This is a genomic window from Fibrobacter succinogenes (assembly GCF_902779965.1).
GTDB classification, from domain to species: domain Bacteria; phylum Fibrobacterota; class Fibrobacteria; order Fibrobacterales; family Fibrobacteraceae; genus Fibrobacter; species Fibrobacter succinogenes_F.
Map to the genome: position 1 here is coordinate 1 of NZ_CACZDK010000021.1, position 51648 is coordinate 51648.

Annotated in this window: 81 protein-coding genes, 1 tRNA gene and 2 pseudogenes (2 of these 84 cut by a window edge); 37 read left to right on the forward strand and 47 right to left on the reverse strand. The window is 49.4% G+C overall.

Annotation, left to right across the window (positions count from 1 at the left end):
• Nucleotides 1-96: 96 nt before the first annotated feature.
• From HUF13_RS10370 to HUF13_RS10395, 6 genes are read right to left on the reverse strand one after another with little or no spacing between them, the layout of a single operon-like run.
• Nucleotides 97-240, reverse strand: a complete 144-nt coding sequence (locus HUF13_RS10370; protein ID WP_173475062.1) for a hypothetical protein — start codon at nt 238-240, stop codon at nt 97-99.
• Nucleotides 237-410 carry a hypothetical protein gene (locus HUF13_RS10375; protein WP_173475063.1) on the reverse strand — a complete coding sequence of 58 codons (174 nt, stop codon included), beginning with the start codon at nt 408-410 and terminating at the stop codon, nt 237-239. Before HUF13_RS10375 ends, HUF13_RS10370 begins: the two co-directional genes overlap by 4 nt.
• 3 nt (nt 411-413) lie before the next feature.
• Complete coding sequence (locus HUF13_RS10380; RefSeq protein WP_173475064.1) at nt 414-563, reverse strand: hypothetical protein; 150 nt, start codon at nt 561-563, stop codon at nt 414-416.
• Nucleotides 560-733 carry a hypothetical protein gene (locus HUF13_RS10385; protein WP_173475065.1) on the reverse strand — a complete coding sequence of 58 codons (174 nt, stop codon included), beginning with the start codon at nt 731-733 and terminating at the stop codon, nt 560-562. Before HUF13_RS10385 ends, HUF13_RS10380 begins: the two co-directional genes overlap by 4 nt.
• A complete protein-coding gene (locus HUF13_RS10390; RefSeq protein WP_173475066.1) occupies nt 726-866 on the reverse strand; it encodes a hypothetical protein in 141 nt (46 codons plus the stop codon). The genes HUF13_RS10385 and HUF13_RS10390 overlap by 8 nt, the downstream gene beginning before the upstream one ends.
• A 60-nt stretch (nt 867-926) precedes the next feature.
• A complete protein-coding gene (locus HUF13_RS10395; protein WP_173475067.1) occupies nt 927-1514 on the reverse strand; it encodes a hypothetical protein in 588 nt (195 codons plus the stop codon).
• A 554-nt stretch (nt 1515-2068) separates the two neighbouring features.
• Between HUF13_RS10395 and HUF13_RS17590 the strand changes: the two are divergent.
• A pseudogene (locus HUF13_RS17590) lies at nt 2069-2116 on the forward strand (hypothetical protein); the annotation flags it as partial.
• A 3-nt stretch (nt 2117-2119) separates the two neighbouring features.
• Here HUF13_RS17590 and HUF13_RS17360 read toward each other — a convergent pair.
• The 35 genes and pseudogenes from HUF13_RS17360 to HUF13_RS10575 form a co-directional block, all read right to left on the reverse strand.
• Nucleotides 2120-2557: pseudogene (locus HUF13_RS17360) on the reverse strand (hypothetical protein); the annotation flags it as partial.
• Between the two features lie 10 nt (nt 2558-2567).
• Nucleotides 2568-2750 (reverse strand): hypothetical protein, encoded by a 183-nt coding sequence (locus HUF13_RS10410; RefSeq protein WP_173475070.1) that lies wholly within the window; start codon nt 2748-2750, stop codon nt 2568-2570.
• A gap of 9 nt (nt 2751-2759) precedes the next feature.
• The gene (locus tag HUF13_RS10415; RefSeq protein WP_173475071.1) at nt 2760-3239 is read right to left on the reverse strand and encodes a hypothetical protein; all 480 of its coding nucleotides are present in this window, start codon (nt 3237-3239) and stop codon (nt 2760-2762) included.
• A gap of 154 nt (nt 3240-3393) precedes the next feature.
• On the reverse strand, nt 3394-3690 hold the full coding sequence (locus HUF13_RS10420) for a hypothetical protein (protein WP_173475072.1): 297 nt from the start codon (nt 3688-3690) through the stop codon (nt 3394-3396).
• The gene (locus HUF13_RS10425; RefSeq protein WP_173475073.1) at nt 3687-4058 is read right to left on the reverse strand and encodes a hypothetical protein; all 372 of its coding nucleotides are present in this window, start codon (nt 4056-4058) and stop codon (nt 3687-3689) included. Before HUF13_RS10425 ends, HUF13_RS10420 begins: the two co-directional genes overlap by 4 nt.
• The gene (locus HUF13_RS10430) at nt 4058-4270 is read right to left on the reverse strand and encodes a hypothetical protein (protein ID WP_173475074.1); all 213 of its coding nucleotides are present in this window, start codon (nt 4268-4270) and stop codon (nt 4058-4060) included. Before HUF13_RS10430 ends, HUF13_RS10425 begins: the two co-directional genes overlap by 1 nt.
• Nucleotides 4271-4395: 125 nt before the next feature.
• Nucleotides 4396-4782: a hypothetical protein gene (locus HUF13_RS10435; RefSeq protein WP_173475075.1), complete on the reverse strand. Its 387-nt coding sequence runs from the start codon at nt 4780-4782 to the stop codon at nt 4396-4398.
• Between the two features lie 145 nt (nt 4783-4927).
• Nucleotides 4928-5275, reverse strand: coding sequence for a hypothetical protein (locus HUF13_RS10440; protein ID WP_173475076.1), 348 nt, complete (start codon nt 5273-5275; stop codon nt 4928-4930).
• Nucleotides 5272-5757: a hypothetical protein gene (locus HUF13_RS10445; protein ID WP_173475077.1), complete on the reverse strand. Its 486-nt coding sequence runs from the start codon at nt 5755-5757 to the stop codon at nt 5272-5274. Before HUF13_RS10445 ends, HUF13_RS10440 begins: the two co-directional genes overlap by 4 nt.
• Nucleotides 5758-5968: 211 nt before the next feature.
• Nucleotides 5969-6349, reverse strand: a complete 381-nt coding sequence (locus HUF13_RS10450; protein ID WP_173475078.1) for a hypothetical protein — start codon at nt 6347-6349, stop codon at nt 5969-5971.
• A 275-nt stretch (nt 6350-6624) separates the two neighbouring features.
• Nucleotides 6625-6694: transfer RNA gene (locus tag HUF13_RS10455), tRNA-Ile, on the reverse strand.
• Nucleotides 6695-6918: 224 nt separating this feature from the next.
• Complete coding sequence (locus HUF13_RS17365; RefSeq protein ID WP_304039085.1) at nt 6919-7497, reverse strand: DUF2829 domain-containing protein; 579 nt, start codon at nt 7495-7497, stop codon at nt 6919-6921.
• 24 nt (nt 7498-7521) lie between these two features.
• On the reverse strand, nt 7522-7974 hold the full coding sequence (locus HUF13_RS10470) for a single-stranded DNA-binding protein (RefSeq protein WP_173475079.1): 453 nt from the start codon (nt 7972-7974) through the stop codon (nt 7522-7524).
• Nucleotides 7975-7995: 21 nt separating this feature from the next.
• Entirely contained in the window at nt 7996-8694 is a 699-nt protein-coding gene (locus HUF13_RS10475) for an HNH endonuclease (protein ID WP_173475080.1), read from the reverse strand.
• 28 nt (nt 8695-8722) lie between these two features.
• On the reverse strand, nt 8723-8914 hold the full coding sequence (locus tag HUF13_RS10480) for a hypothetical protein (protein WP_173475081.1): 192 nt from the start codon (nt 8912-8914) through the stop codon (nt 8723-8725).
• A gap of 7 nt (nt 8915-8921) precedes the next feature.
• A complete protein-coding gene (locus HUF13_RS10485) occupies nt 8922-9980 on the reverse strand; it encodes a hypothetical protein (RefSeq protein ID WP_173475082.1) in 1059 nt (352 codons plus the stop codon).
• Between the two features lie 109 nt (nt 9981-10089).
• The gene (gene bet / locus HUF13_RS10490; RefSeq protein ID WP_173475083.1) at nt 10090-11007 is read right to left on the reverse strand and encodes a phage recombination protein Bet; all 918 of its coding nucleotides are present in this window, start codon (nt 11005-11007) and stop codon (nt 10090-10092) included.
• Between the two features lie 23 nt (nt 11008-11030).
• Nucleotides 11031-11153: a hypothetical protein gene (locus HUF13_RS17370; RefSeq protein WP_304039087.1), complete on the reverse strand. Its 123-nt coding sequence runs from the start codon at nt 11151-11153 to the stop codon at nt 11031-11033.
• A gap of 9 nt (nt 11154-11162) precedes the next feature.
• The gene (locus HUF13_RS10495; RefSeq protein ID WP_173475084.1) at nt 11163-11369 is read right to left on the reverse strand and encodes a hypothetical protein; all 207 of its coding nucleotides are present in this window, start codon (nt 11367-11369) and stop codon (nt 11163-11165) included.
• A 1-nt stretch (nt 11370) separates the two neighbouring features.
• Nucleotides 11371-11637: a hypothetical protein gene (locus HUF13_RS10500; RefSeq protein ID WP_173475085.1), complete on the reverse strand. Its 267-nt coding sequence runs from the start codon at nt 11635-11637 to the stop codon at nt 11371-11373.
• A 19-nt stretch (nt 11638-11656) separates the two neighbouring features.
• Nucleotides 11657-11899: a hypothetical protein gene (locus tag HUF13_RS10505; RefSeq protein WP_173475086.1), complete on the reverse strand. Its 243-nt coding sequence runs from the start codon at nt 11897-11899 to the stop codon at nt 11657-11659.
• A 158-nt stretch (nt 11900-12057) separates the two neighbouring features.
• Entirely contained in the window at nt 12058-12450 is a 393-nt protein-coding gene (locus HUF13_RS10510) for a hypothetical protein (protein WP_173475087.1), read from the reverse strand.
• Nucleotides 12451-12732 (reverse strand): hypothetical protein, encoded by a 282-nt coding sequence (locus tag HUF13_RS10515; protein ID WP_173475088.1) that lies wholly within the window; start codon nt 12730-12732, stop codon nt 12451-12453.
• On the reverse strand, nt 12732-13016 hold the full coding sequence (locus HUF13_RS10520) for a hypothetical protein (RefSeq protein WP_173475089.1): 285 nt from the start codon (nt 13014-13016) through the stop codon (nt 12732-12734). The genes HUF13_RS10515 and HUF13_RS10520 overlap by 1 nt, the downstream gene beginning before the upstream one ends.
• Nucleotides 13013-13840, reverse strand: coding sequence for a site-specific DNA-methyltransferase (locus tag HUF13_RS10525; protein WP_173475090.1), 828 nt, complete (start codon nt 13838-13840; stop codon nt 13013-13015). The genes HUF13_RS10520 and HUF13_RS10525 overlap by 4 nt, the downstream gene beginning before the upstream one ends.
• A 127-nt stretch (nt 13841-13967) precedes the next feature.
• Nucleotides 13968-14432 carry a hypothetical protein gene (locus HUF13_RS10530; protein ID WP_173475091.1) on the reverse strand — a complete coding sequence of 155 codons (465 nt, stop codon included), beginning with the start codon at nt 14430-14432 and terminating at the stop codon, nt 13968-13970.
• Between the two features lie 42 nt (nt 14433-14474).
• Complete coding sequence (locus HUF13_RS10535; RefSeq protein ID WP_173475092.1) at nt 14475-14672, reverse strand: hypothetical protein; 198 nt, start codon at nt 14670-14672, stop codon at nt 14475-14477.
• Nucleotides 14673-14839: 167 nt separating this feature from the next.
• Entirely contained in the window at nt 14840-15043 is a 204-nt protein-coding gene (locus HUF13_RS10540) for a hypothetical protein (protein ID WP_173475093.1), read from the reverse strand.
• The gene (locus HUF13_RS10545; RefSeq protein ID WP_173475094.1) at nt 15040-15657 is read right to left on the reverse strand and encodes a hypothetical protein; all 618 of its coding nucleotides are present in this window, start codon (nt 15655-15657) and stop codon (nt 15040-15042) included. Before HUF13_RS10545 ends, HUF13_RS10540 begins: the two co-directional genes overlap by 4 nt.
• Nucleotides 15635-16489 (reverse strand): hypothetical protein, encoded by an 855-nt coding sequence (locus HUF13_RS10550; protein ID WP_173475095.1) that lies wholly within the window; start codon nt 16487-16489, stop codon nt 15635-15637. The genes HUF13_RS10545 and HUF13_RS10550 overlap by 23 nt, the downstream gene beginning before the upstream one ends.
• Before the next feature lie 10 nt (nt 16490-16499).
• The gene (locus HUF13_RS10555) at nt 16500-16655 is read right to left on the reverse strand and encodes a hypothetical protein (protein ID WP_173475096.1); all 156 of its coding nucleotides are present in this window, start codon (nt 16653-16655) and stop codon (nt 16500-16502) included.
• A 61-nt stretch (nt 16656-16716) separates the two neighbouring features.
• Nucleotides 16717-16878: a hypothetical protein gene (locus tag HUF13_RS10560; RefSeq protein WP_173475097.1), complete on the reverse strand. Its 162-nt coding sequence runs from the start codon at nt 16876-16878 to the stop codon at nt 16717-16719.
• 719 nt (nt 16879-17597) lie between these two features.
• Nucleotides 17598-17897 (reverse strand): SpoVG family protein, encoded by a 300-nt coding sequence (locus tag HUF13_RS10565; protein WP_173475098.1) that lies wholly within the window; start codon nt 17895-17897, stop codon nt 17598-17600.
• Between the two features lie 65 nt (nt 17898-17962).
• Nucleotides 17963-18331 (reverse strand): hypothetical protein, encoded by a 369-nt coding sequence (locus tag HUF13_RS10570; RefSeq protein ID WP_173475099.1) that lies wholly within the window; start codon nt 18329-18331, stop codon nt 17963-17965.
• A 137-nt stretch (nt 18332-18468) separates the two neighbouring features.
• Entirely contained in the window at nt 18469-19290 is an 822-nt protein-coding gene (locus HUF13_RS10575; RefSeq protein WP_173475100.1) for a hypothetical protein, read from the reverse strand.
• Between the two features lie 198 nt (nt 19291-19488).
• Between HUF13_RS10575 and HUF13_RS10580 the strand changes: the two genes are divergently transcribed.
• Genes HUF13_RS10580 through HUF13_RS10590 form a run of 3 tightly spaced genes read left to right on the forward strand, consistent with a single transcriptional unit; the run spans nt 19489 to nt 20986 of the window.
• Entirely contained in the window at nt 19489-19644 is a 156-nt protein-coding gene (locus tag HUF13_RS10580; RefSeq protein ID WP_173475101.1) for a hypothetical protein, read from the forward strand.
• 6 nt (nt 19645-19650) lie between these two features.
• A complete protein-coding gene (locus HUF13_RS10585; protein ID WP_304039089.1) occupies nt 19651-20319 on the forward strand; it encodes a phosphoadenosine phosphosulfate reductase family protein in 669 nt (222 codons plus the stop codon).
• Entirely contained in the window at nt 20261-20986 is a 726-nt protein-coding gene (locus HUF13_RS10590) for a ParB N-terminal domain-containing protein (RefSeq protein ID WP_173475103.1), read from the forward strand. The genes HUF13_RS10585 and HUF13_RS10590 overlap by 59 nt, the downstream gene beginning before the upstream one ends.
• A gap of 1 nt (nt 20987) precedes the next feature.
• Here HUF13_RS10590 and HUF13_RS10595 read toward each other — a convergent pair whose 3' ends face one another.
• On the reverse strand, nt 20988-21308 hold the full coding sequence (locus tag HUF13_RS10595) for a hypothetical protein (RefSeq protein ID WP_173475104.1): 321 nt from the start codon (nt 21306-21308) through the stop codon (nt 20988-20990).
• Between the two features lie 229 nt (nt 21309-21537).
• On the opposite strand from HUF13_RS10595, the gene HUF13_RS10600 reads away from it, so the two are divergent.
• The 33 genes from HUF13_RS10600 to HUF13_RS10760 all read left to right on the forward strand — a co-directional run bounded on the left by HUF13_RS10600 (nt 21538) and on the right by HUF13_RS10760 (nt 50210).
• The gene (locus HUF13_RS10600) at nt 21538-22089 is read left to right on the forward strand and encodes a hypothetical protein (protein WP_173475105.1); all 552 of its coding nucleotides are present in this window, start codon (nt 21538-21540) and stop codon (nt 22087-22089) included.
• 3 nt (nt 22090-22092) lie between these two features.
• The gene (locus HUF13_RS10605; protein WP_173475106.1) at nt 22093-23415 is read left to right on the forward strand and encodes a hypothetical protein; all 1323 of its coding nucleotides are present in this window, start codon (nt 22093-22095) and stop codon (nt 23413-23415) included.
• A 33-nt stretch (nt 23416-23448) separates the two neighbouring features.
• Entirely contained in the window at nt 23449-24771 is a 1323-nt protein-coding gene (locus HUF13_RS10610; RefSeq protein WP_173475107.1) for a DUF1073 domain-containing protein, read from the forward strand.
• 51 nt (nt 24772-24822) lie between these two features.
• Entirely contained in the window at nt 24823-26685 is a 1863-nt protein-coding gene (locus tag HUF13_RS10615) for a phage minor head protein (RefSeq protein WP_173475108.1), read from the forward strand.
• Nucleotides 26685-26927 carry a hypothetical protein gene (locus HUF13_RS10620; protein ID WP_173475109.1) on the forward strand — a complete coding sequence of 81 codons (243 nt, stop codon included), beginning with the start codon at nt 26685-26687 and terminating at the stop codon, nt 26925-26927. Before HUF13_RS10615 ends, HUF13_RS10620 begins: the two co-directional genes overlap by 1 nt.
• 115 nt (nt 26928-27042) lie before the next feature.
• Entirely contained in the window at nt 27043-28251 is a 1209-nt protein-coding gene (locus tag HUF13_RS10625; RefSeq protein ID WP_173475110.1) for a DUF2213 domain-containing protein, read from the forward strand.
• A 2-nt stretch (nt 28252-28253) separates the two neighbouring features.
• The gene (locus HUF13_RS10630) at nt 28254-28988 is read left to right on the forward strand and encodes a hypothetical protein (protein ID WP_173475111.1); all 735 of its coding nucleotides are present in this window, start codon (nt 28254-28256) and stop codon (nt 28986-28988) included.
• Between the two features lie 18 nt (nt 28989-29006).
• A complete protein-coding gene (locus HUF13_RS10635) occupies nt 29007-29933 on the forward strand; it encodes a DUF2184 domain-containing protein (RefSeq protein ID WP_173475112.1) in 927 nt (308 codons plus the stop codon).
• A 161-nt stretch (nt 29934-30094) separates the two neighbouring features.
• Nucleotides 30095-30481, forward strand: coding sequence for a hypothetical protein (locus tag HUF13_RS10640; protein WP_173475113.1), 387 nt, complete (start codon nt 30095-30097; stop codon nt 30479-30481).
• Between the two features lie 18 nt (nt 30482-30499).
• Nucleotides 30500-30916 (forward strand): DUF4054 domain-containing protein, encoded by a 417-nt coding sequence (locus tag HUF13_RS10645; RefSeq protein ID WP_173475114.1) that lies wholly within the window; start codon nt 30500-30502, stop codon nt 30914-30916.
• Entirely contained in the window at nt 30916-31383 is a 468-nt protein-coding gene (locus HUF13_RS10650) for a hypothetical protein (RefSeq protein ID WP_173475115.1), read from the forward strand. Before HUF13_RS10645 ends, HUF13_RS10650 begins: the two co-directional genes overlap by 1 nt.
• On the forward strand, nt 31380-31724 hold the full coding sequence (locus tag HUF13_RS10655; protein ID WP_173475116.1) for a hypothetical protein: 345 nt from the start codon (nt 31380-31382) through the stop codon (nt 31722-31724). Before HUF13_RS10650 ends, HUF13_RS10655 begins: the two co-directional genes overlap by 4 nt.
• Nucleotides 31721-32254, forward strand: a complete 534-nt coding sequence (locus tag HUF13_RS10660) for a hypothetical protein (RefSeq protein WP_173475117.1) — start codon at nt 31721-31723, stop codon at nt 32252-32254. The genes HUF13_RS10655 and HUF13_RS10660 overlap by 4 nt, the downstream gene beginning before the upstream one ends.
• 52 nt (nt 32255-32306) lie before the next feature.
• The gene (locus HUF13_RS10665) at nt 32307-33356 is read left to right on the forward strand and encodes a DUF3383 family protein (protein WP_173475118.1); all 1050 of its coding nucleotides are present in this window, start codon (nt 32307-32309) and stop codon (nt 33354-33356) included.
• A 17-nt stretch (nt 33357-33373) separates the two neighbouring features.
• A complete protein-coding gene (locus tag HUF13_RS10670) occupies nt 33374-33805 on the forward strand; it encodes a phage protein (protein WP_173475119.1) in 432 nt (143 codons plus the stop codon).
• Between the two features lie 2 nt (nt 33806-33807).
• Nucleotides 33808-34311 (forward strand): phage tail assembly chaperone, encoded by a 504-nt coding sequence (locus tag HUF13_RS10675; protein ID WP_173475120.1) that lies wholly within the window; start codon nt 33808-33810, stop codon nt 34309-34311.
• Nucleotides 34312-34510: 199 nt separating this feature from the next.
• Nucleotides 34511-36118 (forward strand): tape measure protein, encoded by a 1608-nt coding sequence (locus HUF13_RS10680; RefSeq protein ID WP_173475121.1) that lies wholly within the window; start codon nt 34511-34513, stop codon nt 36116-36118.
• Between the two features lie 9 nt (nt 36119-36127).
• Complete coding sequence (locus tag HUF13_RS10685; protein ID WP_173475122.1) at nt 36128-36805, forward strand: phage baseplate protein; 678 nt, start codon at nt 36128-36130, stop codon at nt 36803-36805.
• 10 nt (nt 36806-36815) lie between these two features.
• Entirely contained in the window at nt 36816-37172 is a 357-nt protein-coding gene (locus tag HUF13_RS10690) for a hypothetical protein (protein WP_173475123.1), read from the forward strand.
• The gene (locus HUF13_RS10695; RefSeq protein ID WP_173475124.1) at nt 37159-38130 is read left to right on the forward strand and encodes a hypothetical protein; all 972 of its coding nucleotides are present in this window, start codon (nt 37159-37161) and stop codon (nt 38128-38130) included. The genes HUF13_RS10690 and HUF13_RS10695 overlap by 14 nt, the downstream gene beginning before the upstream one ends.
• A 2-nt stretch (nt 38131-38132) precedes the next feature.
• Nucleotides 38133-38738 (forward strand): Gp138 family membrane-puncturing spike protein, encoded by a 606-nt coding sequence (locus HUF13_RS10700; RefSeq protein WP_173475125.1) that lies wholly within the window; start codon nt 38133-38135, stop codon nt 38736-38738.
• A 3-nt stretch (nt 38739-38741) separates the two neighbouring features.
• Complete coding sequence (locus tag HUF13_RS10705) at nt 38742-39008, forward strand: hypothetical protein (RefSeq protein WP_173475126.1); 267 nt, start codon at nt 38742-38744, stop codon at nt 39006-39008.
• A gap of 129 nt (nt 39009-39137) precedes the next feature.
• Nucleotides 39138-39500, forward strand: coding sequence for a hypothetical protein (locus tag HUF13_RS10710; protein WP_173475127.1), 363 nt, complete (start codon nt 39138-39140; stop codon nt 39498-39500).
• A 3-nt stretch (nt 39501-39503) separates the two neighbouring features.
• The gene (locus HUF13_RS10715; protein WP_173475128.1) at nt 39504-40931 is read left to right on the forward strand and encodes a baseplate J/gp47 family protein; all 1428 of its coding nucleotides are present in this window, start codon (nt 39504-39506) and stop codon (nt 40929-40931) included.
• Between the two features lie 34 nt (nt 40932-40965).
• Entirely contained in the window at nt 40966-43950 is a 2985-nt protein-coding gene (locus HUF13_RS10720) for a BspA family leucine-rich repeat surface protein (protein ID WP_173475129.1), read from the forward strand.
• A 34-nt stretch (nt 43951-43984) separates the two neighbouring features.
• Nucleotides 43985-45073 (forward strand): hypothetical protein, encoded by a 1089-nt coding sequence (locus HUF13_RS10725; protein ID WP_173475130.1) that lies wholly within the window; start codon nt 43985-43987, stop codon nt 45071-45073.
• Nucleotides 45074-45085: 12 nt separating this feature from the next.
• Nucleotides 45086-45517: a hypothetical protein gene (locus tag HUF13_RS10730; RefSeq protein ID WP_173475131.1), complete on the forward strand. Its 432-nt coding sequence runs from the start codon at nt 45086-45088 to the stop codon at nt 45515-45517.
• Nucleotides 45510-46994, forward strand: a complete 1485-nt coding sequence (locus tag HUF13_RS10735) for a hypothetical protein (RefSeq protein WP_173475132.1) — start codon at nt 45510-45512, stop codon at nt 46992-46994. The genes HUF13_RS10730 and HUF13_RS10735 overlap by 8 nt, the downstream gene beginning before the upstream one ends.
• An 18-nt stretch (nt 46995-47012) precedes the next feature.
• Nucleotides 47013-48488 carry an SGNH/GDSL hydrolase family protein gene (locus HUF13_RS10740; protein ID WP_173475133.1) on the forward strand — a complete coding sequence of 492 codons (1476 nt, stop codon included), beginning with the start codon at nt 47013-47015 and terminating at the stop codon, nt 48486-48488.
• Nucleotides 48489-48512: 24 nt separating this feature from the next.
• Nucleotides 48513-48797 carry a hypothetical protein gene (locus HUF13_RS10745; RefSeq protein ID WP_173475134.1) on the forward strand — a complete coding sequence of 95 codons (285 nt, stop codon included), beginning with the start codon at nt 48513-48515 and terminating at the stop codon, nt 48795-48797.
• 128 nt (nt 48798-48925) lie between these two features.
• A complete protein-coding gene (locus tag HUF13_RS10750; protein WP_173475135.1) occupies nt 48926-49441 on the forward strand; it encodes a DUF1353 domain-containing protein in 516 nt (171 codons plus the stop codon).
• Nucleotides 49429-49830, forward strand: coding sequence for a DUF5675 family protein (locus HUF13_RS10755; RefSeq protein WP_173475136.1), 402 nt, complete (start codon nt 49429-49431; stop codon nt 49828-49830). Before HUF13_RS10750 ends, HUF13_RS10755 begins: the two co-directional genes overlap by 13 nt.
• The gene (locus tag HUF13_RS10760; protein ID WP_173475137.1) at nt 49827-50210 is read left to right on the forward strand and encodes a RusA family crossover junction endodeoxyribonuclease; all 384 of its coding nucleotides are present in this window, start codon (nt 49827-49829) and stop codon (nt 50208-50210) included. Before HUF13_RS10755 ends, HUF13_RS10760 begins: the two co-directional genes overlap by 4 nt.
• Nucleotides 50211-50444: 234 nt before the next feature.
• On the opposite strand, the gene HUF13_RS10765 is transcribed toward HUF13_RS10760, so the two are convergent.
• Complete coding sequence (locus tag HUF13_RS10765; protein WP_173475138.1) at nt 50445-50831, reverse strand: hypothetical protein; 387 nt, start codon at nt 50829-50831, stop codon at nt 50445-50447.
• A gap of 13 nt (nt 50832-50844) precedes the next feature.
• The gene (locus tag HUF13_RS10770) at nt 50845-51207 is read right to left on the reverse strand and encodes a hypothetical protein (RefSeq protein WP_173475139.1); all 363 of its coding nucleotides are present in this window, start codon (nt 51205-51207) and stop codon (nt 50845-50847) included.
• Nucleotides 51204-51422 carry a hypothetical protein gene (locus HUF13_RS10775; protein ID WP_173475140.1) on the reverse strand — a complete coding sequence of 73 codons (219 nt, stop codon included), beginning with the start codon at nt 51420-51422 and terminating at the stop codon, nt 51204-51206. The genes HUF13_RS10770 and HUF13_RS10775 overlap by 4 nt, the downstream gene beginning before the upstream one ends.
• 3 nt (nt 51423-51425) lie before the next feature.
• A protein-coding gene (locus HUF13_RS10780) for a hypothetical protein (RefSeq protein WP_173475141.1) crosses the window boundary here: on the reverse strand, nt 51426-51648 show its 3' portion. It continues 5 nt past the right edge of the window; 223 of the gene's 228 nt are visible here — the last part of the coding sequence; its start codon lies beyond the right edge, outside the window; its stop codon occupies nt 51426-51428.
• A protein-coding gene (locus HUF13_RS10785; RefSeq protein WP_173475142.1) for a hypothetical protein crosses the window boundary here: on the reverse strand, nt 51641-51648 show its 3' portion. 133 nt of this gene lie beyond the right edge of the window; only the last 8 of its 141 coding nucleotides appear in the window; its start codon lies off the right edge, out of view; it ends in the stop codon at nt 51641-51643. Before HUF13_RS10785 ends, HUF13_RS10780 begins: the two co-directional genes overlap by 13 nt.

Consider the following 51648-nt stretch of genomic DNA (forward strand, 5'->3'; position numbering starts at 1 on the left):
TATGCGACCGCCTGGAGGTAGCTTCTTAACGATGTCCTCCGCTATCGCGGCCTTAGATCCCTTGTATGGTAAACCTAGAGTTATCTTCGCCATAAGTCACCACGTAACGGTTAAAGTCAAGACTCCAGCAGCCACCCAGTACACGGCATGGCGAACATCCCCTTGCACGGCGTAAGGGATGGCGGCGATAAAGTCGAGAAGCATCAAAATCGTAGGAAAAACGCGCGGGTCTAGGTTCATACGAACCTCCCCTTGCTGTATTTGTATTCGCTTATCTTCGTGTCTCGCCTGTATGGACTCAAGCCCTTGTTCACGCGTTCGCGCTGCTCCGGCGTCAAGTCGTCGGAATCGTCGAAGCCGTGCTTGTACAGGCTGTTTGCTGCCCTCGGCATGTCGTTCGTAGATGCCATCGTTTATCCCTCCCTGTTCAAGATGTCCTCTAGTGTCTCGCACTTTTCCGGGCTGTCGCCATTACGGTTCCTTGCGCCGAATACCTTGCCGAAGAAGAAGCCGATAAGGTAGCACACAACGCCCATGCACACGATGAAGATGTCGCCCGTCATTCTGCGCTCCTCAAGAACTCGCTTACAAGATGGCGTATAAGTGCGCTGGAATTTCCGGCTATATCCGGGTCGATACCCTTCTTTATTGCGGCAACCTTTGCCGACTTGACATCTTCCATGTCGATGTATAAGCATACTTTAATGAGATTTTCTCTTTTTTTTCTAGCCATTTAGGCCTCCTTTTTTTTTGAATTTTTCTACACGTGCCTTGCAGTCGATTCGTCCAAATTCATCTCTCCAATTTGTACCGCAAAGATGATGAACTGGGCATTCGCTGCATACGGGATGCTTCTTTTCTTTCATAGATAAACTCTTTAGAAATTTAAAGGTCTGCCGGGGAACGCCCCCGGTGTTCGGTGTAGTCTAGTAGTTGCGAGTGAGCTCCGTCTTTTCGATTTTGGCGATAGCAGCATCGTAACGGAGTGTATCGCTATTGACTTCAACTCCAGTATAATCTTCTTCAATGGTCATGTAATCTGCTGCTTCCTTGAGGATTTCTTCGGCTTCTGCTTCGCCGAAATTCGGCGTGAGGATAATGTCGCCCGTAAGGTCACGATTCTGTTCTTCCTTTAGTTCGTAGCCGAGGCTGGAAGCCTTGTAAGATATGGCATTGAAAATTCGAGAAACCGAGTTTATTGCGTAATTGGGCGCTGGTGCACCTACGTGTATGTAGGTGAGTTCACGCGCGGGCTGTACAAGGATTACAAGGACGCGGTCACCGTCCTCATGTACATCGTCGAACGAAACGCTGGAATTAACAGTGATATTCGAATCGTAATCATCCTTATCCATAATCTCATAATCAACGGCTTCGTCAGAAAGACTGTATTCATCATCGGGGAGTTCTTGAATATGGTCGGTGTGATAAGAGACTTTCCCGTCCTTGAGTTCGTAAACTTCCATAACGGTGAAGTCGCCTTTGCAATTCTGCATGATTTCGTTGATAGTCATTTTGTTACCTCTTGTTTATTGTTTACGTCTATAATTTATATAATTTTCGAACTAAAAACAAGGGGTGAAGCCAACATTTTTGCTTATTTTTTACTTACATTCAAGAAAGACAAAAAAAGCCCGAAAAAAGGGCTTTTTTGCAAAAAATTTTCAAAAAACGGCCTAAAATAGCGATATTTGCCCGTTTTCGTCGCATTTTAGCGCGTTTTCAGGCGTTATTTTGGCGATTCGTGGCGCTTCTGTAGGCGCAACGGCAGGCGCCTCTTTAGGCTCGGTTCCGGGCAATCCTGGATCCTTCTGAACAGTGGCACTATGTGGATATTTGCCTTGTCCTATGCGCCTCTTGAAGTGGGGCCATGCAATCAGGTAGGCTGGCGTGAACCACGCCTCGCGATACTCCATCGCTAGAGCGTCGCCGAGCCTGACTACAGCAGGAACGCCGAGAAGCGATAGCGTGAGGTAGGTCATGTGTACGCATCTCGGGTCTATGTCGCCGCAGTCCACAAAGACGTTCCACGCGTAATTAACGCCGTACCCGTTGAGCACGTCGATGCTTGCGAGATAAGGCCGCCTGCACCGCATGTAGGCTCGTAAAGCGAAAGAACGTGGTCCGGGTCGTTCTCGAAGCGCCCAAGAACTTCGTCCTTGTCTAGCGTGCATTCGCTCATTAGATGGCTTACGTGGTAAGGCGTAAAGAACTGCCCGGCCTTGCCGTTGCTTGTGCCGGAGTCCATGTAGATTTCTCCGGCAAAGTCGCGGAACTCGCCGGAGCCGTTCTTTGCCGCCTCAATCTCGCCCATGAACAGGCCGAGACATGACGCGAACGTTTCGAGCTGGTCCCTGGAGTATTGCTTCGCAACGTTCATGTACCGCTTTTCGAACTCATCGCGATTCGTGAAGTCGAACGTGTTGCGTACAGAAATGGCTGAAAGCTCGAAGAAGTCGCGGACAACGGAATAGTAGTCGCGGTCACGTATCGTCTGCAACATGCGCGGAATTTCTCGCCGTGCCTCCGTAACGGATGGCAATCGTTTGTTTGCCATGCCTACACCCTCACCATTTTGCAGCGTCCCATTCGTGTCGTTCCCTGTACCACCCTTCCGGGAGTGTAGGCAGTATGCGCTTCGCCAGCTCGTAATCTTCATTTGTGAGCGTCCGGCGGTCGTTTTTCGCCATGTAGTAGTAGTCTAGTCCGAGATGCACGGCCTCGCAAATTTTGAACGTGCGTTTATCCATATTAGCTCCTTATAGTTTGTGTAAATCGGAGAATGACTTCCAGCCTCTCTCGGTGAATTGCGTGCTGTACACTTCACCGCGCGGCATTATAGGCTTCCACGCCTCGTCGCAGAAAAGGCGGTAGTGGTACACGCCAATCCTTTTACCGTGCTCGGAGTACGGCGGTTCGCACCACATCAGCTTTCGGTTAGAACCGAAAAGGGCGTTCAGTAGCCATTCGGTTTTCTTGAGGTTCATTCCTCCCGGATAGTCGATGGACAAGTGGTAGCAGCGTTCGTAATCGGGGTTTTTCCACCATCCGCTTGTGTGGTAGCCCACGTCGCGTGTCATCACTACTTGAGCGTCGATACGCTCGATGTACCATCTGCACGATTCAAGGTAAGGCGTGATGTACTTGCCTTCGAAAAAGCCCTTGTTGGCGGCGTTGAAAAGACGCGAGACGATGCCTTCGGTGGGTTCGTTGCGTCCGATAATGCGGATGTTCATCATTTGTCTTCTACCTTATCGTTCCATGGGTTCTTGACTTCGATCGGCATCATGCAGGTGTCGCAGATGCGGTGGATGTCCTCTACGCTGTGCGGCACGTCGCTGTCTCCAACTCCGTAAACAGTCCCGCAATTCGGACAGGCCACATCGCGGTAATTCATTTCTTTTCCTCCTGCATTTTTCCCCAATGGCCCTCGTTGACGAACTTACCTTCGGCAACGAGCTTACCTAGCGTTTGCCGTCCGTATTCTTTTATGAGGTCGCTCGCAAAATGGTATTTGCCTGTCGCAACCTCGACGTAGAACGTGTCGGCCCATCTTACGGGATTTTCCTTGCCGCACACCCTTTCTCCGTCAGCGACCGATTCCGTTTCACGTCGGACAAGGTAAATGAGCATCGTGGCAGAGAAAATACCGATAACCCATCCGACAAAAAATCCAATGTAAAACATCATTCCTCCCAGCTAATCACAAAGTACATCTTTCCCGGCTCGGCTCCCCATTCGGTCTTGCCCATGCCGATGCGAATGCGTGGATTCTTGAATGTAAGCCACTTGTCTTTTTCCGCTCTGCTCGGGTATGCTAGAGAAAATTCAAGCACGTCATACTTTAGATTTAAAAGCTCGCTTTCCATGCCGTTAATTTCGCCTTCATCAAAATCTATATGAAAGTTATAGTCTCTAATCAAATCGTTTTTTAGAGTCTCAAACTTGATAAATTGACGGATGTAGTGAGGCTTGATTTCCCTATACTCCTCCTTCTTGACTCCATCTTTTATCATGTCGAACCACTGCTTCTTCAGCGACAAAGTGAGCGTCTTCATTATCTCTCCTTAACTTTGTATTGCATGACGTCGATGATTTTGTCTTTTTCTTCCATTGTCAATCCACCGAGAGTGACGGTTATAGCGTTATCGATGTAGAAGGTGGCTTCAAAGGTTTTTCCGGTTTCTTTAAACGAAACCAAGGCGATTCGTTCTACAGGTACAATATTTTTAGTACCGTTACCATTAAGAATTAAGCATCTTTCTATCATTTTCCCTCCTTCGGAGCCGACGGCAGCGGCATCCAATAAGTCGCATTATGCGTTACCCATTCTTCACCACCATCTTCATACTTATGAATATTTATTACCTTTTCGCTCATTTATTATCCTTTGCCCTATTGGGCGGTTGAGTTTGTTTTGAATTTCTCGGCAATGGCGATCCAACGCTGGCGCCACTTCCACATCCTATTTGAAGCGTTGCGGTCATGTACCTCAACGTAATACCAAGCCTTATTCAGACAACCCTCGGCATTACGCAAGCACCGCTTTTTCTTCTGATGACGGATTTCTTTTTCTTCACTATCAAATGCACGATTAAAATTGTTTTCTTTGTCACGAATTAGACAAAGTAACTCTTTAACCTCGTTCTTTTGCTTTTCTTTCAACTCCGCAATTACCTTGTCGGCTTCGGACTTGATGTAAACTTGGGCTGCATCATCGTCGCCCGTCTTGATGTACTCTTCGTACACGTCAAAAGCGTGTACCGCTTTCATTTCGCTCATTTGCGCCCCTCCAATTCTTGTTTAATCGTTCCGCATTGAGTGCACTCCCAGCAGATTCCGAAAAGACCTCCCCAAATTGGCAGCATCTTATATGCGGAATGGCTACAGGTAGCTTGTTTAAATCGTTTCTCGATATGTTCAATCGTCATTTCGTTAATTTGTACTCCTTCGCCTTCTTGATGCACTTACTTTCCATCTTACGCCACCTTTCCGCCACGCTGTTGTCGTAACCGATTCCTTCGGTCTTCTCAAACGCCACAACATCGGCCCAATTAGCGCACGCCTTATAAAGAGCACGTTTAGTCCTGACGTTTTCGGCTCTCGCTTCCATGCACTGTTCAAACCACCTCTTTCCCACACCCTCTTTGCGAGTGATTTCAGCCTTGAGTTCCGCGATGGCTGCGTCCGCTTCGTCAGCATCGTAGAATCGTCCTCCGCTTTGGAATGGGAAATCGGGGTCGTAATCGTAATCTTTCAGTTCATCGCACTTCATATTATCTCCTTTGCGATTCTGTCGCATGCCCTCTTGCAGAGCTTCAAAAGTTCCTTCGTTTCCTTCGGGTAGTTCGTCAAGTTCCCGTCATACGGTACGACCGAGTTCTTGAACGTGTCGAAAACCATCTCCGCGAGAAATGCCGCGGAATTGTTGCGGTGGCATTCGTGGCACGGTCTGCACAGCGGGTGTCCGCATCCGTATGTGCCTGTGGAGTAATCGAACTCGAAAAGAACGAAGTCGCCTTCAGCGACAATTTTCACCTCGACATTCACGCCCGATAGCTTGCCTTCGCGGAATCGGAAAACGTTCTCGACATACACGCCGCAATCGTTCTGTATTCCGAGCTTTCCGTTAAGCAGCCACGTCGGGTGCTCCGCATCGTCAAGCATCGGGAGTAGTGAGAGCTGGTCGGTCATGATTTCTCCGTTGTTCAAACTTTGTCCGTCTTTATCGCTGGAACGGACAAACCAGTTTTGCACGGCTTGTGTGTAATACCCTCTTGGAGAATCATCTAACGCGGGAATTGAATTCGTTAGATAATCGTTCCGTGCAAACTTTTCCCTCCGGCGGCGTTTAGAAGGGATAAATGAAATGTGATTTTGTGTCGTGCCGCCATCGGGATTAAAGGGTGATTGACGGGGTCGGATGAATTCACTTTCGTGGCGCTTTCCTGTCCGTCAATCGTTTTTTTTATTTAAAATCTGCGTGTGGGTGGTTCCTTCGAAAAAGATTAAACCATTTTATACCAGCCTTTGTCACATGGTACACCGTTTCGCATACACTCCATTTCCCGGCGGGTTCCGATGTCATCATCCCTTTATTCACTAGGGATTCGCATGCGGCATTATCTCTTTCGTTTACTGTGGTCCCAAAGAAGTTTCGGTAGCCTCCATTTTTTCCCCATCCTCCAAATACGGGGCTGGTGTCGTAGCCAAGGGAGTGTGCAATAATCTTGATTTCTCTTACTGTGCACGTAATTCCGTTAAATGAAAGTCGTAATCCTTTTGGCATTTTTCCCTCAACAAGGTGTGCATCCTTGACGCCGTATTCCGAAGACGCCTTCTTTTCCAACAGCGTCAAGGATGCTAGATATTGGCCACTATCGTTAGCCTCCAACTATTTCTCGGTAGTTAAGTCCCGTCAGGTATATCGGACCCTGCGTCGCCACTCTTTGCCTGGCGTGGAATCTTTCCCGTCTTGTTCACCGCGCTTCGCCTCGGAGTCCAACCCTTGCGGGTATATGCCCCACTGGTACATTACTGAAACAAGCAACTACTTATAGCGGTCGGTTGATGTCTCTTTGAAAGGAGTGAAGTCAACCGAAAAACAAAGCTCTCCTCTTTTTAAGCTGCCGTATGGACTCGAACCACATCTCCGGCTTATTACGTCGGTGCTCTACCATTGAGCTATGACAGCGTTGTCCACGCACGGGTTCAGCAAATTACGGGAATTATTGAAATTCACATTTTTCCCCGTGCGTGGGGTGCTTCGGGCGTGGCATCAATAATGGAGAGCTTCCTACGTCGCAGGAGCAACGATCATCCGTGTTATTGGTTGATATTGTCCTTTGATTTGGTTACTCGTCACGCCTTCGGCTTCTCCGTGGGCTAAAGTTGGGCTCGCACGGAGAAAACTTTTGTTTATTCGGCAATCTGCCAGTCATCAGCCAGCATGTCGGTTTGGCTTGCAAGCCACCCGACAACATAGGTGTCGTCCGCTGCCTTCATGTCAATGTGAGGGGCAATGTTGCACTTTTTGCCAGTGTAAAATTCCTTTGCCGGAGCGTTACGCATAAGTTCGCCATCAACGGTAGAACCTTGCTGAAGCGTAATGAACATACCCTTGCCGTTCCAGCCCTTGCGCTGAACCTTGCGTCCTGCCTTGATCTGTTGAATCGCCCAATCAAAGCCGTGCGTGGTTTCGGGTGCTTCCATGACGGAATCTGTTTTTTCGTCAATGTCGTAGGTTTTTTCAAAGATGTCCGGCTTGCACGGATAAAGTTCGCCGTTCACGCCACGGATGATGTAATCGCCTACGCTCGCGTGGTGGTCGCCTTCCAGCGTCTTGATGTACATCTCGCCTTGGTCTTTGAATAAGATAGTGCCATCTTCGTAGGCTTTCGCAGCCCAGTCGGGAACGTAGTATTCGCCATTGCTGTTCATGAGGTCGCCATCGTACTTGAAGCATTCGATGGTAACAGGTTTCTTTGTTGCTTTCATTTTGTATTCCTTTTATTAGTTTGTCTAAAATGGTAAATCCACGTCCTCGTCACCGTAACCTTGCGCCTCTTGCTGCTGGTACGCTTGGCGCTGCTGGCCTTGTCCTTGTGCGCCGTATCCACTTCCGTTCTGCGTTCCGCGCGGAGTGAGAAGCTGGAAGGTATCCATGTTGATTTCTGTGACATATCGCTTTTGACCGCTAGTCTGGTCTGTCCAGCTACGGTTGGTGAGGCGTCCTTCCACGTAGAGGCTCATGCCCTTGTGGATGCCGAGCTGTTCAACGACTTCCGCAACCTTGCCCCAGCCTACGATGTTGTGCCATTGGGTGTCTTCCTTCTGTTCGCCGTTGTTGTCGCGATAGCGGCGCGAGGTGGCGAGGGAGAAGGACACTACCTTGCGTTCTGTTTGCTGGTTGACTCGGATTTCCGGGTCCTTGCCGAGATTGCCGATCAATTGAACTTTGTTCAAATAAGCCATGTTGTTTTATTCCTTTTTTCGTTAAAAATTCATTCCCATTTTTGCGCGTACCGCTGCCTTTTCCGCTTCGCGCTTGCGCTGTAGCCTTACTGCCTTCGTGATTCCCTTGTGTGCGGCGCTAAGGCGTTCGATTTGCTCCGGTGTGTAGAAGAATCCGCGTTCTTCCGCATTCCTTCGCCTTGTCTGTGCACCATTCATTGCGCTGATGTTGTCCGGGTCGTTGATCCTCCTTGTTCTCCACGTCCTCTGTCCTCTGCGCTTTGCAAGCCACGGTTTCTGCTTTTCCATCGCTATGTTCTTGTTCCGTCCGTCCTCTAATATCTTGCGGTTCATTGCGAGTATTGCCGGGTCCGAGTTTCTGCGCTTCATGAATTCTGACACGGTGACGTATTCGAGGTTGTCGAGGTTGTAGTTTTCGCGGTCGCCGTCAATGAACCAGATATTCAGCCCGTGCGGTTTTGACTGACCGAACTTTAGACGGTAGCAGTATTCTGACAGCATCAGACGCTCGTTTCCAACGTTGCCCCTGTAGTAGCCTTTCTTGCACCAGTAGAACACGTAGCCGTTGACTATCTTGTGCTTTTTCGCCTTGCATCGTTCGTGCGGTCCTGCGATGTGGAATCCACGCTCGTGGCAATGGTCTATTACTGCCTGGTACGAACAGCCGAACTCTTTCGCGGCGCGTCTGTAGCTTCCGTACTTCTTCGCGAGAAACACCATCTCGTCGATGTCCGCGTCTGTAAAGTATCTAGTCGCCATAGAAAGCCATGCTCACCTGTTGCAGCTTGTCCTTTTTCGTCCTGCGCTGTATTGGGGCGTACCCGTCGTATCCGTGGGATACGGCCCACTTCTCAAGCGCGTAGATGCGCTTCGCTATCTTGCTTCCTGCACCTAGCTTCTCGCGCACCATCGCGGTTGACGGGTACTTGAGTTTCTTCATTCGTCCTCTAGTACATCATGACGATGTGGCGTACCTTGCCCTTGACGATGGCCGTAATGATTGCCTTCGCCTTTTCCTCGTCGATTCCGCAAGCCTTGAGGTCCTCCAGCGCTTCGCGGTTGCAAGTGCGCTTGTAGGTCTGTTGGTCTTCCGGGAAAAGCATCTCGGACTTTGTCTTTTCCGCGTCCTTGATAGCCTTCTGTGCGTCACCCTGCACGGTGACGGTGGCGTTTGCCCTTGCGGCTTCTGCCTGCTTCTTTGCTCGTTCGGCATCGGCCTTGGCTCTCGCTTCCGCTTCGGCTGCCGCCCTTGCGTCGGCTTCGGCCTTTGCCTTCGCGCGTTCGGCTTCCTCGGCCTTGCGCTTGGCTTCTTCGGCTTCAGCCTTCGCCTTGGCCGCTTCTTCCGCAAGTTGGCGGTTGCGTTTTTCCTCCTCGGCTTTCAGGCGCTCGTATTCGCGCTGCTGTTCTTCCTGCTTGAGCTGTGTTTCGAGCATGGCGTTGAGCTGGCGGCGCGACTCGTTTAGGGCTGCGACCGCTTCGGCGTAGCTTTCCTTCCAGTACGCCTCGTCGTGCGCGTGTCCTTCTAGCACGTTGATGACATCCTGGACTCCGTAGCTGTCGCAACCGATGGCGCTTGCCGGAAGGTTCGAGATTTCGATGATTTCGTTCTTGCGGTCCTCGATTTCCTTCACGGGCTTCATCACTTCATCCTGCAACATTTCGAGCGTGTCGCGCACCTCCTTGCGTGTGGCGTCGATGAGTTTCGGCTTCGCCTTGAGTGCAGCAGCAACCTTCTTGCCTTCGTCTTCGATGGCGGTCTTGAGGCTGCCAATCTTGCGGCTCAATGCCTTGCGCTGCTTTGCGCCTTCATCGGTCGTGGGGTCTGCTACAAGCCCGCGTGCAATCTTCTTGACCTGCTGAAGCATCGGGACAAAGTTTTGCTTGTCTAGGAAAATTGCTTCAAGGTTATTTTGTTCCGGTTTCTTTACGATTTCGAAGGATTTGCCCGTATCCTTGATTTCGATTGCGTTCGTGTTGATAACTTCCGCTTCTGTGGTTTGTGCCATTTTTCGTTTCTCCGTTATGTTGTAAAAAAATTTGAGGGTTCTATCCTAATCTTTGGAGCTTGCCAAGTCACCCACAACCACGTTCTACCTTCTGTCGATTTAGGTCCTTTTAGAATAGGCTGTTGTCCACTACGCCGTTGTCCTGCTGTTCCATCGCGGTAGGGGCGCTCTGGTGCTGCTGCGCCTTCGAGATGTTCGCCACGATCGTGTTAAACACCTCTCCGCGGCGTTCCGGCGGTACGTTGTTCGCGGACTTGAAGCCTAATTCCTTCATTGTGTTTTGGTAGATTTCGGGCGACTGAGTCCAGAGACCTTTCATCCCTTCCATGAACTTCTTCGTTTCTTCGTCGATTTCCTTCTTTGCGTCCTTCGGCTTTGCTGGCGCTTGCGGCTGCGCATCCTGCGGAACTTCGGTGAGGCCTTGCTGTTCGAGCTTGTCGGCTCCGGTCATGTGGTCCGGGAGTTCGTCGTTAGTGTACGGCATGCCGCCGAAGTCAAACGGGAAAGCCTTGCGGAACGCGCTCACGATAGCCACCTTCTTGAGCATCGTGCGCGGCTTGCTCTGCCACATGGAATTTCCTTGGTCGTATTCGTCGAAGAAAACTTCCTCGCGGGTAGGGTGGGTGCGGTCCTTACGGTAGACGGTGCAGACGCAACTTACGGTTCCGTCAGGGACGAGCGCGTCAACCTGCCATGATCCGTTTTTCCCGGACTTCGTGACCTTTCCGCGCTTGAAATCTCCCTTAAATTCGATTTCAAATCCGTCATAGTTCGGGTTGAGCTCGGCACGCTTGATGTAAGTCTCATAACCTGTGACGATGCTCATGTCAGTGCTGCCGTCCTTATTCTTGTAGGTCACTGCGTACACTTCGCGCTTCCAGGGGTTTAGCCCGAATGTCCCGGCGACCGCGAGGAACTGCTTCGTCTGCTGTTCGTTCAAGCCCTTGTTCATGGTCTTGAGGTAATCGAGGAGCAAGTCCTGCGTCACCTTGTTTTCTTCGCTTGTAGCTACGATTTCGTTTGCCATTTTACTTTCTCCGTAATAGTTTGTTAAAGGTTGTTGTCAAGATATGCCGCAATGGACATGAGCTTGACAAAGAGGTACATGCAGCCCATTCCGACAGCTATTAGGCCGACAAATCCGGCGATATGCTTTACATCATCGTTATCCATCGTCGGCTCCTATGCGTTGATTACAAGCAGGCGGGCGAAGAATCGGAGCTCCTTGGCACCGTTGCACTTGCCGTTACTTTCGCGCTGTTCGACGGCATCCTTGACGGACTTCGGGACATTGCCTGTGCATCGGATGTGGGCGCCTTCTGCATCTTCGTCTATAACGATCTGCCAATTTCCATCCTTGGAACGTATAATGTTGTCGGAAAATGACATTTTATGCCCCTTCGATAAAGTTTTTCGCGTCGCGCAAAGTTTCGCCGATGGTGGCGGTGGAGTCCACCTTGAAGCCGAGCTCCTCGGCCTTTGCGATGGTCTGGAGGTCGCTTTCACGCGAGAAAGAGCGCACAACGGCCTCGCTGATTACGTTGGTAAGGGAAGCGGGGATTCCGCTATCCTTGCGGCGTTTCGATTCGGCGGTGGCGATTTCGTAAGCCTTCGCCGTTATCGCCACGCTCTTGAGTGTAGTAGTTTCTGTAGCCATTTTTTTCTTCCTTTTTTGATTAAACTTCGAACGGGTGCTTTGGCAAGTAAGCCCAGAATGTCGGGGTCACGCTTTTTGCGTTGAAATGGTTTGAAAGCCTATATTCGAGCGGGAGCACCTGGAAGCCGAGCTTTACATCGTAATACCCGATGCAGACATCGTAATCGACAATCATTAGAACCGTCGTGTTAGGCGTGGGGATTCTGTTAGGATCGTGCTCGTAGTCAATCCAAGTCACCATCTTTTTATGTTCTTTTGCCATTTTTTCCTCTTGTTTACATGTGTAAATATACCTTAATTTTCCCATGTTGTCAAGATATTTTTTATAAAAAACTTGATTTTTATTGTAAAATGTTTGTTAACACGAAAATAGCGCCATTGCTGACGCTATTTTGGCTTTTTTTTGAAAAATCCGATTCGCTAAAGCGCCTCCAGCAGCGATTTCACGCCGTCGGCGAAAATCTTGTAGTAGTGGTGGTTGTCCTGCTCACGCGCAGATCGTTCGGCCTTTTCTAGTCGCTGGCTCACGCCTTGCGCGAAGTTGCGTAACAGGTTTATTTCTTCGTTCATCGGCGCGATGTTGTTCAAGATAAACTGCGAGAGAATCTTTTCCCACTTCGTCTTGAAACCGTCATTGCCTGCGATGCTCTTCACGTTACCGAGGAACTCCTTCCGTTCGAGGCTGGAGAGCCGTTGGATTTTCGCCTTGCGGTTCTCCTCGTCGATTTCGGCTTGCGGACGCGTGTCCGGCTTCGGCTTTCCGTAGTTCTTCCTTGATGGATACGAGGTAGCCGTTGAGTTTTCCAGGTTCAATCATGCTTTCTCCTTTGGAGACAACGGCAGCGGCATCCATTTTGTATAAAGTTCTTGGTTCTCGACATCAAATTTGCAGGTTGTATCCCAGCGACGCAATTCAATGTATGTCCCGTATCTAGATGGATTTTCGACAAATACAAGAATCCATTGCTTTTCTTTCGGTTTTTCCTCGCTGAACTTTCTCCAGCGGAGTTCTTCTTTCAGCTCCGCGATACGTGCTTTCAGGCGCGACATCTCGTCGTCGTGGCTGGGTGGAAAATACTCGCAATCTATAGCCATTACTTTGCCTCCTCATTTTTATGCGTTTTTATCCCTTCAAGCTCGACACCACCGAAAGTTACATTCTTGATTGTAAAGCCGCCTTTTGGTTTTAGTAGTTTGTCGGCAGTCTCTACTAATTTTTTAAGTCCCGCAATCTCCATTAAGAGTTGCTCAACTTCCATCTTGTGGGACTCCTCCAAGTCAGCAATAAACTTGTCAGCTTCAGACTTGAGGTATATTAGCTCGTTGTGCCTTCCCTGCATTACAAGTTCTCTCGGTCTGTACGCTTTCAGTTCGCTCATTTGTTACCACCTTTGAACGGCGGATTCATGATTGAGTTCTCGTACTTGAGCATTTGGAACATATCGGGCTCAAAACTCGCTAGAACCTTGTCCTTTGCCGCGTTAAAAAAGTTGCGGTCAACCTCGAACCCGAACGATTTACGGCTCATTTTCTGTGCCGCAAGCAACGTGCTACCGCTTCCGCAGCAGGGGTCGATGACGGTTTCGCCTTCGTCAGTAAAGATGCTTATTAACTTCTCAAGGAGCTGGACTGGCTTTTGTGTAGGGTGGATTTTCGGCGTTTCTGTATCGCGTTTCCAGTCCATGCAGTTGAAAATCATCTTTCCGTTGTTGTTGAATTTCGGCAACTTGTCGCGGTAAAAAATAATCCCATATTCACAATTTCCGACCACCTTCATGTTCGCCTTGAGCACCTGCGCGGAAAAGTCCTTGCGGAACACAAGATTGATGTAGTTGGGGAGCCCGTATTTTTTGCCAAGTTCGATGAACTTGAATTGTTGCTCGAACTCGCAGAACAGAATCATGCAGGGAGCCTTCCCTTTTTCTTTCGGCTCCTTGACAAGCATCTTGCTGCAAAAGTGCATAAATTCTGCCGGTCTAAATTCGTTTTCGGAGTTGAAAAACTTTTTGCCAGCCTTTTCGCTTTCACCGTTCTTGTTGTCTCCATCCACGTACCATGACGGATTAGAACCGTATGCGTTCGTGCCGAGGTTGTATGGCACGTCAGCGATGATGAGCTGCGCCTTCGGTATTTGGTACACCTTGTAGTTCTGGAATGAGTCCCGATAAAGGTGCATATCGTATTTATGCCATTCGTTGTCCATTTTCATTTCTCCGTTATCATTTTGTTGATGCTAACAATATGTTTAAATTGGGTGGCCTCCGGGCGCGGTAAAAACGAGGTAAAAATGGATCATCTGTTATACGCCCATCGGCCTAAATCTTTTTTTTCTAAAGTTTAGACAGCCGCTCTACTTCGGCCATAGCCTTCCTTAGCTGTCCTTCCTTCTGCGTGCGCAGGTTGTGCTCGACGTTTTCGCGTATCTTGTCGCCGAAATGCCTGTTTATGGCGCAGTAGCAAGATACGAGACAGTTCCACATCTTGAACTTCTCGTCATTGGACTTGGCTCTTGTTCCGTCCTTCTCATTAACAGACGATTCAAGCTTATGCTTCATGCAGTTCAATTTCCTTTGCATGTTTTCGGAATAGTTGATAAACAGCTTCGCGATGCCGACAAGCTTTTTCTCGTTGTCCGTGGCGCCTTCCTGGAGCGTATCGACAAGTTTTCGCTTCATGTCAAAGAATTTAGCCTGTCCTTCTGTGAGTTCACAGCCCCCCCCCACATCACCTAATATTTTTAAGGCTTCCTCGAATGGCGGGTTGCCGATGCAATCGTCGAATACGTGTTGTTCCATTGTCGTTTCTCCTGTTTTGAGTTTATACGTTTTTTTTACTATTTATGCGGCAAGATTCCCGTCCGACATGAGCAAGTTCTTTCTGGCCTTGGCCTCGGCCCTGTACTTGCGTTGCCTTGCGGCCCTCTTCGCCTTGAAATCCGGGTCGTTCTTGTGCGCGTAATAGTAAGTCATCGCCTTCTTGCGCGAGTTCTTCACGCCCTTCTCGGTGTGCCTGTAGCGTTCTCCGCGGTCGTGCATGGACTTCTTGCCGGCCTCGCTCTGCTGCCATTTCTTGCGCGATTCCTTGCGCTTTTCGTTTTTTTTCGTAGCGTTCGGAGCCGATCTTCTTCGCCCTCTTGCTAGTGTCCTCTTCCTTCGGCATCGTGGCGCACGGGCGCATTCGTGAGGCTATGAGCGATTCCCAGCTATCCATTGCATCCGTCCTTGCACCTGTAGACATCGTTCCCGACCTCCCGCATGTTACCGATTTTGCGGACCTTGCCGCACCTGTAGCAAGTCGCCGTTTGTGGTATTTGGCGTCCTTCCGCTCTCGGATGCAGCAGGAGCCAGCTTGTGCGCTTCGTCTCATGCTCCGACATTTGTCGCAACTGGATTCCGTTGTAAGTCATACGTGCCCCGCGTTTTCGTACTCGAACATCTTGCGGAAGTCGTCAACGGTTGCCGGTATAAGTGCGAGCGATATAGGTCCGCTTGCCGGGTATCCGTTAGCTATCGGCATCTTTCGCCAGTACTTGAGATAGAGCCTGTAGATGGCCTTCTTGATGGGTAGCGTGTATGTCCTGTAGTAGCCCGGGCCGTTCGATCGTGCTGTGCAAAGGTCGAAGTACGCGTTGCCGCCGCATGCAATGGTGTAGTTCTTGACGGCCTCGTTGCAGTTGATGGCCTTCTTTACGGGTTCATGCGGTAGCCACGCGGCGCATGGGTCGTTGTACTCGATGGACTTGTTCTTGTCGTCGCTCCTGTATTTAAGCCATTCCTCGGCATAGTTGCGCATGCACTCCTTGAGCGTCTTCTGCGTCGGGATGCTCTCGATGTCCTTCGCCCTTTTGAAAATTTCGTGTACCTGCTCCGGGCTGGAAAACTGTATAGCTTCCTGTAGAGAAGCGGATATTATGACTATCGTTTCCGGTACCTTTCGCCCTATATGTTCATAGCATAGAGCAAGTTCATTCTGTATCTGGTTGATTATAGGCTGTTCGTTAGAATGTTCCGATTGTTCCATTTTTCAGTTTCTCCAGTCCGCCGTTCATGATGAACTCGGTAGAGTTTTTTAGCACCCTCGCGTTGTGTTCGCTCACAGTCTCGTACCTGTAGCGCTCCGCGTCCTCGTCCTTTTCTTCGCGCTTGTCGTCACGGTACGCGGCCCACTTGACGAGAACGGCGTAATGGTTTTTCGGCACGGGCTGGATTTCCCCGTTTTCAAGTTTCGAGCTTAGCGAGTCTATAGCACGGTTGAGCGCCTGCTGGTTCCCGAACTTCATCCCCAGCTCGTTGTACTGCTCCTGCGACAGCAGGACGTTCCCGAACTCGCCCGAATACGCGAGGTTTAGGATTTTCGGCGGTACGGGCTGCTGCTGATTTATCGTAGATGGAGCCGTTTCCAAAGTCCCATTTGATAGGGATTTCGTCTTATTCGGAGCTTTCTGTGCTCCATCGGTCCCGTCTATAAACTTGCGGTATTTTTTCGTCCATATAGTCTCGGTTCCTGGATGGTCTGCAAGGTAGGATTTTTCCTTCGCCTTCGCGGCAAGATATTCGTCGCCATACTTTTCACAGCAGGCGTCGTGAACCGCCTTATAGCTTATTTCTGTTTTCTCCATGTTTTTCGCCATGGCGCCCTCGATGCCCTGCACGTAGCATAGCGCGATGTAGTTGTCTGCATCCGCCAGCAGGTGTTCCGCATATTCGTTCTTCTGTTCGCAGAATTCCTGATAGGCGAGGGTATCGCGGAAAGACGAGAACCATTCCCATACGTTCGACTCGTTGATATTCCGAGTCCTTGAGAGAAATTCCCGAATGACGATCCTTACGGATGAGATGTTTTTTTCAGCCACTTCTTACCTGCTATTCGATGATGTAATATCTGTTCTTTACGACCAAGTCTAGATACTTGGCGCAATCCATGGCCGTCACTCCTTCGTTCTTCATGTCGTCGATGTTTTCACTTACGGCGTTGATGAAGGACTCCCGCATGTCGTCGAAAGTCTTTGTCCTGTTCATTGTCAGGGATAAGACACGAAACGTGCTTCTCGGTAGGAATAAGCCTTTGGGAAGTACCAGTCTAACCATCTTTCTTCCCGGTTACTTCGGCTTCCAGCTTCTTCACAGCCTCGGCTACGACGCGGGCCTTGCTGTCCTTTACGCCGTCGGCTTCGAGCCTCTTCTTGATGATATTCTCGATGGTCTCGTTCGTTTCGTCGCGAACTGCAATCATTACTGCCATATTTTTTCCTTTTTTTTAAAATTATATAAAAAATTTATATAAAACTTTTTAAAAAGTCAAGAGATTGGCAGAAAAAAATTTATTTTTTTTTGAGTAGGGAAGATGCAGGGTTGGGGTAGGGTGTGGGTAGGGGGGGGTAGGGGGGGGGGTAGGGGGTTACTGGTAGGTGGGGGGCTATTACATTACATTACATTGCACATCATTACATGACATGACATTACATTACATTACATTGCACATCATTACATGACAATCTTTTCCTTTTCTTTGTTTTTGTTTTTGTCTTTGTCTTTGTCTTTGTCCTTTTCTCACACACTGTCCTCACACTCTTCGTGCGTGAGAGAAAATTTTTTTTCACGACCTGTTGACCGCTGGCGAAAAATTTATTAAATTGGAATTGTCCATTCAGGACTTTCTCCTTCTTGGCCCGGTTCGCTTGCTCCCCCTTGGCGACCGGGCTTTTTCTTTTCGATCGTGTCTTATTCCGGCGTACTCCTGCACGGAATATTCCGCTTTGCTTTCGCTTTCGTTTTACGTGCGCTGTAGGCTTGTTTTTCGCTCTAGGACTATAAAGTGTATAGCAAGCAAAAATAATGGCTAGAAAGTGCGTTTCTGTGCAATTAAGCTATATGCGTAAATTCGCATATTTGCATGGTTTGACGCGAAATTGACGAAAAAAGCCCCGGTCGGGGCTGTTGATATTGTGTCGATTGTGTGGACTAGGCTATAGCGGCTTGGTATTTTTCCAGAACGCAGTTCTCGATGTGCTCCCGGAGCTGTCGTGTAATCGGCATCACCAGCGAGCGGAAATCTTCGCCCTTGGTGTACGGGTCAACTGGATAGCCAACGTAGAGGCCGTATTCACCATCCATCACGCGAAGCCCGCGAATCTGTATCTGGTCGTTGAGTACGATCGTGGCGAGGGCCTTCATTTTGCCCATGTTTGTCCCTTCCTTGAAGGGGAACACCTGGACGTTGGTTACCGCCAGGCAGTCGAAGAAATTGTTTTCGTTTACCATATTTTCCTCTTGATTTTTGATAAAAGTTTTTTCGGGTTCAGGCGTTGCCCGCGCGCCGTGGGTGGTTACAGGCAGGTGCGGAGGCCGGTGGTCGTTTCGAAAAATTCCTGCACCTGGTCTGCAAAAATGCCCTTGACTTCCTTCACCGTCACGGGCTGGAACTTCGCATCTTCGAAGCTCAAGCCCTTGATGAAGTCGTTTGTCGTGTACTTCTTCTGCTTGATGAAGTAGCAGTTGTAGAGGTCTCGACCTTCGTCAAGCTCGATCTTGAAGAGGTTCGCCTTGCGGAACATCTTGAACGAAAACTGGAAGCTGTTTTCGGTGATTTTTTCAGCCTTTGCGCCGAGCATGGCCTGGAGCCTGCCGAACCCGCCGTGGCAAATCGCCATCACCATTTCCTTGACCATGTTGTTGATTTCTTCTTTCGTTTTCATCTTTTTACCTCTTGTTTGTTGTTCTTTATGTCTATAATATATATAATATATAGACGCTAGTCAAGGGATAATTACTTGTTTTTTGCTTACATTTTCACCGCAAGCGAAAAAAAAACGGGCCTTCGCCCGCCTTTTCTCTATGCCGCTTTCTTTTCGGGGAGAATTTCCCAATCTTCGTAAAATCCTACGTCGAAGTAATCCACAATCGAATTGCTCTTGTTGTAGTTAAAGGAATTGACGATTTTTGTCATTGCTTCCCAGCGGTCGAAGAACTGCGCCGTGAACATCGGGGCTTCTTCGCGCTTCAATTGCCAGCCGTGGCAAATGCTGAACGGGTAGCCTTCGGTGTAACTTTCGTATTTCTTTGACGCCCAGAGTTCAAGCGCTCTCTGCTGCTTTTCGCCAGACCAATCAAAGAACTTGCTGGAGGGTACTTCTATGCCTTCCGCGTTGTCTGGATCCTTAACCCAGCCGGAGGTAAGATAGTGGTTGTTGTTAAGGTTCATGAGCTCGTTCTTGCAATCCTCGAACGGGCGAACGTCGCCGGAGGCGATTCTGAACTTGATCGTGACATGTGGCGTGTAACCTGCCCATTTCTTCGATACGGTCACGCCCTTGATGCCGCATGCCTTCATGATTTCTCGAATTTTAACGGTCAATTCGGAACTGCTGACTCCGCTGTTGCTTCCTTCGTAGCCGCTACCGCCAAGATAGGCTTCGACTTCCTTCGTGTAGCACTTTTTCAAGATTTCTTCTTTTTCCGTTTTCACATCGGCTACCTTGCCGCCGAGTATTTTTTCAACGGTCGAAAGTTCGGCGCGCCCATACCAGCACTTTTTCATGCCGTGCCAGCGGAACTTGATTTCCTTGAGTGCGGAACGGATTTCTTCGGAAGGCTTTTCGTCGAAGTAGATTTCCAGGCCGTTGTGCTCTGCGTTCTTGATGATTCTGTATTCCATTTTTGAACCTCTCTTGTTTCTTGTTTACGATGTAAATGTATATAATTTATAGATGTTTTGCAAGAGGTTTTTTATTACATTTTGCTTACTTTCTTTATTTTGGCGTGTATTTTACGCTTTGTAAATCAATGTTTACAAAAAAAAAACGCCGTGTTTTAGTTATCTTTATGTTACAAACTTATTGCAATGAGGTAATCTATGCCAGTCACTACAATCTACAGGCCGATGCGCTCCCAGCCAGGCACTTATACAAGAGTCACGACCAACACGACCGGAACGGGCCGCGTTATCTCCACTCAACGTTCTGTCGTCCGTCGCGTACCGAGAGGCGCAACCGTTGCCAGTTCGGGCTAGTCGTTCATGGCTACAGACCTTCTAAAGTGCTTCAGGACTTTTCGCGACGATCCGCGGAAAGTCTCTTTTTCCTTGTCTTGCGGCAAGGATTCCGCCGTAATGCTCGACCTGGCATCGAAGTTCCTGGACCTGTCGAAGCACAGGTTCTTTTACATGAGCTTCTATCAGGAAGTTCTTCCGTACAAAAGAAAGTATCTTTGCGCTCTCGAACGTAAGTACGGCATAACAATCGACATTCATGAAAACCCCGTCAGGTATGGGCTCAAGCAGTCCGAACTTTTCCGCAAGATCATGGAGCAGGACGGTACGCAGCTAATCGGCATCGGTTACAAGATTTACGACTCGCTCCAGCGCCGCGCAATTCTGAATTGTTCAGAGGAAAACGGCATCGCCATTAATTTCCCGTTCTTCGCTCCGCTTAGGGACTGGAAGAACAGGCAGGTCATGGCTTACGCAAAATCACACAGGCTCGCACTGTCGCCTGAATACTCTTTCGATGGCGTAAATAGCGAGTTTGACGAGTTCTGCGGGATGCGTGCCGTCGTACTTCGGCACATGATAAGCGAAGAAGACTATCAGTGCGCCATAAGGCAGGACCCTAGAGTAGAGGTGGACTATGAAAGATTCAAGAACGACCCAGAGTGCATCGCGCTTACAAAAGGCGCAGACCGTTAAGATTATGAGGTCGGAAATCGACCTCGACGATTTCAACCCTCGCACAATTTCGGATAGCAACAGGAAAAGGCTGAAAAAATCCATCGAGAAGTTCGGCTGGATCGGTGCTCCCGTTTTCAACAGGCGTACCGGACACATCGTTGGCGGTCACCAGAGACTGTCCGCGCTCGATTCGCTGATGGGGAAGGCCGATTACGAGCTTGACGTTATCGAGGTCGATTTGAGCGAAAGGGAGGAGCTCAAGCTTAACGTCGCGCTGAACAATACGGACATGCAGGGCGAATACGACTTCGGGGCCATCAATTCATTATGCAAGGAATTTGACATCGACCCGGTGAACGACCTTCTATTTTCCGAAGAGCTCGCTTCCGTCGAGTTCCCAGACTTCGACTGTTCGGACGCCGGATTTGGAAGCGTCCCGAAGAAAGAAGTTTCCGAGGAGGAAAAGGAAGAGTACAGGGCCGCAAGGCGTGACCGTGCAGAAAAACACCGCAAGCACGACGAAGAATTCGGAAACTACAACATCGACGAGCTGAAGGGCGTCCTTACGGTCGTATTCAAGAGCGAAAGCGACAAGAGGATGTTCATGTCGTCGCACGGATTGCCGGAAGAAAAAAGGGCCGTCTCTTTCGACGACCTTAAACAAATGATGAACGGCGAATTATAGCCTACTTTGCAATTTCGATGAACGTCTGCGGCCAGGATCTTATCTGGTCGCCGTTCTTTTTTCTGTAATATGCCATTGGACGCGGCTTGTCGAAGTATGCGACGACACGGGCCACCCAGCTATAATCTTTTTCTCCGTTCTTTTCGGCACCGAAAAAGAAAATTACACCCTGCCAGGCGTAAGTTCCGCTGACGTGTACGATGGCGAGGAATGGCTCCTTCTCGTCGGTGGTCGGTGCGTACTTCCTGAACTCGATTTGCTTGTCACCGCGCAGAATCTCTTGCCAGTACTCTTTTTTAAGAGAAATTGCTATTCTTTTCATTTTTTTCATCACGATAAATCTAGATTTATAGCGTCTTTCTGAATATTACTAAATCATTACTTTTTGCTTACTTCATGAAAGCATAGCCCCGATATTCACTTTTTGTTGATTTTTTTATTATAAAAAACTTATCTTTATTGCAGAAAACTCTCACACAGGGGTTGTAATATCATGTTTTTTGTAAAAATTTTTGTACCTTGTAGCGTTCAAGGTCTAACGAGGTTTTGGTATGGGCAGAAAGACTAAACCTAGCGCGCGAGAAATTGCGAACTTGAAGCCCATTCGAAATCGAGAACGGGCTAAGGAGCTTAGCGCTCTCGGCCTTAAAAAAAGACTTGAAAACAAGGACAGAAAGAAGCTTCTGCTTGACGACATCCGCGAAGTTGTCACAGCAGAAATCGCTGTCCCCAAGGCGCTTTACGACTCAATGAGGGAACTCCACGTGCCTATCAAGGCAAAGGAAACGATCGACAAGGTTGTTTTCTATCGTGCCCTTTTGAGGGCTATCAAGGAAGGAAACGCGGACCAGCTTCTGAAAATTGCGGACTTCGCCGGCATGAGGTTCACGGAAGAAGAGACGAACGCTTCCGCAATGACTCCGGACACAGAAATGATGCTGTCCACCATCTTTGCGCAGGGCCGCAAGGTCGAACCGAAGCAGCCTAAATCGAATGCGGTCGATAAAGCGGACGGAGAAAGTTCCGCAAGCAATGAATCGGCAAATGACGAGGGCGCTGTTCATTCGGAGCCTGCCATAACCGTTTTTTCCGGGCTGGGGTAAACGATGGCTTTTGTATGGACTCCGGATTTGCTTTGCAGGGTGCGCGACTATCCGCACCTTTTGGGCCACATGGTCGGAAAAACAAAGTTGACCGAACTGCACAGCGACTGGATCAAGCTCGTATGGGACACCCAACCCGGAAAGCACTTCTCGCTCATGTCTCACCGTGGCGCCTACAAGACTACGGCGATAACGGAGATGGGCATTATTTACCATCTGCTGTTCCATCCGTCTGACCGTATAGCGCTTATACGTGAGACATACACCGAGGCGGCAAAGACGCTCGACACGATTAAGAAGTACATGGAAAGCCCGGCGCTAAAGAGCCTTTTCGCATTCGCCCACCACAAGGAGCCATTCGCGGTGCGTTCGCCAGAAGGTTCCGTGCTTTACTCGTTCAAGAGGACTGTGACGAAGGAGAACAGCATCGACGCATACGGAATCAACCAGGTTCCGACAGGCTCGCACTACGACCGCATACTTTGTGACGACATCGTAACGATTAATTCCCGTCTTTCGCGAGCATGCCGCGAGAGAGTGAAGCAAGGCGTCCTCGAAATCGTGACTAACATCATCGACCCGGGAAAGAGCTGTTATTTTGTCGGTACGCCGTGGCATTACGACGATGCGTGGGCGATGAAGAACGACGAGGGAAAGCTTGTCATTCCGGAAGCATTAAAGTTTAGGCCGCAGGACACGGGCATCTTGAGCCAGCAGGAACTTGCCGAGAAACGCTCGACAACTACGGCTTCTCTTTTCGCTATCAACTACATGCTTGACACTTCCGTAAAGGACGAGGGGCAGATTTTCGACGAGCCAATCTATGGCGATTGGGATTACTCCATACGGCCTACACGCATTCACGGCCATCTTGACGCCGCGTGGGATGGAACTTGTACGAACGCGCTTACAATCATGGCGGAGCGACCCGACGGGAAGATTCAGGCTTACGGCAAGATTTACCCCGGAACGTTCGAGGACTGCAAGGGCGACATTGCGCGCGAATGCCGTTTGCGCAACGTTCGAAATTTCCACATCGAGAAAAATCCCGACAAGGGAATGGCGGCGGGCGAGCTTCGCAAGGTGCCTGGATTCCCGACGGTTCACCCGTATTCCGAAAGCATGAACAAGGACATCAAGATCGTGGCGTTCCTCAAGAAGTGCTGGCAGCGTATCGTGTGGGATTCGAACACCGACCCGAACTATCTTAACCAGATAAACGACTACCGACCTGGGCAGGACCCGCGCGACGCTCCCGACAGCGCATCATCGTTGATTAGGCAGGCCATTTACAAGGGTGGCGGTCCGGGCGCTCTCTACACATGAGATGGATAAATTTTTAACAAAGGAAAAACAACCATGAAAAACTTATCAAGCCTATTCCGACTGGATGCGTGGAAGAACGTTCTTGCAGGCATCGGCTCTCGAAAGGACAAGTCCGCACTTCCCGTTGACTCCGTGCCCGGTTTCCCGCGCATGGTAGACGTGCAGCTTGAAGCGCTCTACTATACCGACGGGCGCATCAAGAACGCCGTGAACATCATAGCCGAGAAGATGATGCAGAACGGCTTCGAGGTGGAAGGCGACGACGGCAGTCTCTTCAAGGCCTTCGGCAACCTTAACGGACCGGAGGCTTTCACCGAGGCGCTGAAATGGACCAGAATTTTTGGCGGTGCCATAATCGTACTCGATGTGGCAGGATCCGGTGAATGGGATACGCCGTGGGACCCGTCCAAGGGCGGAAAGATACGAGAACTCCGCGTCTATCCGCGCACCCGCGTTGAACTCGGCATGATGGAAGCGGTCAAGATGCCCGAATCGCTCTACTTCGAGAAGTACGAACGCTATATCCTGCGATCCGCATCGGGAACTTTCTTTACAGTCCACGCATCGCGCTGCATCATTTTCAAGTCTGTAACGAAAGTGGATGCCGCATTCCCAGGCTGGCTCGATTACGAGCGCTTCTGGGGTCTTTCGGCTATTTACGAAGGCCTTGAGGACGCCCACCACTTCGGAACGACCGTACAGGGAATTTCGCATCTCGTCAAGGAATGCTCCATCGTCAAGTACAAGATGTCCAACCTCGAACAGCTTGTTGCCGAGAACAACTACAAGGCAATCGAGACACGCATGGAGGCCATCGACGAACAGAAGAGCATCATCAACGGCGTAATGCTTGGCGAGGGCGAAGACTGCACCCGCGAGAATTTCTCCTTTGCCGGGTTGCCAGAAATTTGGGACCGTCAGGCGATGAGCGTTGCTGGCTCCTACCGCATCCCGGTAACGTTGCTGTTCGGCCGTTCCGCCGCGGGCATGAACGCCACGGGTCAGGGCGACGACGACAACTTCAATTCATACATAGCGGGGCTACAGCAGACCCAGGTATTGCCACAGCTTCTGCAACTCATGGGAATCTTGAACGCCGGCCTAAAGGCGGTCGATGTCTCGGACGGACCGCTTACAATCAATTTCAACCCGCTCTCGAAGCGCGACCAGAAGACAGACGCCGAGACGAGGGAAATTCAGAGCCGTACAGACAAGAACTACATGGACGCTGGTGTATTGAGCCAGGAGGAAGTGAGGAAGAACCGCTTTGTCGGCGGCTATGCGCTTGACACAAGCGTAGAAGATGAAGTTCCTCCGTCTTTCAGCCTTGAAGGCGAAGGCGGTAAGGGGGAATAGTTTATGAACCCTACAAGCAAATTCATAAACGACCTGAAAAGGGCGGGAGGTATGACGCGAGCAAAGTTGCGCCGTTTGAAGGCGCGAACGTGGAAATATCCGCTTGCCCTTGAACGGCAATACACTTCGTCCATTTCAAGCTTCCTGCAGAAGCGGTGGAAGGCTTACGCCGCCGTTGCTGTACCGATGATGGTTCCGCGAGAAGATGCGCTTGAAGATTTGGAGCCGGAGCCGGGAACGAACGGCCCAGCCATCGGCGGTATCGTCAATATCGCAAGGACTGTTGACAAGTTCAACAAGAAAGAACTGCAGGCGTTCAAGGAAATAGCCATCGGGGAGGCGTTCGCTGAAGATGAACCGTGGGTGAAAAACGTTATAGACTCATGGTCTCGCGAACAGGTATCGCTTATAACGAAGGCTTCGCAGGACATGCTGGACACCGTAGCCCGCCGCATACGCGAAGGCGTTAAGTCTGGCAAGAGCGCAAGGCAGGTGACCGCCATGATAAATGCGGACCTTCCGGGAATTAGCTACCGCCGAGCCCGCATCATTGCACGTGACCAGACCGCAAAGCTGAACTCCGCGCTTACGCAGGGCCGAATGGCTGACGCCGGAATAGAGACCTACATTTGGAGCACGTCCGAGGACGAGCGAGTAAGGGGCAATCCTACAGGCCTTTATCCTAAAGCGTTGCCGAGCCATTATGCGATGAACGGCAAAGTTTGCCGCTGGGACGATCCGACCGTATGGCTTGAGAACGGCGAGTGGGTGAAGCGTGCCGGCGATGCGCCGTATCTTCACCCCGGAATGGACATAATGTGCCGTTGCGTGGCTATACCTAACTGGGATGAGCTTGAGGGCGTCGGTGCAAGCGAATTGCCGGAACCGGAGCCTGTGGATGTTGAGCCGCCAAAAGTCGATGTGACCGAAGACCAAGGACTTTTTCAAAATGAGAAAACTTTTGTCGATAATTTGAGCTCTAGGTTCAATGTTGATGAAATAGAAACTGAACAGCTTGATAGCGCTTTTTCAATGATTAAGCGAATGCCAATAGATGCTCAAAAGGCATATGAAATGGTATTGACTCGATTTGTCGCGGACATTTCAAATGGCGGGAAGGCAGAATTTAACACAGATTCAAAGAAAATTTTGTTATTCGCAAAAGCAAAAGGAAACGACCTTGTTCATGAAGCCGGTCATGCAATAGACAACATGATAGGTACAAAGTATGGACGTGATTTTGCATCTGCGGTAAAACGCGGAAAATTCGGAAACCGAAACCTTGGTGAAATTGTCAAGGACGAATTCGTATCCCCGATTTTGGAAAGTGCAAAAGCATATAGGCTTGAGGCCTTGCGCGATGCAGCCAAGAAAATCACGCCAGAAGTTTTCGAAATAATAAAAAAGAATTCCGAACAATATATTCAAGCGAATAAAATACTTTTTGCCATTTCTGACATGGATGTAGATCGAGATGTGAAAGTATTTATTTTGTCTCTATTTAATTCGGATGCAGGGGATGATGTAATAAAATCTTTGGCCGCAGGGAATACAAAAAAGTCAATAGAACATCTTGCCGTTGCGTTGAACAATCCAGATTATGGGCAATTCTTTAGTATGGTAGACTCAATGACAAGACCTATGCGCGAATTAAAGGAACTCGCCAAAGGGTCAAGAAGCATCAACTCCATTTCCGACATGTTCGAGGCTGCGACTGGTATTCCTGGAATTTTTGATGACTTCGGACATGGCTTTGGATATTGGGCGTTTAGCCCCGATCGAAAATCTGGCGAGGCGTTCGCTGAAATTCTCGAAATGATAGGTAGCGATGAAAAAGGGACAAGGAAAATTCTTGACAAGTACCTTCCGACGGCACGCGACTTTGTATTAGATTTGATAAAGGAGACAAGATAATGACAACAGACGAACTTCTGAAAAACAGCGATCTCGAAGATTACTGCCTCTTGAACGGCTATTCAATAGTTTATAATAGATGGACCGATTCGCTTGTATTTTCCCGAGACGGTAATGATTACATTGTCAAGGAAGAATTTTCAGACGATGATGTCTTGAAGGCAATCGACGGACTGCCCGAAGGCGATCCTCTGTTTCAGTTCCTTGAGCAATACGAGCCGCCAGCTGACGAAATCTTGTAATTTTGCAACGATGGACGGTTTTGAAGGCTGTGTTTTGCCGTTTTCAATGCCGTTTTTTGTACATTATGCTTAAAATTTTGTTATTATTTTCTTAAAATAAAATTATATTTTGGGTATGAACAAGAATAAAGACTCTTTGCAGGTGTCCCAAAGCCGCCTAGACTGGTACCAGGACGCCATCGATTACGAGACGAACCCGGCTGAAAAGACCGCCGAGGGATTCTTGATTGCCCGTGCTCCGGTGACTTCCATCGGTGTTTTTTCTTACAGAAACCCGGACGGCTCCGAACGCCGCGAGCTTCGCCTTCCCGAAGAAGTCTTTGCCGAAGAAAGCCTTGCGTCGTTAAAGATGAAGCCGCTCACGCTTCTTCACCCAGACGAAAAGGTTACGCCCGAAAACGTCGGCAAGTTGTCCGTCGGTTCTGTAGGCTCCGACGTGACATCCGATTCATACAGAGTTTATGTGTCTTTGAGCGCGACGAAAAAAGACGCCGTTGACGCCGTTGAAAACGGTTCCGCGCGTTCACTTTCTTGCGGCTATGATTGCGACATCGAATGGACTAGCGGTACGTGGATGGGCATGAAATATGACTGCATCCAGCGCAAGATCCGCTACAATCACGTCGCTCTGGTCCCGGTTCCGCGAGCTGGCGACGGAAACGCTATCCGCATGGATTCCGCAGGAACTCCGACTCTCCCCGACATGAACAAGCACGAAAATAACACGAACCAAGAGGACAAGATGGACAAGATTCACCTTGACGGGGCTGATTATCAGGCGGAGCCCCAGGTAATTGCCGCCTATAACAAGGCCGTGGACCGCGCCGACGGGCTTGAAAAGGAACTCGAAAAGGCGCGTAATGACGCCAAGGAACAGCTCGACAAGCTTACCGCCGCAAAGTCCACCGTAGAAGCCGAACGCGACTCCCTCAAGGAACGCCTCGACGCAATGGAAAATGAAATGCCGGGCAAGATTGAAAAGGCAATCAAGGACCGTCTTGAACTTGTTGGCAAGGCTACCGCCGCAGGCGTTGAAGTCAAGGCCGACATGGCCGATGCCGACATCAAGAAGGCTGTCATTTCCAAGGTATTCCCGTCCGCAAATCTTGATGGCAAGGATGATGCCTACATCGCAGCGCGTTTCGATTACGCTTGCGAACTTAGCGCCACCAAGGGAGACGAAAAGAGCCGCAAGGACGCAGCGGACATTCCGTCTGCAAATCACGAACTTTCCGCCCAGGATCAACTCGATGCCGCCAAGAAGCGTTACAACGAACGCATGGACGGCGCCTGGAAGGATGAACCCAAGAACAAGGAGGCCTAATCATGGCTGCTTATGGTAATATGGACAAGGGCCTGCCGGGCGAACTGGTTGGCCTCACCAACACTCATCAGATTGACTCCCGTCTTGCAAAGGGCGCCGTTCCGTTCGGTGGTCTTTGCTTTGGCACTGGCGATGGCGAACAGGTGACAGCAAAGGGTGACGGCGCCCTTCTCGGTATCGCCGCTCGCACAGCACTCGACACTCCAGAATACGTAGATGGCGAAGCCGTCAACGTTTGCCGCACCGGCAAGATTTTCGGCGTCGCTGGCGAAGCAGTATCCGCCGATGCCGAAGTGTCCGTGAACGCATCCAACGGCAAGATTGTTGCAAAGACTTCTGCCGCCGATGGCGCAAAGCGCACCGTGACTATCACGATCGCTAACACTTCCGCAACCGACAAGGTCGTGACCGTCGTTATCGGTGACAAGGTCGCACAGGTCGAAACGAAGACCGGCACCGTCGCAGCCGCTGATGTCGCAGCCGCCTTGAAGACCGCCATCGACGCGTTGGACATTCCGTTTGTCGCAAGTGTCGCTTCCGCCGTCGTTACCCTCACAGCAAAGGATAAGGGTGCCGCCGCCAACGACATCGCCGTGACCGGCTCCACCACCGACTCCACGCAGACCGTGACCGTTGCAAATGGCACTTCCGGTTCCGATGTTGTCCTGAACCCTGGCTGGTTCGCTCGTTCCACCGCTGAAGCTGCCAATGACTTGGTCATTGTGGACCTCGGCTAATATAAGGAGTATTTCAAAATGCCTGAACAGAATATGAGACTCGATGCTAACGAACAGGTGTTCTTTGACAACCAGCTTGCTCTTGTCAAGAGCCGCACCTACGACGTGCAGCACAAGGCCCTCAAGGCCTTACAGCTTCTCCCGGTGTCCACTGAACAGGATCCGGGCGCAACCCACATCATTTGGCGTTCTTACGACAAGGTGGGCATGGCAAAAATTATCGCCGACTATGCAAACGACTTCCCGCGCGCAGACATTGGCGGTACGGAACACTCCAGCCCGGTCAAGGACATCGGCGCTTCCTACGGCTACTCCGTCAAGGAAATCCGCCGCGCACAGAAGGCTGGCATTTCTCTCGACACCAAGCGTGCAGAAGCCGCCCGACGTGCTATCGACGAAAAGCAGGACTCCATCGCTTGGAAGGGTGACGCAAAGGCCAAGCTTCCGGGTTTCTGGAATGCCGAAGGCATCACTGAATACGTTGCCGCAAACAATGCCGGCGGTACGTCCAAGGCATGGGCCGACAAAACCGCAGACGAAATGGTCGCCGACTTCTCCGGCCTCGTTTCCGCAGGTCCGGAATCCACCAACGGCATCGAACAGCCGGATACGGTTATCCTTCCGTTGTCGCTCTACTTGAAGCTCCAGAACACGCCTTACGGTTCCAACCGCGACAAGACCGTTCTCGGCTTCATCCGCGAAAACTTCCCGCAGATTACCCGCATCGACTGGGTTGCCGACCTCGCTACAGCAGGTGCAGGCGGTGTGTCCCGCGTTGTCGCATACGCACGCGACCCGATGAAGGTCGAAGTGCAGATTCCGCAGCGCTTCGAACAGATGCCGCCGCAGCTCAACGGCATGGTGTACGACATCCCGTGCTTGCAGTCTACCGGTGGTACCATCGTGTACTACCCGATGTCCGTCGTGTTCTGCGACGGTCTCTAATAGAGTCTCCTGTGTAGAGACAACCCACGGCATACGGGGATGCAAGATTTAACGGTTTTGTATAAAATAGTATGCCAAACCTTTAATTTGGGTGTAGGGTCATGCCCGGCCCTACACCTTTTTTTTAACAAAGGGCTATTATCTAAACAGGAGATAATATTATGTTGGTTAATTACAAGAACGCAAACATGCTTGTTGTCGAAATGGGTAACGGCAAGCAGAAACTCATGCTCGTTCCCGGCATCAATGTCCTCGATGACAAGGTTTGGGAATGCGCGAAGGCTACTCTTGACGCAAAGATCAAGGCCGGAGTTGTCGTTCCCATCTACAAGACCACGAAGAAGGACGGCAAGGAAATCGAAGAGCCGTGCAAGCCCGATGAAATTCCTAACGACAAGCTCGATGGCGTCGTGAACGAAATCCAGTCTGAAGCACAGGCGGACAAGTTTGTCGAGGCATCCACAAAAGAATCCGTGCGAGCAAAGGGTATGAACCGCAAGAACGCAATCGCCAAGGAACTCAAGGACCGCGAAAGCGAAAACAAGTAATAACGATGGGGAAAGACCATGAGCGTAAATCCTTTGTCTGTTGAACAGTATATCCAGGCCGTGGCTCCTGCATTGATGCAGGACCCGTCTTTGAACGTGTTTATCGAGATGGCGAAGGAACGCACCGACCGTGAATTTTACGGCGTTAAGTACAACCACGCCGTAGCGCTCATGGCTGCCCATATTGCTTTCCTATTGGGTTCTGGAACTCTTGGGGCTGGATCCGGTAATGCCGAGGGCGGCTCCACGGGCTCCATTACTTCCAAGCGTGAAGGCGATTTGTCCGTTTCTTATGGCTCCGGTGCCGTTTCCGCTTCTGCAGGTAATCTTGGCGATGCGGAACTTTCGCAGACCCGCTGGGGCCTAATGCTCATTTCGTTACGCAAGGGTTGCAAGCCGTTCTTTGGCGTTTGCGGCTCAAGGGGCTGCAGATAATGTCCGTTTCGTTCGTAAGCAGGGATTTGGGCAAGGCGAAGATAGAGAGCGAGCTAAAGAAGGCCCGTCGTCTCGTCGCACTTGTCGGTATTCCAAGCGACTCCGAACCTGAAAAGGACTCTGACATCCCGCTTGCGACAATCGCATACATTAACGAAAAGGGCTCGACCGTGAACAAGATACCGCCGCGCCCGTTCATGAAGCAGACTAGGGAGAGGGCTGAACGCGGCAATTTTCCAAAGTTCATGCGCAAGCTGCTGAAAGGACTTTCTAGCGGATCCGTAACGGCAGAAAAGGCTATAAAAAGGCTCGGCGCAGATTACGAAGGGCGCATGAAGGACATATTCATCCACGGCTCGTTTGTCGAAAACGCAGAAATCACTAAAAAGCGCAAGAAAAGCTCAAGACCTCTTATCGACACCGGCCATTTGCGCCAGTCCATCAAGTACAAGGTGGTAAATCTATGAGCACGCTTTTCCCTAGAACTATATCTATCTTGCGCCGTGTCGGTTCTCGCGTAAACGGCCGTTGGACTTCCGAAGAGACGTCAATGAATGTTACAGGTTCCGTACAGCCAGTAAGCGGCAAGGATACGCAGTTCCTTCCGGAAGGACGACGCGATGTCGGAACGGTTAAGGTCTATTGTAACGAGCGCCTGAACGTAAGCGTTGAGGGGTCTGAAAATTCAGGCGATGTAGTCATTTGGCGAGGAAAGAAATGGGAGGTTTTCCAGGAGCTTGACTTTGCCAACGACATAATCAACCATTACAAGTATCTAGCAGGTTACATCGGGGAGGCATCCTTATGAGCGTTACAGACAACACTCAACTTTGGGATGTCCTTTATTCGTGGGCAAGCTCCGTCTTGATCGGAGTCGAAGTAACCGAGAGCCACGAAAACGCACCGACGCCGATCGGAAACTTTGTCTGCATAGACTATGCTGGATCATGGGAACTCGCCGGGACAACCGCTTCACGGATGAACGTGAACGATACTGAACATGTGGCGCCTCGAATATATGTGTACAAGGGAGAAATCGAGATAAGGGATGTTGACGGCAACGGCGACAACCTTATGAAACTTGTGGAATCGCTCGAAACGCAAGCGGTGCTAGACTTGTTCGCAAACGCAGGAATCAGCGTGCTAAAGACGAACGGTCCTAATGAATTGCCGGCATTGCAGCAGACGAAATGGAGGCGAGAGAGCGTCCTCACTCTTGAAATGACTTGGGCCAGGGGATATGCCGGCGATACTCTTGCGATGGAGTCCGTAGATATTGAACAGCACGACCACGACAACCCGCAGGAAGTGATTAACGAAATTTTTGTAGAAAGTTGATTTTTGGACATTCAAAAAGATTAAATTTATATTGAACAATAGGAGGCCACAAATGGCACTAAAAGACATCGTAGAAGTGAACATCACAAGGCAGACAACCTCTGTCGCGGTTGCGGCCTTCAATGTCCCGCTTATTCTTTCCCAATTCGCTACGAACAAGACCACCACGGCGTTTACACGCGCCCGCGTCTATGGCAGCGTTGCAGAAATGGCAAGCGACGGATGGACAAGTTCCGACGCAGTTTACAAGATCGCAAACGCCATCTTTTCGCAGAACCCGAGCGTAAACAAGATTGTCGTGGGCCGCAAGGACTCGAACGACGCAACAATCGATGCCGCGCTCAACGCAATCGCAAACGAGAACAACGACTGGTACGGTATTGTTGTTGACCAGTCATTGGTCTCCAGCTTCGCTGACGTTGCTTCCTGGGTCGAAACGGCAAAGAAGTTCGCTACCTTCTGGATTACGGACGTGAACGCATACGACCCGAGCAAATCTACGGACTTGGCATCCGTCCTCAAGCTCGCCAATCGCAACCGTTCCGCTGTCGTTTGGCACGCAACTCCGGCTGGTGGCGCAGACTATCCCGATGCCGCTTGGATGGGCGAAGGATTCCCGTATGAACCTGGTACATCTACATGGGCGTACAAGACGCTCAACGGCGTTACTCCCGATACGCTTCTTGCAAGCCAGGAAACCGCGCTCAAGAACAAGAACTGCAACTACTACATGACCGTCGGCGGCGTGTCCATCACGCAGGAAGGCAAGGTTGCAAGCGGCGAATACATCGACATCATCATCGGTACGGATTGGATCGAAGCCCGTCTCCGTGAAGCTGTATATTCCGCACTTGTGAACAACCGCAAGATTCCGTATGACGACACGGGCATCGCCATGATTGAAGGTCTTGTCAAGGGAGTCCTCAACGAAGCCGCAAGCAAGGGCATCTTGCAGGCGGATTCAATCGCCGTTACCGTTCCGAAGTACGAGGACATCCCGCAAGCAGACAAACTTGCAAGAAAGTTGCCCGATGTCAAGTTCTCTGCACTCTATCAGGGCGCAATCCACAGCGTAACAATCAACGGCACGATTTCCGTGTAAACTAAAAGGAGTCTATCATGGCAGACTTGACCGTAAAGACTTACGACCCGAAGCAGGTCGTCATTACATTCGGCGTAATTCCAATCAGCGGTTATGCCGATGGAACGTTTGTTTCCGTCAACCGCTCGGGCGATGCTTTCACCAAGAAAAAGGGCGCAGCCGGAGATGTCGAACGCGTGAACAAGAACCAGGGCGATTTCGAAGTCACAGTTACGCTCTTGCAGACAGCGGCTGTCAATGCCGAACTGTCCGCAGCTCTCGCCGCAGACCAGCTCACCAACGCGGGCGTTTTCCCGCTCACTATCAAGGACCTGCTCGGCAATACGTTGTTCTTTGCTCCGCAGGCCTGGATCCGCAAGGACCCGGAATGGGAAGATGGTGACGATACGAACAGCCGTGCATGGGTCTTTGACACCGGCATCGGTTCAAACCTCGTCGGAGGTAACTAGTAATGCTCTCCCCGATTACTAAGGACATTTCCGACTACTCCGTCCATTTCAGACCGCTTCCGGCAACAAAGGCTTTCGTTCTTGCAAAGAGGGTGGGCGCCTTTGCGCTTCCCGTCTTGAAGTCTATCGACCTCTCGAACCTTGGTGGCGAAATCGACTTAAACAAGATAATCGACGGAATTTCGAACGCGCTTGCATCGTTGCCCGATGACGAGGCCGTTGACATCATCGTTGACAGCCTTCGCGGTTCCACTATCACGGCGACCGGACAGGCCCCGGTCGAGATTACAGACAGGGCACAAGTCGATGCGCTTTTTGCAGGCGACCTTGAAACCATGTACCAGATTGTTTTTGAGGCGTGGAAATACAACAAGCTCGCCCCTTTCAAGTTGGCGGCTCGCTTTGGTCTGCAAACGAAAGTAACAGATACCTCAAGCGAAGCCGCAGGCACAGAGACGAAACGTGGGCCGCGATTGGCAATGTCGGGAGTCTCGCCGATGAAGTAGAGGACAGGTGGCCCATATTGCGTTTGGTCGTAGATATGGGCGTTTCCTTGTCCGAGGTCGAGAAATGGGACCTTGACGATATAAGGCACTTCAATTCGATCCTTGACATGCGGCAGGATTGCGAGAGCGCGGCTGACGCATACCAGGCAGAACAGATGAAGAAGTCGCAACAACAGAGCAACGAACGGAGACGCTAGGCATGGTTATCGAGGAACTATTTACACGGCTCGGCTTTCAGGTAGACCCGAAGGGAATCGACAAGGCGAAGGACGCGCTTGGTAGTTTCAAGAAGTGGGTCGGCGGTCTCGCTCTAGGCGCTGGCCTGATTTCTCTTGCAAAGACGGGCGTAGAAGCAGCAATGACGATGGAAGGGCTAAACGCCCAATTTACCGTCATGACCGGGAGCGCTGAAAAGGCGCGTGACGTAATCGCACAGATTGCGGACTTTGCGGCACATACTCCGTTCGACAAGCTCGGTCTTTCAAGTGCAGCAAAGACGTTGATGGCGTTCGGCCTTGAATCCGAAAAGGTGGTCCCGACGCTAAAGATGCTCGGTGACGTTGCTGGTGCGGATCAGAACAAGCTAAACGGTCTCGCTCTCGTTTTCGGGCAAATTCAGAGCACGGGCAAGCTGATGGGGCAGGACTTGCTCCAGCTCATCAACCAGGGCTTCAACCCTCTTACGGAAATATCGAAGCAGACCGGCATTTCTGTAGCCGACCTCAAGGACAAGATGTCGCAGGGCGCAATTAGCGCCGACATGGTGACGCTCGCATTCAAGAGCGCCACAAGCGAGGGTGGCCTGTTCTACGGCAACCTCGAATCACAGAGCCAGACCTTGCAGGGCCGCATTTCGACGCTAAAGGACAACTTTGTTACGGCGTTGCAGAACATGGCGGAGGCGTTCCTTCCGCTGCTAAAGAACGGCGTCGATATGCTTGTTGCGTATGATTGGACGCCCATTGTCGAAACGGTAAAATCCTTCGGCAACGCCTTGACTTCAATTCCGTTCGAGACCGTCCTTACATGGGTTAGGCGTCTTTCTATCGCCGTGATAGCATTTGCGACAAGGGATTTGCAGAGGACCTTGGTAACGTCTTTTGCAAGGGCGGCAGAAGCCGGAATGACGGCTTTCAGCAATCTTACTTTGTCTTTTACAAGTTTCAAGGGCATTGCCGTTGGCGGTATAAAGTCTATCGGAATCGCCATGAAAACGGCACTAGGCCCGATCGGTATTGCGTTGGTCGCTATAGAAGGCTTTGTAGCTGCGTACAACTGGCTTGAAGGAAAGTCTAGGGAAAAGGCAACGGAGGAACAACGGGAATCCGCAAGACGCTATATAGCGCAGAACGTAGCCAAGGGACAAAAGACACGCGAACAGGTTGTTAGCGAAGTTGTAGTCCAGCAGGAAGGAATGAAGGCTATGGCTAAGAAACTGCAGGAGCGTGCCGCTATGGGCGGCGAGGAAGGAAAAGAAGCGTCCAAGGAACTTGAGTCTTTACAGATGAACATCCGTAAACGAGAATCCTTTGTAAACGCATTGAAGGATGTTTACAAGGAAAAGACAGGCATGGAGTTTGAAGTAAAGGCTGGTGTAGTCAAGTCTCCGTTATCCGGCAGTTCCGACTTGGCGAAGCAAATCGCCGAAATGACGAAGGCGCTAAACGAAAGTTCTAAATCGACGAAAAAGAACACGAAGGCGGTCGAGGACAACACGCGCAAGTTCAACATTAGCGATATTTCCCGACAGGCTTTCGATGCCGCATTCAATACAAAGCTCAAGGAAGCCTTCATAACTACAATCTAGGAGCGGGTCATGGTTAGCGTACTCAATTCTATTTTTGGCGACAGGCTCGACATAAAGTCTCTTATACCTACAAGCCTATTTTACCCGAAAGAAGGCTACAGCGTAGGCGAAATTGACATTGACCTTATACTTGACGAGAACCATTCGAAACACGCCGTAGTGACGGAGAATCCGTTACAGGACGGGCGCGCTGTTAGCGATGGCATTTATCTACAGCTCCGCGAAGGCTCACTCACTGCTCTTGTGTCTAACCATTCATTGAAGCACGTTCAGAAAATCGACGATGAAAAACAGAACGCCGAGACATTGATGAACATGGCGCAATGGAAATACCAGCTCAAGAACCGCGCTAGAGACGCATGGAACGACTTGAAGGACTTGATGGACAAGAAACAGACTGTCAAGATCGTTACATCGCTCGAAACTTACGACAACGTAGTCATTACTGACATCGAGACTGATCGAGACGAGGAAACGGGCGAAGCGCTCGAAATAAAGATAAATTTCAAGCAGATTCAGACGGTAAGCCTAACGGAGACTGTAGTATCGGGGCCGGTTCAGCCGAAGGATATGAAGTCCGGCATAAACCGTTCTGCGGCGGTCGGCGTGAACAACGGACAAAAGGTAGCTGCGGAGCCGAGCGAGGCCGACAAGAATCAACTTATCATAGGCACAATAGTTCCGTGAGGCTTTTACAATGTTGCGTATTCCGTTTAATCCTTCCGTAAGTGCAGACCAGACCGTAAGCGTACTTATTCCAGAACAGCTTGTAATGACATTGCGCCTGGTATGGAGCGAACGCGCAAAGGCGTGGGACATCGTTGTTTCATCCGACAACGGGGAACTGGGCATGTTCCGCATTACGGATCGGTTCCCAATATTGTACGAGCACAGGGCCATTTCACCGATAAAGGGCGATATAATCGCGCTTCCGTTGTCCGAAGGAAAGGGCAAGCCGCTTTCCGATTATGACGCTCTTGGCGATTCATGGGGCTTGTTCTACATCGACGAGAACGACTTGAAGGCATGGGAGAAGGCTAATGGCTTGGGGTAGAGTTGTACGCCTTGTGGCACAGAACCGAGACATGGTGCAGGTCGATGTTTCGGCATTGCGTATTGACGCACGCTGCGTCCGTTCTCGCGTTTTCAACGATAACGAGATGGAGTCGACAATTCTAAACGCCAACAGCGACACTATATCGAAGTTCCTGCAACGCGGTACTAACATAATGCTTTACGCAGGCTACGAGCAGGGCGGTGAACCCGGTCTCATGTGGCAGGGTAACATTATAGACTCAAAGACTATGAGCAACGGAACGGACACGGTGACTACTATACGATCCATAGCCTTGCGCTCTCTAAAGCGCCCGTTCACTTGCACGCCCGTATGTCTTGGATTCAAGCCCGGTGCAACCGCTGCCGATGTAATCGACTCCATTTGCGCCATATTGGGGCTTGTGCCGTATGGAAAGGAAATGGCTACAGAAGTTTCTTTCCCGTCCGGGTGGACTTTTGTAGGAAACGTGATTAACGCCATGAAGAAGCTTGCGCAGGATTTGGAAACAAAGGGCATGGGCATATATGTAGACCTTGCCGAAATGGTCGTTTTCCGTCACAGGACGGACAGTTCCTATTCCATTGCGTACCTTACTCCAGACAGCGGCCTTCTTAACCTCGAAAACACCACAGACTATGTAGGCTTCGCGAGGACAAGCATTGACGACATGGCAAGCAAGGTAGGCGAGAAGCCGAAGAGTGGCGAAGTAGTCTTGAAGCCAGAAGATGTAGACGATGTTTACTCGCAACTGGACAAGATTTTCACTAACATGAAAAAGACTTATTCCGCGAAAACGATGGTCATCCCGAAATTGCGCCCTAACGCTCTTGTGCGTATAAACGACGAACGGCGCGGGGTGCATGACGGCCTGTTCGTGGTTGACAAGATGGAGGTAAGCGTTGGCAACGGCCCAAATTCTGCCTTCTCGATGGACCTTAACCTGATTGAGGCGTAGCTATGAGTTTGCCATCAATGCTAGACGCTTATTTAGCGAACGCCTTGAGTGGAGTCCACACATCGCTTGTGGCTACTGTCACGGCATACGACGAGAAAACGCATAGGGCCACGGTAAAGCCTTCCGTGCGCATGCTGATGGATAACGGAATACAGATTGAATTGCCGGAGCTTGTAGATGTCCCGGTGGTGTTCCCCAGTTCAAAGGCGTTTGACATGGAGTTTCCTTTGGACAAGGGCGACGGGGTGCTTCTCGTATTCCAGGAGCAGGATATTTCCGCGTGGAAAAACGGAGACAAGAACGCGGCTCCATCCGTATCTTCGAGATTCGGCCTTGATGCCGCCATTGCCATTCCTGGCTGTTTTCAAAAGCCGACGAAGGGAAAGGCGCGCATTGTGGTGGACTCGGACGGGGTGATTACATGGGAAGCGAAGAAGATCGTATTCAACGAGCAAGTCGTTTTCAACGATGATGTAATCGCCCGTACTGACGTGTACGTAGGCGCTGGGGTCGGCCCTGGCGTATCGCTCAAGCAGCACACGCACATAACGCCTGCGGGACCGTCTAACGCACCGTCACCTCTTACACCCATACCGCCGGAGAAATAGAACATGGCATTGAACTTGACACAATTCAAGGCAGACCTAAAGGCGTCAATGAAAGCCGCCGCAGAGTCCAACAAGGAACTTTCTCCGAACGACCCGGCAGCGGCTCTAGACAAGGCGATGGAAAACATTGCGAACGCCATAGCGGAAAAGGTGGACGCCTACATAAAGACAATGACGATAACGCTTGACATTGGAGTCGTGCAAGTCGAGGGATCCGCAACTGCACAGAAAAACTTGTCTCCGATTGTAGTCGAAAACGGCGTATCATGACGGATTAAGTCCGGGCAGGGTGAGCGCCAGCCCGGATTCGGGAGGCCATCTTGTCCGGGCGTCTTTTTAGGTAACAAATTTTGTCATATATAGGCACGAAATAAGTTATATTTAAAACCGGATAAGACTATGGAACTATCACTCGACAAAGCCACATGGGACTTGCATCTTGACGCAACAGGCAATATCGCCACCGTTGGCGAAGCCGATTTTCCGGCGTTGCTTTCGCAGCGCATTACGCACAGATTGCAGACTTTCAAGGGCGAGTGCTTCCTTGACCGTGAAATAGGGGTACCCTATTATGAGGAAATCCTAAAGAAAAACCCGGACCTTGGACGCATACGCTCGCTTCTATCTTCCGTAATTTCGGGTGTTGACGGAGTGGACAAGATACTATCGCTTGATTTGTCGTTTGACAGAAAAACAAGACTGCTGTCTGTCACATTCCGAGTACTGGGTCAAGACGGATCAATCGCTACAGGAGAAGTTTAGATTATGGGAACTTATGTAACCGAAAGCGGTCTCAAGAGAAAAACCTTGCAGGAATGCCGCGCCGAAATCGAAAACGCATTAAAGCAGGCTTTCGGACCTTCCTTCGAGACATCAGCCGATAGTCCGAACGGACTTTTGATTAGCCAGCTCGCTCTCGGATTCTCGAACGCCTGGGAACTCGCCTTCGAGGTATTCTCAAGCCGAGACCCGGCGCAAGCTGTAGGCGTCTCGCTTGACTTCGCGGCGGCCCTTAACGGCATTACGAGACAGTCTGCGAGGGCGTGCTCCGTGAACGCAGTCGCCTTCACGCTCGATTCGTCGGCTACTATCCCTCAAGGTGCTACAGCCGTAAGGACACGCGGCAACCTTGACTTTACTCTTGATTCTTCCGTTACCGTAAGCCGTTCGGCTTGCGAAAAGCTCATGATTGAAGATGACGGAAGCCAGAAGAACACTGACTACGTATTCCATTTCACTTTTGGCGATGTTACGCTTAACAACTCGACAGAACAGAGCAACCTTTACAGGCTACGCCAGCTTATCATTGTAGCCGGAGGCAAGGCCGAATTTTACGGCGGACGGCTCGCCGTATGGGTTGACGATTCTACAGTAGGAATAACGGGCCAGCTACCGGACGATTTCAACATCTATGCCGGAAATACCGGTTCTTTTACTGCTGTAACCGAAGGCTTGCAGACTTGCGACATAGGGGAACTCGATGCCGTTAGAGGCTCCGTTACCGGTTTTGACGCGGTGTATAATTTTGTTGTTGGCGTTCCAGGACGTGATGCGGAAACGGACGAGGAACTTCGCGTAAGGCGCGCAATCTATGCGCAATCCATCAAGTCCTGCGGCACAGACCCGTCAATCGAGGCGCACCTTCTTAACGATGTTCCGGGCGTAACGGCGGCATCCGTAACAAGCAACCGCAACATGACAACGGACAACGAGGGGCGACCTCCGAAGAGCTTCGAGGCGCTTGTAGGTGGCGGCGAGGATTACGATGTAGCAATGTGCGTTTGGAAGAACCAGCCGAGCGGAATACAGCCATACGGCAACACGTCCGTAGAAATTGTTGACGAAGATGGCGACAGGCAGATGATCTCGTTTTCGAGACCACGCGCAAAATATCTTTGGGTGCGCATAACGTACAGACTCTATGACGAAGAGACGTTCACAGGCATAGAAACGCTCAAGGCGGCAATCTTGCAGTGGGCAGACATCGAGTACAATATCGGAAAGGACGTAATTCCAGACCGAATCTATCAAGGCATTTACGGCGTTCCTGGAGTTGGCCAATGCTCGATAGAGGTCGCATTGACGGAAAATCCGACGGACAGCCCAAACTATGAGACGGACACTATACCCGTTTCAAGCACGGATTACGCCGTTCTTTCTACCGACCGAATAACGCTAACGCCGGCAACGTAAATCGTTGATAATAGTCTTACAGGAGTTTATTGCAATGGAAACGATAGTACCTTACAAGGAAGAGTTCAAGAAGTACATCCCGGAACAGTACAAGAACAGCGAGAAACTTCTGGCTCTCGTCAATTCCTGCATGGCGCAATTTGACGACCTTGAGACGGCATTTTTTGAAATTCTGCAAGCCTTGAACATTGCCGATGCCATAGGACCCGCATTGGACTACTTGGGCGCAATCGTCGGCGTAAAGCGCAATCCTGGCGAAAGCGACACGCAATACCGCGAACGGATCGTAAGCGGTTTGAACCTGTTGAACCTTCCGGGGCCGGAAGCGTTGCGCATGGTTATAAAGTTCCTCACGGATGTAGATTCAGTCGGCCTTTTCCCGAACTGGCCTGCAGAAATGTACTACGTTCTTGACGGTGGAACGGACGCGAACTTGTCGAACCTTGAGAAGAACAGCATGACAAGCGGCGCCTCTCTTGTTCGTGGAACGTTTCTTTGTGCCGAAGAGGGCGAAGGCGGCTACATCGTGAATGATGATAACGGGATGCCGTTTGTGGTCGATTACTTGGATATTATGGATATACCTGACAACGTTTTCCGTTTCACTTTCAGCAAGCTTGATTATGACCCGACCGTTGCAGGCGTTGGAACGCATGGCACATGGACAAAGGTAGAGTCCATCAACCAAAACGAATGGGACTGGACCACGGAAGGCGTTAGCACTTCCGGGGAATTTAAGAATGCGTTTCACGATTCCGCAAATCTTGTAAGTGTCCGGTGTAAAGTCTTTGAAAGTTCGTTAAATGCGTATGAATTATTTTATAATAATTCTTCGCTAATAAACGCCGATTTACAGAATGTCTCGGGAATTTATGGCTCCGCAATATCATTTTTCGAAGGGTGCACAAATTTAAAAAATATTGTTCTTACGGGTGCGAACAACATAGAAACCACCTCGTACTTCGCAGGATATTGCTCAAATCTTGAGAGCATATATATTGATTCTCTTGAAAATTGCGTGTCTTTAAATGCAGCATTTACAAATTGTACGCAATTAAAAGATGTACGCATTGGTAATATTCCAAACGTAATAAATTTATATACAACGTTTAGAAATTGCTCAAACCTTGAAAGTGTGTATCTAGATATTCCAAGTGTTACAACATGCTACCAAGCGTTTTATGGATGTTCAAAGTTAAAAAACGTTGTTCTAAAAAATACGGGTAATGTAGAAAATTTAAACGGTTCATTTAGTCAGTGTGTTGCGTTGGAAACGGCGCCCGATTTGGATACTTCATCGTGTACTAATTTTAACAGCCTATTTTTTAACTGTGAATCTTTGAAGGAAGTTCCGGTCTACGAAACTTCAAATGGCACCGATTTCAATTCGGCGTTTAAACAGTGCGAAAATCTAGAGTATATAAGAATAGATGTGTCTAGTGCGTTATCTATAGAATCAATGCTCGAAGATTGTACAAGTTTAAGAAATGTAGAATTTATTGGAAACACGGGAAATGTTGAAAATTTCAAACAACTTTTCAGTAATTGTAGTTCTTTGAAGAATCTTCCGTTCTTTGATACATCAAGCGCTGTAGATGTAACTAGAATGTTTAACGGGTGTCTAAATGTAGAATTCGGTTCGGTTGAAATGTATGAACAAATGGGCGCCTCTGTTAGCATTTCCAATCATGTAGACTGTTTTACCAACTGTGGCATAAACACCATTAGTGGCATTGGCGACCTCACGAAGATTCCGACAAGCTGGGGTGGCCTCGGAGCTATCCCGGCAAATTCTCTATTGTTCAACTTCGGCGACTCAAACTACAACCCGAATGAAACGACCACAAGCAACCACGGAACTTGGACAAGTTATAGCACGGGATATGCAGACAACACGTTCAATCTTTGGCTTTGGATTTATGACGGCAACGAATACGGATGGGCTAAAGAGTTCATGCCAAATAATTTCAGCAGTTATCTATCCGATTTCGATAATAACCCGGTGGACGTTGTTGCTCATGGCGACTTGACGGACATCAAGTGCTACGCGGACCTTTTCTGTAGGGCGTCCGCATTGCGTTATTGTTGCGACTTTGTTATCCCGGATGCTTCCGTAAATTTCCCCGACTATAGTGGTTCATTACAAGGTATGTTCTCAAGGTGCGACAATCTTGAAGTTTTCCCGCATATAGACATTACAAACCTTAAAGGCGGAATCTTTTTCATTGCGGATAACTGCACCAAATTGACTACAATAAATCCTCCCACTATACGTTCAATAGTTGGAAATGACATTGATGCTAGAAACGCATTTGAAAATTGCCCGAACGTGGAACATGGTGCAGCAGAGACATACGCGGTTCTAAAAAATATCACGTATGACGCGACCGACTGCTTTACGAATTGCGGCGTGAATAAATTAACGGGCGTTTCCGACTTGTTCAAGATTCCGGCAAATTGGGGCGGTTTAGGACTGGTTTCGGAAAAAGCCATTGTCTTTGCGTTCGGTGACGAAAATTTCAACCCGTCAACCGCAGGTGTTGGCGCCGGTGGTACATGGACGGCGCTTGCCGATAACCCGACAGATTTCAATATTTGGACGTGGACAAAGTCCAGTAACGACTGGAGCGGCGAATTTGAAAACGCATTTACAGACGAAGGAAATAAGCCGTACATACTCGCGATAGGCTCAACAGGAAGCGTTTCAAACGTTGATAATTTCCTCAAGGGAAGCACGTATGTTCGCCACGGCGCACTCGATATGTACCGCCAAATGAGCGGACAGGCAACGCCTCCGAGCAATCACGAAAAGACGTTCCACGATTGCGGAAAACTTACGGAGCAGGGGCTTTTCGAACTTTTGCAAATTCCGGTAAATTGGGGCGGCGATGTTTTGACATTCTGTATTGAGAACAACCTTGTCGCATACTTGCCGGACGAAAATCAGACGGAAGTTCTCGTTCAAAGCATACGTTATTATCAAGACGTTTTCCGCATGATGAAGAATAGCGATTTGTAACAAAAAAACTTATATTACTACTAGGAGATTTGATATGCCATACCCGCCAAGACAAATTCCGGATGCACCGGTTCCAATGTCGATGATTCCGCAAGCTGAAACGCTTTCAGGAAACGATATTGTTGTAATAGTTCAGCCGCTGAACGCACCTGGGCAAAAATGCCGTTCTATGACACTTTCGCAGCTTGCCTCGTTCATTGCCTCCGGGGAGCTTGGAGAAATCGTTTTCGTGAACGTGAACGGCTTTCGCTCCACGGTTGGAAAGAACGGCTATAACTATCACCATGATGCGGACCAATCATACAATGCAAATCTCGATTACGGAATTGATAGCAACGGAATTCATGCGGTTCTTGCCACTTCGGGATATACAATGCGCTTTGAAGCGAACGGGAACAAAGTGTTATTTTCGAAGACAACAAGCGGGCTTGTGGACAAGGTAGAAATCTTCGAGAACTACATACAGATTTCGCACCAAACCCGGAACGGCGCCAATGTAATCACGCATACAAGCCGCATCGCTTGGGACCACATGAGGACGCCTGAAGTGCGTGTCATGCAGGACGAAAACAACTACATCCCGATAAAGTGGGACTCCGCAAATAACGAGTTTGTCATTTGGCAAAGGGCAAATAGCGGGACGGTAGCTGTTCCGAAGCTCCATGTTTACGGCACTTTGCTTGTAGAGAAAGATACGACTATTGATGCAGACCTTTTCGTAAACAAGACGCTTCATGTGATGCAAGGCTCAACTTTTGGGGATATGGCGGAGTTCAACGGCTACGTCATTTCCAAGCGGGGCCTTGACTCAAGAGGAACGAGTGTGTTCGAGCGAATTAACGCCGGAAGTTCAAAAAGCTATTTTGAAGTTGAAACGGATACCGACATTAATACACTTCTCACTGGTTCGACTATCACTACGTCAAAAGGCGATATTGTAACTATCCATAATAAGGGTATAAATGACATTACGGTTACAATGGGTCAAAACAATGTAAGTTCGCAAACAGTGTATAAAAGAATGACGTTGAAGGCTCAATGTGCCATGCCATTTATATGCTTTATAAATAATGGTCAAAATATTTGGTCGCCCCTTGGAAATGTAACGGTAACTTGGTCGTAAAGGAGATAAAATATGGCGAGTATATCCGGTGAATTTAGTGTAGTTCATTACTTTGATGCTGAAAAGAATGATCTTATGTTTGTCCGTTTTTGGGTAAACGGTCATGAGGTTCTAATGCCTTTGTCTGAACTTGTGTACGGACTGAAAGACGGTAAAGACATCGAAGCTGTAATACCAAATGATACAAGTGAAGATAACAAGCTCGTAAACATGAACGAAGTCCTTGAGGCTATCGGGCGCTTGCAGGAAGTGACAACGCTTGCGGTTGCCAACAGAAAGGCGGTTGAAGCTACAAGGAAGAAGGCGCTTGAAGAAAGCAAGAAGAATTTGAACTTGAAGGACACCGCCGAAATTGAAGGCGTTGAACCCGGTACGGATACCGAAGAAATTAAGGTTTCCGAAACAAAGAAATTAAACAAAGTACAGGAGGCAGAAAATGTCTAGCAACAACATATTGCCGCAGACAAGCGGAGACTTGAGCATCGTACACTATGCTGACGCTCAAGGCAACGAAAACTTTTTTATCCGTGCATGGGCGAAAGGCAGCAAAGTACTTATCCCGTTGAAGGAAGTGATGGACGATGTGAACTCGTCAATCGAAAACATCAAGAAACTTATCCCGGAAGGAACAAGCGAACAGAACCCGCATGTAAACAACTTAAAGCTCTACAAGGAGTTGCACCGCGTACCCAACGGCGGCACCTTGCTTGCAGGTGCGAAAGTTGGCGACATCCTTTGGGTGGACCCGGAAAACGGCGACAAGTACTTCTTTGACAAAGCCGTCTATCCTGTATCGCAGGCAGTCGCTGACGGGCTTGAATCCGTTGGCGTGGTGGCGGACGTTGACGGGCGAAAGCTTCTTATTCTCCACAAGGACGAATCCACCGATTTGCAGTTCGCCAACTGCTGGTTGTTCAAGGTAACCGGCATACATCTTGATGGCACGACCAACACGCTCAATATGCAGCAACACGCATCTAACGATTCCGCGGTTCCGGCAGGAACATTCACGGACAACATGTCCACCACGCTTGCCGAGTTCTGTACGGCGCTTGATACGTGGCTCCGCGAGCACCAAACCGTGGCGGGCGCTTCCGAAACAAATTGGCATTGTGAACTCATGCCGGACGCTGACGGTGTGGACTCTTGCTTCATCGTTGTCGATACTAACCGTTGGCAAAACCGTCTTTCGCCGATTGCAAGCGGTTCAACGGCAACAGCTGAATTCTATATGTGGCAATTTGTAAAGCAGAACACAGACCGAACTACGTTATTACGCAACAACGGGTCTAACGTTTATTACGCCGGATGGAACAAGGAACAACTTATCGAGTGGTTCAGCGACCAAACACATTCCTCCATTTCCCCGACAGATGACCCGAACGGCACGGGACTTCTAAACAAGTCGGACTTCGAAGGCTCAAGTTATCCGAATGTCAAGGCGGCATATAACAACGACTATACAACATACATCGAAGCCATGATGATGAAGTGGCCTAGCGCAACGGGTTCGCAAGCAGTATTTGATGGAACAGGTCCAGCTATCGGTGCCGCTCTCGGAACTCATACCCACAAGAACCTTAGTGGAGAAACTGTCTACACGTTCACCGCTAACAGATACTCTTATACGAGAGCCACGGAAGCGACACGAAAGAGCGATGACCTGGGCGATGGTAGTTGGTATTTGCCGGACGTTGTAGACTCGTTTAAGGTGTTTTCAAAGATGAAAGTTGACGGTACGGACGCTATAAATGATAGTTTGTCTGAAATTTCATCGCGGCGCTCGTTGTCGGTGTCACGCTGGTGTTGCTCGCGTTCTTTCAGTGTTTCCGGTTGGATAACACACTTAGGGGGCCATTTAAATTATCCGAGCTTCGATGCCAAAAGTAGGGTTTGTGCTGTTGCGCTGTTGGAATATTAACTTATAAGGAGAGACACTATGCAAAAACAAAATTTTTTGGACCCGCAAATCAGCGGAAACAACAACATCGTTAAACTTACAGACGCACTTGGAAATCCAAATTACTTTGTGCGCTCTTTCAAGCAAGGCGCCGAGGTACTTATTCCTTTGGCGGATGTTATCGGGTATGTTAATGCTAGTACGCAAGACATAAAAAGCGTCATCCCACCCGACACATCGGCAGAAAACCAGCTCGTCAACGAAAAAATATTAAACAACATTGCGCCTGATTTTAAACCGTCTGTAGCTTGCGAAGTTGGTAAAACTTATTGGTACAAAGGAAACTTGTACGAATGTGTTACTGCTCACACAGGCCCGTGGGTTGCGGAGCATTTTTCTCAAACGAGTGTTGATGCGCTGTTTGCTAAAAATTTTACAATAATAGATCTCAACGATATTAGCTATTGGGTTAATGGCGAAGTCAAATCTGGAACGGGTTACGTAAACCCCGATAATCATACACGACTAGCCACTAAGATGATACAGTTTGACCCGACTGCTGTACTATCGTTTGTTAAAAAAGAAGGGGTGTCGTTCGACTATTCGATATATTGCTATGACAAATATAAGAGATACTTGGGCCATAAGGATGGGAAGTTATCCATAAGCGAAGCAGTGCATGACTATCCTGCTGCTGTTTGGTTTAGGCTCGGTCTGATCCAAGTTAGCGGTGTTACCCCGGTAAGTGCCGCCAATATCGGTAATATCGCCGTATTCGAAAAAACGCCATCAAAAAAATATGCGCTAATGTCCGAATTTTCAGCGTTAGAGAGTTCGGATAAGCTGTCCGGTAAAATTTGGTACGCTTGCGGCGATAGTTTTACAGAAGGCGCGGTGGATGATTCGCCAATGCCAAGTGGCATGTATGCGGGCAAAAAACAAGTGTATCCATACTTTATAGGCAATAGGACTGGAATGGAAGTGCACAACATTGCCGTGAGTGGAAGCACGATTGCATATATAGAAGGGACATCGACAGCGTCTAATTGCTTTACTTATCCTATAACCGGTAAACTATACACTATTCCAGAATACGCAGAATACATCACGCTGAAATTTGGTATAAACGACAGTCACCAAAATGTGCCGATAGGTACGATTGACGATGATACAAATGCGACACTATATGGAGCGTGGAATGTCGCTATATCATACCTTTTGAACAAGTGCCCGTTTGCGAAAATTGGCGTCATTGTGACGAACGGGTGTGATTCTCCCGAGTATTCCCAGGTGGGAAAAGACATCGCTAAAAAGTGGGGTCTTGCTTACCTTGATGAAAATTTTGGATACGAAGTACCTCTCTTGCATAGAGTAAACGGAAAACCATTGGTATGTGCAGAAGCGCACCAAAATCGCCTAGAAAATTTCCGAGTGTCTGAAGTTAATACTCACCCAAATGATAAGGCTCACGAGTACGAAAGTACATTTGTTGAAGCTTGGCTCCGAACGTTGTAATGATATTAACAAAACGGTGAATCTATGTCAAATTCCAATTACAACGAAAACGAAAAGTGGCGCAAGTTCTTACAGCCTGTCATCACCGGCCTTATAGCTATGATGACCGCGGTTGTGGGTTACTTGCAGTATTTGCAGAAACAAGAGAGCGACAGGCGTGATTCCCGAATTGCCGTTCTCGAAGTGCAGGTAAGCGAGCAATCAAAGCGCAGCGACAAGTTTGATGTCGATATAGACAACTTCAAGGCTCTACTATCGGACATACGTTCGGACGTGTCATTTATCCGAGGGAAGATGGAGAAGCGCTGATGTGGATTATTACGCTGCTCATGGTGCTAGGCACGCTAAACGCGGAGTTTACCGATGATAAAGAAAGCCTTGATAACGTCAAACGCGATTAACTTGGTCATGTTCGTGTACTTTATCCTGGAGGAATTATGAGTAGAACAAAATGCACGGTCAAAAGCGTAAAGGCTTCGCCGTTCATTACAACATCCGGTCGCCCGTTTACATTCTTGGGTACCGCGTGTATTTCAATAGAACTGGTACGAACCTATACGGACGACAAAACCGAAAAAGCGTTGCTTAACATAAAAATTCGTCCCGGCTACAAAACGGACGGGGCAAGCACATTTTTTCCGATTTCGTTGCTTGTGCCGCAATGGGTTCCAGGTGACGACAATTACAACGCCGCCCCGGTTGCTCACGATGTGCTGTACATGCTCGGCGGTATAGTCGATGGTGTACACGAGCCCGTGAAGTTAAGCCGCGAAGAAGTGGACGACATTTTGCGCGGCGTTTGGCGTTGCTGGGGAATGTCCCGCTTTGTTGCAGGGTGCGCAGACAAGGGCGTCGAGGTTTTCGCGGGAGGAAAATATCACTGGGGCAATGATTGCTATAACGTGCGCCAATTTGTTGATGTAAAATGGGAGGTGGCTGCATGCTCACGCTAGTCCGCTATACTCGAACAGAAACGGCCATTCTAGGCTCTCTTTACCTGAATGGTGCTTTTGTCTGCTACACGCTCGAAAACGAAGCCAAGGCGATTCCGTGCGGCATGTACACCGTGCATAACAGTAAGTCACCGAAGTTCAAGCGCGAGCTTCCGCTTCTTACTTCGGGCAAGGTAAGCGCAAGCCGCGGGATTCGTATTCACGTTGGGAACACGGCTAAGGACTCGCAGGGTTGTGTGCTCGTTGGCATGACAAGAGAGGTACACCTTCTCGGAGGCTCGAAGCTCAATGAGTCAAAGAACGCCGAGACGATGGTAACGATGATTTGCCGTAACGAATCGAATCTTGTCATTGTCGATAACTACAAGCAGGGAATGACGGATAAATGATATTCACGATTCCTTACGACACGCCGAGCAAGAAGAACAGCCGCATAGTAAACAGAAGGACTGGCCGTAGCTTTCCAAGCAAGGCTTACAGCGATTGGCATGTTAAGGCCTCTCTTTGGATAAGGACGCACTACTCGATCAATGCTTTGGGCAACGGGCCGTTCTCGGTCAGCATGGCTTTCAATCACGGCACGTTGCGCAGGTGCGACAGTGACAACAAGGCAAGCTCCATTCTGGACTTGCTTGTCGATTTGGGCGTGATAGAGGACGATAGCTGGCAGGTAGTCCGCAGCCTTAGCGTAACGAACTATTACGAGAAGGCTATGCCTAGCGTAACGGTGAAGATTTTCCCATATACGGAAGAATTTATAAGCAAGTAGAAACCAGTAGTCGGGGAGACTACAAAAAAAGGCCCTCGGTGGGAAACCATCGGGGGCTTTTTGCGTACAAAAAAAACGCTCGACAATTAGTATTGTCAAGCGTCAATTAACAAGAGGTATCAAACAATATAGTCATTGCTGATGATTGATAAATCAATATAGCAACGTAAACTTTATTTGTCAAGCGTGCCTTTCTCGTCCTGGAAAACGAAAGGTAAATTTAAATGAATAAAATCATTTGCCCGTCGAATTAGTTACGTAAACATGAAGCGGTTTAATGTCAGGTCCTTGACTTAGCACAGTACCGACAACAGCAGTGACAAAAACTAAAACAAGAAGCGCTAAAATGACGGCTATAATAGTTTCTTTTTCTGCTCTGACATGATATTCTTCGCATCCAAGTTTTTCAGCTTCCGAAATACGTTCTATTGCTTCTTTTTCAATTTCTTTTTTATCAATTCTAAAATTTTCGTTATTACGCTTCAATAGTGCGTTATCTTCTTCTAGCTGTGCTATCCTTGCATTCAGCTCGTCCGCATACTGCTTGCGCATGACGAGCGTGCTTTGAGGGTATTTGGCGTAAGCATCGCCAAGCGTCTCGAAATTGTCATTTTCTGCCATAACCTAACCTTCTTTACTTTTCCCCATTATCCGATGACGTTCCCCATTCGCCGGAGTAGATGCCGTAAATGTTCATGCAATGCGGGGCGTTTGTCTCGCCTGCGTAACGTTCCGTAAGGACGCGGACTTGAAGCCTGCTGGGGCGTGTATAGGTTCTGTGGATTCTGTACCACGTTTCGCGGCAAATGTTGACGAGTTCCGCATGGTCGTTCTCGATGTCGATCGTTACGGCTTGCGGCTCTGCATTATCCGTCCTTACCGTTTCCGTTGTCTGTTGTTGCTCCTGCTTTAATTTGCTTGCGAGAGCGTTTGTGAAGAATTGTGCGTTGGCGAAAGTGGCGAGCAATGCCACGGTCATTATCAATTTGGTTCTCATTGAATTTTCTCCTTTATTTTCAGCCGTTCTTTGAACGTAATAATCTTTTCCAGGTCTTGGCAGGCATGCCAAGGATTAATCCAGCGGTTAATCATGAGGACAAGCTGTACATCGCTCGGGCATTCGTTCTGGTGGTCCATGCGGTGAGGAGCTACAATTGCATAAAGCTTCTTTGCTTTTTCTAGACGCTGTTTATCATATTCTGTTAGCGCCATTGTTTACCGTTCCTTCTTGAAAAATAGTTTTCCTTCTGGAGTTATCCATAATGACGGCCTGTTTCCGTCAGCCAGCTCGTTAGCGTTTTCGTGGCACAGCTTGAGCCATTGAATCGTATTCTTTGCGACTACTTTCGCCTTCTTGTCCTTTGCCATGCCTTCGGATTGCTCAATAAGCATGCGAATTGCGGCTCTGTAGCCTTCCATGAAGGCGATGTTTATGCGT

Bases quoted from the DNA above. Each gene is read 5' to 3' on its own strand.
- HUF13_RS10640 (WP_173475113.1), top strand. From the start codon at position 30,095: ATGTTGGTTAATTACAAGAACGCAAACATGCTTGTTGTCGAAATGGGT.
- HUF13_RS10410 (WP_173475070.1), bottom strand. From the start codon at position 2,750: ATGGATAAACGCACGTTCAAAATTTGCGAGGCCGTGCATCTCGGACTA.
- HUF13_RS10730 (WP_173475131.1), top strand. From the start codon at position 45,086: ATGGCGAGTATATCCGGTGAATTTAGTGTAGTTCATTACTTTGATGCT.
- HUF13_RS17370 (WP_304039087.1), bottom strand. From the start codon at position 11,153: ATGGATAACGATGATGTAAAGCATATCGCCGGATTTGTCGGCCTAATA.
- HUF13_RS10645 (WP_173475114.1), top strand. From the start codon at position 30,500: ATGAGCGTAAATCCTTTGTCTGTTGAACAGTATATCCAGGCCGTGGCT.
- HUF13_RS10760 (WP_173475137.1), top strand. From the start codon at position 49,827: ATGATATTCACGATTCCTTACGACACGCCGAGCAAGAAGAACAGCCGC.
- HUF13_RS10745 (WP_173475134.1), top strand. From the start codon at position 48,513: ATGTCAAATTCCAATTACAACGAAAACGAAAAGTGGCGCAAGTTCTTA.
- HUF13_RS10575 (WP_173475100.1), bottom strand. From the start codon at position 19,290: ATGGAATACAGAATCATCAAGAACGCAGAGCACAACGGCCTGGAAATC.
- HUF13_RS10495 (WP_173475084.1), bottom strand. From the start codon at position 11,369: ATGTCATTTTCCGACAACATTATACGTTCCAAGGATGGAAATTGGCAG.
- HUF13_RS10440 (WP_173475076.1), bottom strand. From the start codon at position 5,275: ATGAAGTGCGATGAACTGAAAGATTACGATTACGACCCCGATTTCCCA.
- HUF13_RS10620 (WP_173475109.1), top strand. From the start codon at position 26,685: ATGACAACAGACGAACTTCTGAAAAACAGCGATCTCGAAGATTACTGC.
- HUF13_RS10535 (WP_173475092.1), bottom strand. From the start codon at position 14,672: ATGCACGACCGCGGAGAACGCTACAGGCACACCGAGAAGGGCGTGAAG.
- HUF13_RS10595 (WP_173475104.1), bottom strand. From the start codon at position 21,308: ATGAAAAGAATAGCAATTTCTCTTAAAAAAGAGTACTGGCAAGAGATT.
- HUF13_RS10710 (WP_173475127.1), top strand. From the start codon at position 39,138: ATGGAACTATCACTCGACAAAGCCACATGGGACTTGCATCTTGACGCA.
- HUF13_RS10395 (WP_173475067.1), bottom strand. From the start codon at position 1,514: ATGACTATCAACGAAATCATGCAGAATTGCAAAGGCGACTTCACCGTT.
- HUF13_RS10670 (WP_173475119.1), top strand. From the start codon at position 33,374: ATGGCAGACTTGACCGTAAAGACTTACGACCCGAAGCAGGTCGTCATT.
- HUF13_RS10700 (WP_173475125.1), top strand. From the start codon at position 38,133: ATGAGTTTGCCATCAATGCTAGACGCTTATTTAGCGAACGCCTTGAGT.
- HUF13_RS10505 (WP_173475086.1), bottom strand. From the start codon at position 11,899: ATGGCAAAAGAACATAAAAAGATGGTGACTTGGATTGACTACGAGCAC.
- HUF13_RS10375 (WP_173475063.1), bottom strand. From the start codon at position 410: ATGGCATCTACGAACGACATGCCGAGGGCAGCAAACAGCCTGTACAAG.
- HUF13_RS10715 (WP_173475128.1), top strand. From the start codon at position 39,504: ATGGGAACTTATGTAACCGAAAGCGGTCTCAAGAGAAAAACCTTGCAG.
- HUF13_RS10725 (WP_173475130.1), top strand. From the start codon at position 43,985: ATGCCATACCCGCCAAGACAAATTCCGGATGCACCGGTTCCAATGTCG.
- HUF13_RS10470 (WP_173475079.1), bottom strand. From the start codon at position 7,974: ATGGCTTATTTGAACAAAGTTCAATTGATCGGCAATCTCGGCAAGGAC.
- HUF13_RS10680 (WP_173475121.1), top strand. From the start codon at position 34,511: ATGGTTATCGAGGAACTATTTACACGGCTCGGCTTTCAGGTAGACCCG.
- HUF13_RS10580 (WP_173475101.1), top strand. From the start codon at position 19,489: ATGCCAGTCACTACAATCTACAGGCCGATGCGCTCCCAGCCAGGCACT.
- HUF13_RS10685 (WP_173475122.1), top strand. From the start codon at position 36,128: ATGGTTAGCGTACTCAATTCTATTTTTGGCGACAGGCTCGACATAAAG.
- HUF13_RS10625 (WP_173475110.1), top strand. From the start codon at position 27,043: ATGAACAAGAATAAAGACTCTTTGCAGGTGTCCCAAAGCCGCCTAGAC.
- HUF13_RS10585 (WP_304039089.1), top strand. From the start codon at position 19,651: ATGGCTACAGACCTTCTAAAGTGCTTCAGGACTTTTCGCGACGATCCG.
- bet (WP_173475083.1), bottom strand. From the start codon at position 11,007: ATGGCAAACGAAATCGTAGCTACAAGCGAAGAAAACAAGGTGACGCAG.
- HUF13_RS10705 (WP_173475126.1), top strand. From the start codon at position 38,742: ATGGCATTGAACTTGACACAATTCAAGGCAGACCTAAAGGCGTCAATG.
- HUF13_RS10735 (WP_173475132.1), top strand. From the start codon at position 45,510: ATGTCTAGCAACAACATATTGCCGCAGACAAGCGGAGACTTGAGCATC.
- HUF13_RS10630 (WP_173475111.1), top strand. From the start codon at position 28,254: ATGGCTGCTTATGGTAATATGGACAAGGGCCTGCCGGGCGAACTGGTT.
- HUF13_RS10635 (WP_173475112.1), top strand. From the start codon at position 29,007: ATGCCTGAACAGAATATGAGACTCGATGCTAACGAACAGGTGTTCTTT.
- HUF13_RS10775 (WP_173475140.1), bottom strand. From the start codon at position 51,422: ATGGCGCTAACAGAATATGATAAACAGCGTCTAGAAAAAGCAAAGAAG.
- HUF13_RS10390 (WP_173475066.1), bottom strand. From the start codon at position 866: ATGAAAGAAAAGAAGCATCCCGTATGCAGCGAATGCCCAGTTCATCAT.
- HUF13_RS10560 (WP_173475097.1), bottom strand. From the start codon at position 16,878: ATGGCAGTAATGATTGCAGTTCGCGACGAAACGAACGAGACCATCGAG.
- HUF13_RS10520 (WP_173475089.1), bottom strand. From the start codon at position 13,016: ATGAGCGAACTGAAAGCGTACAGACCGAGAGAACTTGTAATGCAGGGA.
- HUF13_RS10430 (WP_173475074.1), bottom strand. From the start codon at position 4,270: ATGATAGAAAGATGCTTAATTCTTAATGGTAACGGTACTAAAAATATT.
- HUF13_RS10540 (WP_173475093.1), bottom strand. From the start codon at position 15,043: ATGACTTACAACGGAATCCAGTTGCGACAAATGTCGGAGCATGAGACG.
- HUF13_RS10555 (WP_173475096.1), bottom strand. From the start codon at position 16,655: ATGAACAGGACAAAGACTTTCGACGACATGCGGGAGTCCTTCATCAAC.
- HUF13_RS10530 (WP_173475091.1), bottom strand. From the start codon at position 14,432: ATGGAACAACACGTATTCGACGATTGCATCGGCAACCCGCCATTCGAG.
- HUF13_RS10475 (WP_173475080.1), bottom strand. From the start codon at position 8,694: ATGGTGTTTCTCGCGAAGAAGTACGGAAGCTACAGACGCGCCGCGAAA.
- HUF13_RS10605 (WP_173475106.1), top strand. From the start codon at position 22,093: ATGGCTTTTGTATGGACTCCGGATTTGCTTTGCAGGGTGCGCGACTAT.
- HUF13_RS10415 (WP_173475071.1), bottom strand. From the start codon at position 3,239: ATGATGAACATCCGCATTATCGGACGCAACGAACCCACCGAAGGCATC.
- HUF13_RS10565 (WP_173475098.1), bottom strand. From the start codon at position 17,897: ATGGTAAACGAAAACAATTTCTTCGACTGCCTGGCGGTAACCAACGTC.
- HUF13_RS10380 (WP_173475064.1), bottom strand. From the start codon at position 563: ATGACGGGCGACATCTTCATCGTGTGCATGGGCGTTGTGTGCTACCTT.
- HUF13_RS10690 (WP_173475123.1), top strand. From the start codon at position 36,816: ATGTTGCGTATTCCGTTTAATCCTTCCGTAAGTGCAGACCAGACCGTA.
- HUF13_RS17365 (WP_304039085.1), bottom strand. From the start codon at position 7,497: ATGAAAGCAACAAAGAAACCTGTTACCATCGAATGCTTCAAGTACGAT.
- HUF13_RS10675 (WP_173475120.1), top strand. From the start codon at position 33,808: ATGCTCTCCCCGATTACTAAGGACATTTCCGACTACTCCGTCCATTTC.
- HUF13_RS10480 (WP_173475081.1), bottom strand. From the start codon at position 8,914: ATGAAGAAACTCAAGTACCCGTCAACCGCGATGGTGCGCGAGAAGCTA.
- HUF13_RS10695 (WP_173475124.1), top strand. From the start codon at position 37,159: ATGGCTTGGGGTAGAGTTGTACGCCTTGTGGCACAGAACCGAGACATG.
- HUF13_RS10765 (WP_173475138.1), bottom strand. From the start codon at position 50,831: ATGGCAGAAAATGACAATTTCGAGACGCTTGGCGATGCTTACGCCAAA.
- HUF13_RS10740 (WP_173475133.1), top strand. From the start codon at position 47,013: ATGCAAAAACAAAATTTTTTGGACCCGCAAATCAGCGGAAACAACAAC.
- HUF13_RS10600 (WP_173475105.1), top strand. From the start codon at position 21,538: ATGGGCAGAAAGACTAAACCTAGCGCGCGAGAAATTGCGAACTTGAAG.
- HUF13_RS10720 (WP_173475129.1), top strand. From the start codon at position 40,966: ATGGAAACGATAGTACCTTACAAGGAAGAGTTCAAGAAGTACATCCCG.
- HUF13_RS10500 (WP_173475085.1), bottom strand. From the start codon at position 11,637: ATGGCTACAGAAACTACTACACTCAAGAGCGTGGCGATAACGGCGAAG.
- HUF13_RS10515 (WP_173475088.1), bottom strand. From the start codon at position 12,732: ATGGCTATAGATTGCGAGTATTTTCCACCCAGCCACGACGACGAGATG.
- HUF13_RS10485 (WP_173475082.1), bottom strand. From the start codon at position 9,980: ATGGCACAAACCACAGAAGCGGAAGTTATCAACACGAACGCAATCGAA.
- HUF13_RS10770 (WP_173475139.1), bottom strand. From the start codon at position 51,207: ATGAGAACCAAATTGATAATGACCGTGGCATTGCTCGCCACTTTCGCC.
- HUF13_RS10590 (WP_173475103.1), top strand. From the start codon at position 20,261: ATGAAAGATTCAAGAACGACCCAGAGTGCATCGCGCTTACAAAAGGCG.
- HUF13_RS10755 (WP_173475136.1), top strand. From the start codon at position 49,429: ATGCTCACGCTAGTCCGCTATACTCGAACAGAAACGGCCATTCTAGGC.
- HUF13_RS10385 (WP_173475065.1), bottom strand. From the start codon at position 733: ATGGCTAGAAAAAAAAGAGAAAATCTCATTAAAGTATGCTTATACATC.
- HUF13_RS10370 (WP_173475062.1), bottom strand. From the start codon at position 240: ATGAACCTAGACCCGCGCGTTTTTCCTACGATTTTGATGCTTCTCGAC.
- HUF13_RS10660 (WP_173475117.1), top strand. From the start codon at position 31,721: ATGAGCGTTACAGACAACACTCAACTTTGGGATGTCCTTTATTCGTGG.
- HUF13_RS10610 (WP_173475107.1), top strand. From the start codon at position 23,449: ATGAAAAACTTATCAAGCCTATTCCGACTGGATGCGTGGAAGAACGTT.
- HUF13_RS10435 (WP_173475075.1), bottom strand. From the start codon at position 4,782: ATGAGCGAAATGAAAGCGGTACACGCTTTTGACGTGTACGAAGAGTAC.
- HUF13_RS10425 (WP_173475073.1), bottom strand. From the start codon at position 4,058: ATGAAGACGCTCACTTTGTCGCTGAAGAAGCAGTGGTTCGACATGATA.
- HUF13_RS10525 (WP_173475090.1), bottom strand. From the start codon at position 13,840: ATGGACAACGAATGGCATAAATACGATATGCACCTTTATCGGGACTCA.
- HUF13_RS10545 (WP_173475094.1), bottom strand. From the start codon at position 15,657: ATGGAACAATCGGAACATTCTAACGAACAGCCTATAATCAACCAGATA.
- HUF13_RS10615 (WP_173475108.1), top strand. From the start codon at position 24,823: ATGACGCGAGCAAAGTTGCGCCGTTTGAAGGCGCGAACGTGGAAATAT.
- HUF13_RS10570 (WP_173475099.1), bottom strand. From the start codon at position 18,331: ATGAAAACGAAAGAAGAAATCAACAACATGGTCAAGGAAATGGTGATG.
- HUF13_RS10665 (WP_173475118.1), top strand. From the start codon at position 32,307: ATGGCACTAAAAGACATCGTAGAAGTGAACATCACAAGGCAGACAACC.
- HUF13_RS10655 (WP_173475116.1), top strand. From the start codon at position 31,380: ATGAGCACGCTTTTCCCTAGAACTATATCTATCTTGCGCCGTGTCGGT.
- HUF13_RS10420 (WP_173475072.1), bottom strand. From the start codon at position 3,690: ATGATGTTTTACATTGGATTTTTTGTCGGATGGGTTATCGGTATTTTC.
- HUF13_RS10750 (WP_173475135.1), top strand. From the start codon at position 48,926: ATGAGTAGAACAAAATGCACGGTCAAAAGCGTAAAGGCTTCGCCGTTC.
- HUF13_RS10650 (WP_173475115.1), top strand. From the start codon at position 30,916: ATGTCCGTTTCGTTCGTAAGCAGGGATTTGGGCAAGGCGAAGATAGAG.